At 46.3% G+C, this 57,671-nt stretch carries 43 protein-coding genes, 1 tRNA gene, 2 pseudogenes and 1 riboswitch (2 of these 47 running past the window's edge); of the genes and pseudogenes, 27 read left to right on the forward strand and 19 right to left on the reverse strand.

The features are described 5' to 3' along the window. A protein-coding gene (gene putP / locus DN599_RS10040) for a sodium/proline symporter PutP (RefSeq protein ID WP_110457457.1) crosses the window boundary here: on the reverse strand, positions 1-1,228 show its 5' portion. Its footprint begins 269 nt before the window's first position; the window shows 1,228 of its 1,497 coding nt (coding positions 1-1,228); it begins with the start codon at positions 1,226-1,228; its stop codon lies off the left edge, out of view. Between the two features lie 3 nt (positions 1,229-1,231). Further along, positions 1,232-1,408 carry a hypothetical protein gene (locus DN599_RS18725; protein ID WP_162924216.1) on the reverse strand — a complete coding sequence of 59 codons (177 nt, stop codon included), beginning with the start codon at positions 1,406-1,408 and terminating at the stop codon, positions 1,232-1,234. 491 nt (positions 1,409-1,899) lie between these two features. Here DN599_RS18725 and DN599_RS10045 point away from each other — a divergent pair, with 491 nt between their 5' ends. From DN599_RS10045 to DN599_RS10060, 4 genes are all read left to right on the forward strand, one after another. Then, positions 1,900-2,496: an SCO family protein gene (locus DN599_RS10045; RefSeq protein ID WP_162599191.1), complete on the forward strand. Its 597-nt coding sequence runs from the start codon at positions 1,900-1,902 to the stop codon at positions 2,494-2,496. Between the two features lie 14 nt (positions 2,497-2,510). Further along, positions 2,511-4,013, forward strand: a complete 1,503-nt coding sequence (locus tag DN599_RS10050; protein ID WP_110457459.1) for a methyl-accepting chemotaxis protein — start codon at positions 2,511-2,513, stop codon at positions 4,011-4,013. Positions 4,014-4,369: 356 nt separating this feature from the next. Further along, a complete protein-coding gene (locus DN599_RS10055) occupies positions 4,370-5,635 on the forward strand; it encodes a hypothetical protein (RefSeq protein WP_373317409.1) in 1,266 nt (421 codons plus the stop codon). A 144-nt stretch (positions 5,636-5,779) separates the two neighbouring features. Continuing rightward, complete coding sequence (locus DN599_RS10060; protein ID WP_110457461.1) at positions 5,780-6,664, forward strand: mechanosensitive ion channel family protein; 885 nt, start codon at positions 5,780-5,782, stop codon at positions 6,662-6,664. A 1,049-nt stretch (positions 6,665-7,713) separates the two neighbouring features. On the opposite strand, the gene DN599_RS10065 is transcribed toward DN599_RS10060, so the two are convergent. The 6 genes from DN599_RS10065 to DN599_RS10090 form a co-directional block, all read right to left on the reverse strand. Beyond that, complete coding sequence (locus DN599_RS10065; RefSeq protein ID WP_110457462.1) at positions 7,714-8,202, reverse strand: lecithin retinol acyltransferase family protein; 489 nt, start codon at positions 8,200-8,202, stop codon at positions 7,714-7,716. A 179-nt stretch (positions 8,203-8,381) separates the two neighbouring features. Next, on the reverse strand, positions 8,382-9,164 hold the full coding sequence (locus DN599_RS10070) for a hypothetical protein (protein ID WP_162599192.1): 783 nt from the start codon (positions 9,162-9,164) through the stop codon (positions 8,382-8,384). A 167-nt stretch (positions 9,165-9,331) separates the two neighbouring features. Further along, positions 9,332-12,040, reverse strand: coding sequence for an ATP-dependent DNA helicase (locus DN599_RS10075; protein ID WP_110457464.1), 2,709 nt, complete (start codon positions 12,038-12,040; stop codon positions 9,332-9,334). Positions 12,041-12,195: 155 nt separating this feature from the next. Then, complete coding sequence (locus tag DN599_RS10080) at positions 12,196-13,236, reverse strand: hypothetical protein (protein WP_162599193.1); 1,041 nt, start codon at positions 13,234-13,236, stop codon at positions 12,196-12,198. Between the two features lie 1,002 nt (positions 13,237-14,238). After that, complete coding sequence (gene mgtE, locus DN599_RS10085; RefSeq protein WP_110457466.1) at positions 14,239-15,594, reverse strand: magnesium transporter; 1,356 nt, start codon at positions 15,592-15,594, stop codon at positions 14,239-14,241. Positions 15,595-16,298: 704 nt separating this feature from the next. Continuing rightward, the gene (locus DN599_RS10090) at positions 16,299-16,577 is read right to left on the reverse strand and encodes a peptidylprolyl isomerase (RefSeq protein ID WP_110457467.1); all 279 of its coding nucleotides are present in this window, start codon (positions 16,575-16,577) and stop codon (positions 16,299-16,301) included. Positions 16,578-16,819: 242 nt separating this feature from the next. Here DN599_RS10090 and DN599_RS10095 point away from each other — a divergent pair, with 242 nt between their 5' ends. Next, positions 16,820-17,713 carry a LysR family transcriptional regulator gene (locus DN599_RS10095; protein ID WP_110457468.1) on the forward strand — a complete coding sequence of 298 codons (894 nt, stop codon included), beginning with the start codon at positions 16,820-16,822 and terminating at the stop codon, positions 17,711-17,713. Positions 17,714-17,863: 150 nt separating this feature from the next. Here DN599_RS10095 and DN599_RS10100 read toward each other — a convergent pair whose 3' ends face one another. Genes DN599_RS10100 through DN599_RS10110 form a run of 3 tightly spaced genes read right to left on the reverse strand, consistent with a single transcriptional unit; the run spans position 17,864 to position 20,567 of the window. Then, positions 17,864-18,433 carry a LutC/YkgG family protein gene (locus DN599_RS10100; RefSeq protein WP_110457469.1) on the reverse strand — a complete coding sequence of 190 codons (570 nt, stop codon included), beginning with the start codon at positions 18,431-18,433 and terminating at the stop codon, positions 17,864-17,866. 1 nt (position 18,434) lies between these two features. Then, on the reverse strand, positions 18,435-19,814 hold the full coding sequence (locus DN599_RS10105; protein ID WP_110457470.1) for a lactate utilization protein B: 1,380 nt from the start codon (positions 19,812-19,814) through the stop codon (positions 18,435-18,437). A gap of 9 nt (positions 19,815-19,823) precedes the next feature. Beyond that, positions 19,824-20,567, reverse strand: coding sequence for a (Fe-S)-binding protein (locus tag DN599_RS10110; RefSeq protein ID WP_110457471.1), 744 nt, complete (start codon positions 20,565-20,567; stop codon positions 19,824-19,826). A gap of 456 nt (positions 20,568-21,023) precedes the next feature. Between DN599_RS10110 and DN599_RS10115 the strand changes: the two genes are divergently transcribed. Beyond that, a complete protein-coding gene (locus DN599_RS10115; protein WP_110457472.1) occupies positions 21,024-23,261 on the forward strand; it encodes an acyl-CoA dehydrogenase in 2,238 nt (745 codons plus the stop codon). 106 nt (positions 23,262-23,367) lie between these two features. Beyond that, positions 23,368-24,147, forward strand: a complete 780-nt coding sequence (locus DN599_RS10120; RefSeq protein WP_110457473.1) for a CLCA_X family protein — start codon at positions 23,368-23,370, stop codon at positions 24,145-24,147. Between the two features lie 9 nt (positions 24,148-24,156). On the opposite strand, the gene DN599_RS10125 is transcribed toward DN599_RS10120, so the two are convergent. Then, a complete protein-coding gene (locus tag DN599_RS10125) occupies positions 24,157-26,325 on the reverse strand; it encodes a cation:dicarboxylate symporter family transporter (RefSeq protein ID WP_110457474.1) in 2,169 nt (722 codons plus the stop codon). Between the two features lie 353 nt (positions 26,326-26,678). Further along, positions 26,679-26,891: riboswitch (cobalamin riboswitch) on the forward strand. Between the two features lie 97 nt (positions 26,892-26,988). Here DN599_RS10125 and DN599_RS10130 point away from each other — a divergent pair. From DN599_RS10130 to DN599_RS10140, 3 genes are all read left to right on the forward strand, one after another. Then, the gene (locus tag DN599_RS10130; protein ID WP_110457475.1) at positions 26,989-28,962 is read left to right on the forward strand and encodes a TonB-dependent receptor; all 1,974 of its coding nucleotides are present in this window, start codon (positions 26,989-26,991) and stop codon (positions 28,960-28,962) included. 217 nt (positions 28,963-29,179) lie between these two features. Continuing rightward, complete coding sequence (locus tag DN599_RS10135; RefSeq protein WP_110457476.1) at positions 29,180-29,791, forward strand: GDSL-type esterase/lipase family protein; 612 nt, start codon at positions 29,180-29,182, stop codon at positions 29,789-29,791. Between the two features lie 416 nt (positions 29,792-30,207). Beyond that, entirely contained in the window at positions 30,208-30,936 is a 729-nt protein-coding gene (locus DN599_RS10140; RefSeq protein WP_110457477.1) for an HDOD domain-containing protein, read from the forward strand. Positions 30,937-31,046: 110 nt separating this feature from the next. On the opposite strand, the gene DN599_RS10145 is transcribed toward DN599_RS10140, so the two are convergent. Continuing rightward, positions 31,047-31,952 (reverse strand): LysR family transcriptional regulator, encoded by a 906-nt coding sequence (locus DN599_RS10145; protein ID WP_110457478.1) that lies wholly within the window; start codon positions 31,950-31,952, stop codon positions 31,047-31,049. A 203-nt stretch (positions 31,953-32,155) separates the two neighbouring features. On the opposite strand from DN599_RS10145, the gene metE reads away from it, so the two are divergent. After that, a complete protein-coding gene (metE, locus tag DN599_RS10150) occupies positions 32,156-34,426 on the forward strand; it encodes a 5-methyltetrahydropteroyltriglutamate--homocysteine S-methyltransferase (RefSeq protein ID WP_110457541.1) in 2,271 nt (756 codons plus the stop codon). A 179-nt stretch (positions 34,427-34,605) separates the two neighbouring features. Here the strand turns inward: metE and DN599_RS10155 are convergent, their stop codons facing one another. Next, entirely contained in the window at positions 34,606-36,162 is a 1,557-nt protein-coding gene (locus DN599_RS10155; RefSeq protein ID WP_110457479.1) for a glutamate synthase-related protein, read from the reverse strand. Positions 36,163-36,326: 164 nt separating this feature from the next. Between DN599_RS10155 and DN599_RS10160 the strand changes: the two genes are divergently transcribed. Continuing rightward, positions 36,327-36,539 (forward strand): dodecin, encoded by a 213-nt coding sequence (locus DN599_RS10160; RefSeq protein WP_110457480.1) that lies wholly within the window; start codon positions 36,327-36,329, stop codon positions 36,537-36,539. A 45-nt stretch (positions 36,540-36,584) separates the two neighbouring features. On the opposite strand, the gene queG is transcribed toward DN599_RS10160, so the two are convergent. Then, on the reverse strand, positions 36,585-37,811 hold the full coding sequence (gene queG, locus DN599_RS10165) for a tRNA epoxyqueuosine(34) reductase QueG (RefSeq protein WP_110457542.1): 1,227 nt from the start codon (positions 37,809-37,811) through the stop codon (positions 36,585-36,587). Positions 37,812-38,095: 284 nt separating this feature from the next. On the opposite strand from queG, the gene DN599_RS10170 reads away from it, so the two are divergent. Both DN599_RS10170 and DN599_RS10175 read left to right on the forward strand, forming a co-directional pair. Then, positions 38,096-38,593 carry a phosphatase PAP2 family protein gene (locus tag DN599_RS10170; protein WP_373317399.1) on the forward strand — a complete coding sequence of 166 codons (498 nt, stop codon included), beginning with the start codon at positions 38,096-38,098 and terminating at the stop codon, positions 38,591-38,593. Between the two features lie 19 nt (positions 38,594-38,612). Further along, on the forward strand, positions 38,613-39,050 hold the full coding sequence (locus DN599_RS10175; RefSeq protein ID WP_110457482.1) for a DUF3069 domain-containing protein: 438 nt from the start codon (positions 38,613-38,615) through the stop codon (positions 39,048-39,050). Positions 39,051-39,156: 106 nt separating this feature from the next. On the opposite strand, the gene rsuA is transcribed toward DN599_RS10175, so the two are convergent. Then, complete coding sequence (rsuA, locus tag DN599_RS10180) at positions 39,157-39,846, reverse strand: 16S rRNA pseudouridine(516) synthase RsuA (RefSeq protein WP_110457483.1); 690 nt, start codon at positions 39,844-39,846, stop codon at positions 39,157-39,159. A gap of 87 nt (positions 39,847-39,933) precedes the next feature. Here rsuA and DN599_RS10185 point away from each other — a divergent pair. The 5 genes and pseudogenes from DN599_RS10185 to DN599_RS10205 all read left to right on the forward strand — a co-directional run. Continuing rightward, positions 39,934-40,113: pseudogene (locus DN599_RS10185) on the forward strand (DapH/DapD/GlmU-related protein); the annotation flags it as partial. Positions 40,114-40,404: 291 nt separating this feature from the next. After that, on the forward strand, positions 40,405-42,489 hold the full coding sequence (locus DN599_RS10190; RefSeq protein WP_110457485.1) for a M13 family metallopeptidase: 2,085 nt from the start codon (positions 40,405-40,407) through the stop codon (positions 42,487-42,489). A gap of 226 nt (positions 42,490-42,715) precedes the next feature. Next, positions 42,716-43,501 (forward strand): RelA/SpoT domain-containing protein, encoded by a 786-nt coding sequence (locus DN599_RS10195; protein WP_110457543.1) that lies wholly within the window; start codon positions 42,716-42,718, stop codon positions 43,499-43,501. 168 nt (positions 43,502-43,669) lie between these two features. Further along, the gene (locus DN599_RS10200) at positions 43,670-44,071 is read left to right on the forward strand and encodes an SMI1/KNR4 family protein (RefSeq protein ID WP_110457486.1); all 402 of its coding nucleotides are present in this window, start codon (positions 43,670-43,672) and stop codon (positions 44,069-44,071) included. An 89-nt stretch (positions 44,072-44,160) separates the two neighbouring features. Continuing rightward, positions 44,161-44,661 (forward strand): DUF4447 family protein, encoded by a 501-nt coding sequence (locus DN599_RS10205; RefSeq protein WP_110457487.1) that lies wholly within the window; start codon positions 44,161-44,163, stop codon positions 44,659-44,661. Positions 44,662-45,064: 403 nt separating this feature from the next. On the opposite strand, the gene DN599_RS10210 is transcribed toward DN599_RS10205, so the two are convergent. Continuing rightward, positions 45,065-47,638 (reverse strand): TonB-dependent receptor, encoded by a 2,574-nt coding sequence (locus DN599_RS10210; protein WP_110457488.1) that lies wholly within the window; start codon positions 47,636-47,638, stop codon positions 45,065-45,067. Positions 47,639-48,154: 516 nt separating this feature from the next. On the opposite strand from DN599_RS10210, the gene DN599_RS10215 reads away from it, so the two are divergent. The 8 genes and pseudogenes from DN599_RS10215 to DN599_RS10245 all read left to right on the forward strand — a co-directional run bounded on the left by DN599_RS10215 (position 48,155) and on the right by DN599_RS10245 (position 56,218). Then, positions 48,155-49,426 (forward strand): Nramp family divalent metal transporter, encoded by a 1,272-nt coding sequence (locus DN599_RS10215; protein WP_239473278.1) that lies wholly within the window; start codon positions 48,155-48,157, stop codon positions 49,424-49,426. A gap of 169 nt (positions 49,427-49,595) precedes the next feature. Next, a complete protein-coding gene (locus tag DN599_RS10220; RefSeq protein ID WP_110457489.1) occupies positions 49,596-50,060 on the forward strand; it encodes a YehS family protein in 465 nt (154 codons plus the stop codon). 196 nt (positions 50,061-50,256) lie between these two features. Beyond that, the gene (locus DN599_RS10225; protein ID WP_110457490.1) at positions 50,257-51,945 is read left to right on the forward strand and encodes an NAD-dependent malic enzyme; all 1,689 of its coding nucleotides are present in this window, start codon (positions 50,257-50,259) and stop codon (positions 51,943-51,945) included. Positions 51,946-52,418: 473 nt separating this feature from the next. Further along, positions 52,419-52,652, forward strand: coding sequence for a cytochrome c3 family protein (locus DN599_RS10230; protein ID WP_110457491.1), 234 nt, complete (start codon positions 52,419-52,421; stop codon positions 52,650-52,652). A 371-nt stretch (positions 52,653-53,023) separates the two neighbouring features. Beyond that, entirely contained in the window at positions 53,024-53,299 is a 276-nt protein-coding gene (locus DN599_RS19090) for a transposase family protein (protein WP_204165115.1), read from the forward strand. Between the two features lie 80 nt (positions 53,300-53,379). Further along, positions 53,380-53,682, forward strand: coding sequence for a transposase (locus DN599_RS18735; protein ID WP_204165116.1), 303 nt, complete (start codon positions 53,380-53,382; stop codon positions 53,680-53,682). 252 nt (positions 53,683-53,934) lie between these two features. Continuing rightward, a pseudogene (locus DN599_RS10240) lies at positions 53,935-54,141 on the forward strand (transposase); the annotation flags it as partial. 214 nt (positions 54,142-54,355) lie between these two features. Next, positions 54,356-56,218: a methyl-accepting chemotaxis protein gene (locus DN599_RS10245; RefSeq protein WP_110457492.1), complete on the forward strand. Its 1,863-nt coding sequence runs from the start codon at positions 54,356-54,358 to the stop codon at positions 56,216-56,218. Between the two features lie 390 nt (positions 56,219-56,608). Here DN599_RS10245 and DN599_RS10250 read toward each other — a convergent pair. Together DN599_RS10250 and DN599_RS10260 are read right to left on the reverse strand one after the other, a co-directional pair. Next, positions 56,609-56,684, reverse strand: a tRNA-Phe gene (locus tag DN599_RS10250). Positions 56,685-57,587: 903 nt separating this feature from the next. Continuing rightward, a protein-coding gene (locus tag DN599_RS10260) for an outer membrane protein assembly factor BamD (RefSeq protein WP_110457493.1) crosses the window boundary here: on the reverse strand, positions 57,588-57,671 show its 3' portion. The gene runs 675 nt beyond the window's last position; the window shows 84 of its 759 coding nt (coding positions 676-759); the start codon falls outside the window, past its right edge — the gene reads right to left on this strand; its stop codon occupies positions 57,588-57,590.

A 57,671-nucleotide genomic window follows, 5' to 3' on the forward strand; every position in this document is an offset into this window, starting at 1 on the left:
GTGGGCCAAAGGCTGCACCAAATCCTGCCCAAGCGTTACTGACTAGCGACAAGATGCTGTTAGAGCGATCCATGGCTAACAAGCTGGCGACAATGGCGACACCGGCGACGCCGAAGCGACCCATTTTGACCATCTCGGTTTCGGTAGCTTCTTTTTTCGACACAACACGGTAAATATCTTCCGTGAGTGAACTTGACGACACTAGTAGCTGCGATGAGATGGTACTCATAATGGCGGCTAAAATGGCGGCTAACAGGAAGCCACTTATCATTGGGTGGAACAAGATCTCTGAAAAGACAATAAAGATGGTTTCAGGATCGGTGAGTTTCAATTGAAACTTATTAGCATAAGCGATACCGATAAGGCCTGTGGCTAAGGCACCAATAATGGTGACCGTCATCCAGCTCATGCCTATTCGCTTGGCTACTTTAATATCGGCTACTGAGCGAATTGCCATAAAGCGTACGATAATATGCGGCTGACCAAAGTAGCCCAGGCCCCAAGATAGGCTAGATATCAGCGCAAGTAGGCTGACATTTTGCATCGCCTCACCAAAATGTGGGATCGACTCATAAGCAAAGTTCATCATGTTATCGGCAGTGGTAAACTCTTGGTAGGCCACAACGGGCACCAAAATCAAGGCAACAAACATGATACAGCCTTGCACAAAGTCGGTCAGGCTGACGGCTAAAAAGCCTCCAAGCAAGGTATATGCGACCACTACGCCTAAGGTGATGAAAAGGCCAAACTCATATTGCACATCGAAGGCCGATTCAAACAGTTTTCCGCCCGCCACTAAGCCAGCTGAGGTATAGAGGGTAAAGAAAATGACGATAATGATGGCAGCAATAATACGGATATTACTGCTGGGATCATGAAATCGCTTCGCAAAAAACTCAGGGATGGTTAACGCATCGCCAGCCACTTCGGTATAAACCCTAAGCTTAGGGGCGACAATTAAGTAATTGACTAACGCACCGAGTAAGAGCCCAAGTGCAATATAGATAGTCTCAAATCCAACCAAAAACATAGCGCCTGGCAGACCCATTAGCATCCAACCGCTCATATCAGAGGCGCCAGCCGACAGGGCGGTCACCTGAGGACTGACTTTTCGTCCTCCGAGGATATAGCCCGACACGTCGCTGGTAGAGCGTTTATAAGCGAATAATCCGATGCTGAGCATGGCAATAAAATAGATCGCCAGCGATACATAAGTGAGGTAATGCATGGATTATTGACCTCCTAACGCTTTGTTATTTTGAATCCCCTTGGGTTTCAACATGACAAAGAGATAGGTGCTTAAAATTGCAATCAAACACATCAACTCGATCCCCTCCTTTATTGTGGTTTTCGTAGAATGAAAAATGGTGGTAATGAGATTTTCTTCCGCTGCATTGTCTGACGACATTGTGCCCTCCTGAGCATGAATCCTGTTGGGTAATGATCACTAACTGCACGCTAAATAGTTAGAGTGCTAATAGTTAGTGGTCTAACTATCTTAACACTATTAAAGTTAAAATTTCTAGTTGTTAGCTAATTTTTCAGCAGTTTGGATTCATTTTATGAGATAGATATTGTTTGAATGGTAATTAATTATAGGTATGTTTATCGCGAAGTATTATCGCTTGTCTTGGCTGTGTTTATCGGTATTCGCGCTATAGGACGCTCGTGGCTAGCTTGTATTAAACTTATTGAATTGGAAGAGAAAGTTAATTAAGAAAACGCGTCACTTTGCTTCACTCAGAATCGATTTTTGTTTGCGCTTCATATAATATTGCGCGCTGTTCAATTGGCAGCTTTACGGGCCGTTATGGCATCGTCCTTACGGTTATTGCGCCGAAGCCGATGTTTATCCTACTTCTATCTTATATCTTATTTAGGGATATCGATTTTTTAATTATGGCGTTAAGACGACAACCACTCATTGCAATAATATTGATCAGCGTAGCGCTAGTGATAGTGCCGCTGGTGCTTTATATGGCGCAGCGCATCACCGGCGGTTATGGCTTGCAACCTCAAGCGCAGTCGATTGATTTTCGTTGGCAAGCTGTCGACGGGGATTGGCACGATTTTAGTGATTGGCACGACGGGCCGACTTACCTGTTTATGGGGTTTTTAAGCTGCTCGGACATCTGTCCACTGCGCATTGGTCAGTTGATGCAGTTAGATACTTGGTTAGCCGAGCAAGAAGGGGCATATGACAAATCGGTGCGGTTTTTATTTATCACCATCGACCCAGATACCGATACCCCAAGTATCCGTGAGCAGTTAATCGATCAACGCTCGACTCGCTTCGTCAGTGCCCGCATGCAACAAGCGGATCTGGATAAGCTACAATCGATATTAAGAGAGAAGATAACCACACAATCAGGGCAGCTCAATCATGTTGGCAACCTTTATTTAGTTTCAGAAAATGGCACCCTTGCGCGTATTTATACTCAGTGGCAACTGTCGACACAAAAGATGTTAGCCGACCTTACTCCCCTATTAAAATGATAAGAGCACATCATATGAATAGCACTCCTCACCAAGTCGATCTCACCCAGAGAAATGATCTGTATATTTTCCGTATCTTACTGGCACAGATCCCCATTTTATTTTTAAGTGGTTTCGTTGGGGCTCAATTAACCCTGATTGCCAGTATCAGTGCAGTGGCAATATTGTTATTGGTATTACTGTCCTATCAGCTGCTTAAAGGCACCCATTTGTTTGGCATAGTGGCCGCGGTGTTGATGATGACGGTATCGGCTGCACTTATTCAGACCCAGATGGGGATGATTGAGATGCATTTTCATATTTTTGCCTCTATGGCAGTATTTTTAATATATCAGCGTTGGCAACCGCTGCTGGCGGCCTTATTGACCGTCGCTGTGCATCATGTGCTGTTTACCGCAATCCAGTTGCAGCAAGGCAGTTTTATGTCGATACCTATCATGATCTTTGCTGGCGAGTGTAACTGGATGATCACCTTCGTCCATGCCGTATTTGCTTTGGCAGAAACCAGCATTTTGATGTTGATCGCTTCATTTATGCGCCGCGAGTCGCTAGCCAATCAACGCATTGCCATGGCTATCGAGTCTATTTCGCACAACAAAGATCTTACGGTGCGTTTAGCATCAGACAGCAGCGCCGAATCGGCTTTTAACTCCATGTTAGATCAGTTGTCGCAGCTATTTGCCGATTATCGTGATATTGCCCAGCAGATGAGTGTCACCACCGACGAGCTAAACGCTAACAGTGATAAGACCCTGCAGGAGGTCGACCATTATAATGAACAAGCCAAAACCATCTCCTATACCACCCAAGATGTGATTGCGCGCATTAATGAGGTGGTGGCCAACAGTCAGTTATCTGCCGAGCAAGCCAAATCCGCCGCCGACTTGAGCATTGCTGACCGACAAAGTGCTCTGGATGTGATGAAAGATATGCGCTTGCTAGAGGCCAATACCACCGAAATTAGAGGCTCCCTAACTGAGTTGACCACTGATGTGAGTGCGATCACCAGTTTGCTACAAGGGATCCGCAGTATTTCTGAGCAAACCAATTTACTGGCGCTCAACGCCGCCATTGAAGCCGCCCGCGCGGGCGAGTCGGGCCGTGGTTTTGCCGTGGTAGCTGACGAGGTGCGGGCCCTCGCACAGCGCACCAGCCACTCGACCGATGAGATCTCCGCCGTGCTCGACCGACTTAACCTGTCGATGGTAAAAACGGTTGAGTCGATGGATTTAGGCCAAAAACGGACCTTAGAAAATGTTGAGCATACCCAGCGTATTGCCGAAGGGTTAGGTGTGCGGTCTGAGCAGATTGGTGAGGTGGCCCAGCTTAGCTCGCGGGTTGCCGATGAAACACGTTCACAGTCGCATGTGCTGGGTAATGTCGGCCATGATATTTTGCAAAATGCCGAGGCCATTAGCCAACTGGCGCTGCAGGTTCAATCTCTGTCTGAAGCTTCTTTAGCGATTCAAGATATTGCTAAAACCTACCAAGTGAAGGCGGCCATCTATAAGGTGTAGCGCCTTGAACCAAGCTAGAGGTTTTAGCGAGTGTTTAGCCGCCATGAAACGGTAAGCCCATTCAATGTGCTTGCCGTTTTTTTACCTTAAATATTGGCAGCCACAAGGGCCAACTTATTTTATGAGGGTTTAGCCAGCTCACGTTTTGCTAAGTCATTGTTTGCTAAAATACCGCGTGACTTTTTTCGGGTGTTTAGTTGTGTCACTTTTATTTGTAGTTTTTGGTTAATGTTCTCGCCAAATTGATTGGCGACTTGCCTCATTATCAGACTCTTTTTAGTTGGCTGTAGTTAAGCGGATTTGGCAAGGTGATTAGCCATTCATCAAACATTGCAGCGCCGCCATAGTCAGAGGATATCATGCAGTTAGCTCCCATTGAGCGCGTGAAAAGCGCTTTTGTTGCTGGGATTTGGGCGACACTTGTCAGCATTGCGATTGGATTTGGATTTAAAGTTTGGTTAGCGCAATGGGTGGTTAAAGCCGATCTGGCGTTGTACCACACTGTGGTTGATATTATTTCGCTGTCGTTAATTTTGATGACAGGTTTTCGCGCCTCTATGGTGGTGAGCTACTCGCAAACCCAAAACGATAAAGATATTACTAACCTATTTCGATACAGCTTGATAGTGATGGTACTGCTGACTTGGGGAGTGGTGCTGCCCTATATTAAGCATAAGTTGCATATCGATGTGGCCTATTTTCATCTGGTGGGTATTATTTTGGGGATGGGCCTTAAGGTCTATTTTACCAATCAAATTGCCATGTATCGTATGTACAACATTTCAAATAAGGTCACCTGGTTAGAACCCTTAGGGCAGGTGGTGGCGTTTATGATCTGTTACTACCTGCTGCGCCAGAGCGCCATCGCCTCGCTGTTTTACAGCTTAATGCTGTCATCACTAGCGGTGGCTGGCTACATGTTTGTGAGGCGTCGCAAACTCATCGCCACCACACCGTTAGGGTCGGTAAGCATGACTCCCAGTTTGAAAAACTTTATGCAAAAAAGTTTTACCTCGGCGCTGGAGGCCGGCGCTAGCCTGTTTATGATCTACATTACCGTACTGCTTACCATCGGCCACTTTAGTGTCGATGAGTTAGGCGACTTTCAGGTAGTGGTTCGGCCTGTGATCGCTTATTTAACCTTGTTGTTTGTGTTTCCTATTTATCGATTTGTGTTACCCGAATTGGCGGTGTGTGTGCGCCAGCAGCAAGTTGAACAAGTTCGCCTGATCAAGCGCTGGGTGTATAAGGTGTCGATACTGGTCTCGCTGAGCTTTTTCTTGTCGATGCTGCTATGTGGCCAATGGTTGGTCGATACGCTGTTTCCGGCATCCTATAGCAAGGCCGCCCCGGTATTGATGCACTTTTCGATGTTTTTTATTTTTATGATGCTCAATGGCTATCAGTTGGCCTATATCAAGGCGCGCGGGTTGTTTTTACACAGTTTATTTATTCGAATAAGCGGCATATTAGCCTTGATTGGCAGTTACTACGGCTACACCCGTTTAACCGACAATGTGGTGGCGGTGATCCTCGCGCTGGGCAGTGGTTACCTAGTGATGTTTATCTTATCGACCGTGATTGAACATAAGGTGATTAAACCCTTAATAGCAGCCCCCTAATTACGGCATCATTCGCGCCATAAGCCTGCGGTAAGTGCTATGAAAGCAAGGCGCTAACCGATTAGCTATCAGTCTGATTTGAAACACCAGCTTCAAATCAGGCTGTTATACTCAAGTATCCGTTACCATTACTTGGATGCACCGATGAGCTGGCAAAGTATTAACGAGTTACTCTCTTTTGTGTTATTTACCTATGACGGTTCGCCCATTACCGTTTCGCAGGTATTACAGGTGCCACTACTGCTGCTGTTAGCCTGGTTTGTGGTGACTCGTATTGGTAAATTGATCCGGCGGTCATTGTTATCGCGTAAGGTCGCACCCGATGCGGTGCATCTGTTTTCGCGCATCTATTTGGTGGTGGCCATTGCGGTCATCTTAGTCACCAGTCTCGAGATCCTGAATATCCCCATCAAAGCCTTTGCCTTTGTCTCTGGTGCCGTTGCCATTGGTGTGGGGTTCGGCGCGCAAAATATCATTAATAACTTTATCAGCGGCTGGATTTTAATGTGGGAGCGGCCGATCCGTATCGGTGATTTTTTAGAGATAGGTGAAACCAAAGGGGTGGTGGAGAGTATTAACACTCGCTCAACGCTTATCCGCCGTAGCGACGGGGTACATATGTTAGTGCCCAATAGTCACTTACTGGAAAACACGGTCACCAATTGGACCTTAATCGACAACAATGCCCGCTCGACCGTGCGGGTCGGAGTTTCTTATGGCGTCGATGTGACGCTAGTGGCGCGCTTGATTAAGCAGGCTCTCGATGAACGTGATGATATTTTAAAGTCTCCAGCGCCCATTGCCATATTTGAAGATTTTGGTGATAACGCGTTAATTTTCGATGGTATATTTTGGTTGTGTGCTAATTCTGAAGCCGATATTCGTAAGATCCGCAGCGACATCCGTTTTCGAATTTACCAACTGTTTGACGAACATGAGATTGTCATTGCCTATCCGCAGCGGGATATTCACCTCGATGGCGTCATTAGCTTGCAACGCTCGGCAGTTGTTGCACAGACCCATGAGTAGGTTTTTTGTGGTTATCTAAGTGACTCCTCACTAGGTTTCATTCTGGGTATTAAAAGTTAAATTATTTTTGGACAAAAGTGTGCTTGCCTTCGAATGAAGGTGTTGGCATTTTTGGTTGGTAGCATTTAGTCGAGTTTGTTTTTATTGATTGATGGTAGCGTTAACTTACATTGTTTTGAATTGCTTGCCGCAGGCCTTTCGTGCAGGTATTTCGGTGGGGCGCTGCAAGTATATCCCTATACGCTAGACGGTGGCATCCATGCCACCAACCCCCACCGCCATACCTACACCGAGTTATCACTCTCTTCGATTTAGCCGTAATTAATATCCACATAGCCGTTAAAAGCTAAATTATTTTTGGACAAAGTATCTTGGCCTTCGAATGAAGGTGTTGGCTTTTTTGGGCTTGTAACATTTAGTCGAGTTAGTTTTTATTGATTGATGGTAGCGTTAACCTTCATCATTTTGAATTGCTTGCCGCAGGCCTTTCGTGCAGGTATTTCGGTGGGGCGCTGCAAGTATATCCCTATACGCTCGACGGTGGCATCCATGCCACCAACCCCCACCGACATACCTACACCGGCTTATCTATCTCTTCGATTTAGCCGTAATTGGTATCCACATAGCCGTTAAAAGCAAAATTGTTTTTGGACAAAAATATCTTGGCCTTCGAATGAAGGTGTTGGCTTTTTTTGGCTTGTAGCATTTAGTCGAGTTGGTTTTTATTGTTTGATGGTAGCGTTAACCTTCTATGGCAACCCATTGCCTGCAGCATGCCTTTCGTGCAGGTATTTTGGTGGGGCGCTGCAAGTATATCCCTATACGCTCGACGGTGGCATCTGATGTGAATGGATTCACAAATGCCGTAGTGACATGGATGTCAAAGAGCGGCCATGCCACCAACCCCCACCGCCATACCTACACTGACTTATCACTCTCTTCGATTTAGCCGTAATTGGTATGGTAACGCTAAGCTAAGCGGAAAAATACAGTTAGGCTAAACTGCGCGAAGCGCGAGCCAACTGTAATTTTTCCGTTTAAGCGCCTTGTTAGCCTTGCGTTGCTAAAAATGCGACACCTGCAGCTAAACAGGCAAGTACTGCTGAATTTTTTACAGGGCTTTTTTCACTTGAAGTAAGTAAGGCACCTATAGCCGCTGCGCCACCTGCTGCTTGTACAATAGTGTTATCTGATTTCAATAACACACTTGTACCAAGAGCTGTTATTAAATATTTTTGAACCTGAGTGCTTTCTTTTTCTAACCCACAAACAACACGTACAAAATGTTCGCAGTTTTCAGAAAATAAACCATATGGAATACCGAGATACTTCTTTGCTTGCTGAATTGATAGCTCAGGATTAGAAGATTTTATACTACTTAAATTTGGTTCTTTCCCGTCTTTAAAATCGTCTAATGAGATTTCTTCAACTTTAAAGAATTTTTTTGAATTGTGGATTAGAGTATTGTTTCCAATATAAATACCGTAGTGTTTAAACCCAGCATATTGGATAGAGAGAACATCACCTAAATTATACATTATTACTTCCTGTAAATTAAAACTCTTATATTGCGACAAATGCCTAACTTTTCAAGTAAGGCTAACGCCCGCTTAAGTGGTGAGCAACGCAATACCAATGTTTCCGCATACCACCTGAATCACTTAAATGAACGCATGGTAAAAATGCCACGCGTTGCGAATCCGTCTTGAAGCGTTTGTTAACTGTCACATATATCTGCATACATCTGACTGATTACTTCAATGCCTTTAGAGGTGAACTCACCATGCTCAAACCAACCGAGACTTATTAGATCTTCTTCAAATGGAGTGCCTGATCGAGGGATAAGGTCTTCAAGCAACTCTTCAAAACTGTCATGTCGTTTAGCTCTACGCCTTACATGACCAACTAAATAACGTTTCACCTTTCTCAGCTTTTCTTCGAGAATATTCGCCTTAATTTCAGACAGCTGATTTACATGCTCTGATAATTGCTGCTCTTTCGAGGCCAATTCTGCCTTTAACTTATCTTTTTCAGCCTGATCTAATTTAAGGTTCTCGAATAAGGTTGATATAAATTGATGCATATCTTCACGAGCATCAACAACTTCTTTTTCTTTTGTTTCTAACGCTTCATTGTTAGTTCCGACACCGTTGGTTCCATATTGCTCAACTCGAGCCTTAACCTCTTGCTGCCCCTTGTCTACGCTTTTTACTTGCTCTTTTAGTTCACCCAATATCACAGAGGTGTCTTTAGTAAACTTATGCATGTTGTAATAAAAGCGTTCACTACTACCTGATGCAGCAAAGTAGAATGCAGCCGAAAGACCAACAGAAAAAACAGCCAACAAAAGTGCTACTAAATCTGTAGCAGATAGCTCACTAAAACTCAAAGCTATATCAGCTTGGATCATTTTTAATATTGCAACACCAGCCAAAACTATTATCACTACATCTTTTACTAACTTTGATATAGCTTCTACTTTAATCCCTTTAATTTCCACTTTACCTCCTATGACAGTTAACGCCCGCAACAGCGGAAAATTGAGAGCGCAAGCGAGCATTTTTTCCGACTGCTTGCGCTTGTTATACGTTACCTGCATCAACTTCGCTATGTCCATAAGCGGGCGTTCAGATCAAGTTACTCTGATCCACGGTTTTAATAATCATATTAATTCCGAACAGATGTAAGACCTCGCCGACTTGATATCAAAGCAACATCCTTATTTCTAGGTATTCTTTGCAAACGCTGGATAACTTTCTGCTGAGTCTCCGGCGTCCAAAAAACCTTCAAATTTTCCCTAGTCCTTGTAATTGCGGTATAAAAGATACTATGAGAAATATCATCTTCGTTAGCATCTGTTATGACCACTTTAACAGAATCGTATTCAAGCCCTTGCGCTTTATGAATAGATACCGCGTAGGCAACTTGAAACGGAATCGTAATATTTGATGAGTCATCGTCGTCATCACTATTCTTTACTTCAAAAACTTGGAACCTAACAGTCGAACCTTCTACCCAATCTAATTCATTCCCTGCAACGTCAAACTCAGTCAACGGACGATCTAGCTCTATATCAAATTGAATATAGCCAACAAACTGCTCAATTCTAATTATTCGACCTTTTAGGTTATTGTATATAACAGGTTTAAATCGTTCAGATTCATAAAAAAGAACAGGATCTCCTACTTTGTAAGTCGAATCACCCCAGGTTATCGCCTGATTAGGGTTACTACTTTGAAGAAACCTATTAATGTTATTAATTCCGTACAAACCATCGTAATTTAAACACAGTATGATTTCGTCATTACCTTGAGACTGGAAGATACTCGAGTCCAATATCGACGAATAACCATGCCTAACCATAACTTCAGTTAAGTCATCATCGATATTTCGAACTTTATTCCAGAAATCTAATAGATAATTATTCTGCGTTCTAAACGGCGTTGTTAATTCAAAGACTGAAGAGTTAGGAATAAAAGAGCGAATCACTTCGAACCAATTACCAAACTGTATTGACTCAATTTGATACACATCACCAACAAGAACTATCAATTTTGCGGTGTTCTTCTCTAATACCTTCAAAAAATCAGAATTACTAACGGTGCTGCACTCATCGATCACAAGAAGGTCATAGTCAGGTAAGAAAGGGTTATGACCATTATGAATTTCACTACTTACGGTTCGAAACTCAGAATTCTGCGCCGTCACCTTACGCATTAAGTTATCTTTAGCAGGGTTCGTATGAGCCAAAAATAGCTTTCTCTTATCGCTAAAGTAGTGAGCAATATGGTCAACCATTGTGGATTTACCTGTACCTGCCGCGCCATATATAAGAGCAACCTTCGAATCGCTAAATAATTGAGTTAAAGCCTGATGTTTCACGGTATCATCGATACTGTGAGCTGACTCACCTATCCAGCGTGTTACTGCTTGGGTATATCCTGATATGCCAGGAGAAGAAAATGTTTTTAACCTTTCAATAATACTGAAAGTATCTTCTTCGTAGCCATTTATAAACACGTGTCCTTTGTCAGAAACTAAACTTCGAATTTCTTTATGTGTTTTATAAATTCGATTATTAAAGTCGTTTATCAATGCCTCAATATCTCCAAACTCGCTTAAATCTCCGATTGGGGTATACAAAACTCCATGTCTTTCAACGTTATTTCTAACACGTCTAGCTAGAAGTTCATGTTGGCGCCCCACCATATCGATACAATCAGAGAGATCCCAAAACCTCGGATTATGCTTAGGGAGAGATGTACAAAAAGGCATCTTATCAAATGGAATACTACTAAAAGAAAATTTTAGATTAGATAGAAGCTCACATCCGTCGCGATTATATTGAGACTTCAGCAATTGGTTGTTCATCCTCAAAAGAAGATAGCGAAGAATGTTACCTCCTGGGAGAGATGCTTTAATGATATGTCGCGCTCTATCCAAAAAAACAAATATTTGAGAGGCGTTATTTGTAACTAGCGCCCCTAGTCTCACCTGTTGGTAATTTTGATCACTCATACACATCAGGTCATTCAAATTTCGATAACCTTGTGTCAAAAAGCTCATTAAATATTGATATTCCTGTGAAGACGTACTCCCTGTTACCGAGTGACCGAGTAAACGGGCGAAGTTTTTTAGCTCACAGGAACGAATAGAAACTTCCCATGAAATAATTAAAGTAATAGGCATAACCTGGCCTAGTACTTCAATTTGATCGCGCCTGAGCGTTAGATTAACCGCATACTTATCCGATATATCAAGTTCAGTAAAAGCAATTACTCGCTCAAACTTGCTTACCTTATTTACCGCACGACAAAACGTTACCTCATAGTAGATCCGGTCATTGAATATAAATGGACGATTCTTTTGAATATAGTAACGGTCTTTTCTATCTCCAACATAATTAGTGCCGCGTGAATATTCAATTCTAGCAGTTATTTTCTCATGATATTCGTATAAAGAAGGATCCAAATCGACAGGAAACGATTCAAGGTTTGGTATTAATTGTAGAGAGTAGTCTTGATAGACAGCGGCTCTAATTCTATACAAATATTCATAGTATTTGAGCATTAATCTTTCTGATGCATCCCCATCAAAAGTGTAGTGCGAAGCTACCTTTTGAAGTAGCTTATGGAACCGATAAACAAAATTTAACCTTCCATTACCACTAATATGCTGCAGTGCTGGGTTAATTTCCGGATAAGAAAATTCGGCATCTAATGAGTCCCTATAAAATAATACGGCTACCCCTTCAACTAAATTTCTAACTTGAGCGAGTACATTCTGAGACAGAAGCTCTCTGTTATCGCTAAGATTGGCGATATTATGAGAAATAGCACCGCTTGCGTTTTGAACTTGATTAAATACGGTAACCATCAATGGTTTAACTCCTTATAAATTAAGAGGTCAGAGTAACTATGATTTCAACTTCCGCTTTGGGTCAAAATCGGACTTACTAAACCAACCGTATAACGCCGTGCTCTGCGGCAAGTTTGGAGCGTAGCGGAAAATTGGTCCGCAGCAGCACCTTGTTATGTAGCCGCTTCCAATTTTTCTAGGTAGTCACGATGATTAAGCACGATTGTTTTTATATCTAGAAACTTATAAATCTGCTTGGCTCGCATATATAGCTTTTTATCTTTGGTGACAAAATAATTTGCTTCACTTGCATAAATGAGATGCTCAATATCATGAGCACTACTTTTTATTGTTCTTTCTTGACTATCGACTCTATAAGAAAGTAGATCTAGCATACCAAAAAGAGTATAGACTGCGTGCAAAAACTCGTTTCGGCCTTGATTTTCCTTAATACTAGATTTACTCGAAAATGAAGAATGAGTAAAAAATAAAAGCTCTTGAAAGTCTTCATCACTCAAGCACTCAAAGATATCATCATTGTTACCTATAGATTTTTTGTGATATTCGGTCTCATACTTGTTAAGGAATAAAGACCGCTCTTTGGAAGACATTAACTTCAAACTTTCTACCGCCTCTGTACTTCCTGGGTATAAGTTAACTCTATCAAGGCCGTAATGAGGTTCTTCTATTGCATAAAAGTTTTCATTTTCACCAGGCAACACGACTAAATTCCCAGTCAACTCAGTCAACTTGGATAATAACCTTTTCACATCATCATTAGTGCTTGTCTTATTTATTTCCTCCAAATGAGAAGGGCTATAGCAGATGTCTAAATTTTTCTTTAATTTATTTATTGCTTCATAGACCGAACTATCGCTGTCATAGTCAGACAACATGTTTTGATCAAAGTAAACGATTTTTCTATTTGGTGAACATTTTTCGTATGAAAATTTCGTTCTGCTACTTTTCTTTAAGGACGTAAGAATGTCATCGTGAAGCTGAGTTTTCTTCCAATTATGCAGCTCTACTTCTAGAGATTTCCGATCTATTTGTTTTTGATTGGCAACCTTAAGAAGCAATTTATTATAAAAAACATAGTCATAACAGCTTGCACAACTAAAACAAGGTTCAACGGGAGCACCAGGTAGAGCCCAAATTTCTTGATACCAAGGCATTAGTTCTTCGAGAGACTTCCTTTGTAAGATCTTATTCAAGATAGTCTCTTGTAGCCTACTAGCTACATATGCTTTTTTGCAGTTATCCATGATTCTCGAACTTCATATTGCTACATAACAGCTTATTGATTAGCAGCAGGATAACCTCCTGCTTTCTTGTAAGTCTCTTCGTCAAAATATCACTTGTAAGTGTTTGTTGTAAATATGTTATTTAACAAAAAATACAGGTTAAACATGACAATTTAGCAGATAAAAAAGATGCATAGGTGTTTACGAGGTCTGCATAGCACTTTTATATATATTACAAACTATTGATAATAATGAGTTAATGTTTAAAAGTTAGTATTATCGATGCGCCAATCAAACGATTTATGCATCTTTTTCATAGTAATTATCTTAACTTGAACTATACATGGCTCTTCGTCGAAGGTGGTGGTAAACGTAGCTTTTAAGATAAACTTCTTCGTACAATTTCATATTCCCGATAGTCATGAGCGAAACCCTTTTATACCAGAAAGTATTAGGCCTAAAGGCTCCATGTGGTAGTCTTTAAGGCATACTACAAGGCAAGTTACTAGGGCCTTATCTTTTGCTTTCCGCATTAGTAAATATAAGGTAAACACAGAAACACAAAGTTCGAATGAGTAATTGTTCTAAATGATAAAGGGGCAAAAGCTTCTTAGCCTTTAACTCACTAGTCGTATCAAATGAAGTCCAATCGAAGAAGCGTTAGAGATAGGTGTAAGCGCGGTTTTGGCCTTCGAAATCATGGATGATTTCGCAGAGCCTCCACGGATAGCTCACAACGATATCCCTATCTAAAAGCCAGTTCGACAATCCCTGTCTCTCGTTCATAAGCACGAAGCTATGCTTCACTCACCGAGCCAAAAGAGCGCTTGCACATTCCCCGCCGGACAGGCGATTAATAACAGTGAAGGTTCGCCCTTCAAACACTTTCAATAAGTGAAAATTCAGCATAACGCTGCTCAAGTAAACTTAAAAAAAATGCCAAACCTTCATCCCAAGGTGAGGTGACATCACCTACAATATCACGATCGTCGCTAATCCGAGGAAGGCAAAAAAGCCAACAACATCGGTGACTGTGGTTAACACCACACCGCCTGCGAGTGCGGGGTCAACCCCCATTTTGCGAAGCAGTGGCGGAATGGTAGTGCCCGCCAAGACGCCAGCCAGTAAGACGATAATCATCGCCGAACCAAAGACCAAGCCCAACTGCCAATCGCCAAACCACTGAAAGGCGATGATGGCGACAATAGCCGCCCACAGCATGCCGTTTAATAGGCCGATACTAAACTCATGGCCAATCAGTTTAAGCATATTTTTGCTGTTAACCTGATTGAGCGCCAAGCCGCGAGTCACCATGGTGAGGGTTTGACTGCCAGCAACTCCTCCCATGCTTGCGACCACGGGCATCAACACGGCGAGGGCGACAATTTTTTCAATTGACGCTTCAAATAGGCCGATGACCCAAGCGGCTAAAAAGGCGGTTAACAAGTTGATGCCTAACCAGATAGCACGTCGCGCCGAACTTTGAAGCACAGGAGCGAACATATCGGGATGGTTGTTTAAGCCCGCGCGTGAAAAGACCTCTTTATCGGCCTCCTCTTGGATAACATCAATGACATCATCGACGGTAATACGGCCGATAAGCTTATGTTGCTCATCCACCACGGGGGCAGAAATAAGGTCTTTATCTTTAAACACCTGCGCTACAACAGTGTCAGAGGTAAATGGGGTAAAGCTGGTGACTTCGGTGAGCATCACTTGTCGCACGCTAAGGTCCAGTTCGTTAGAGACTAGCTGACTTAACGGAACGATACCGAGCAATATGTTGTTACGGTCAACCACCATTAAACTGTCAAGGTGATCGGGTAAGGTGCCTTCACGTTGCCTTAGGCGGCGCAGGTATCGCAGGGCGGCTTTTATCGAGACATCGGCGCGCACGGCAGTGATGTCGACATCCATTAAGCCGCCAGCGGTTTCGTCGGGATAGTGTTTGACTTGCTCATACCGTTCGCGGCGTTGTGAGTCCATGGCTTGCACCATGGCCGAGATCACTGTGATGGGCAAGTCGCTGTCGATATCGGCTAATTCATCCATCTGCATGGCGCTGAGGCTAGCGATAAGCTCATCTTCATCTGTTTGTGAAATCAACGGACGGCGTAGCTCTGGGTGTAGCTCTAATAATATTTTGCCGTAGAGAGCAGTGGGGACCATGGGCCACAAGGCGAGGCGTTCTTTTTGTGGCAAGGATTCTATCACGCGGGCCACTTCGGCGGCCGATGCGTTGGCTAATATGGTCTGTATTGTTTCATTATCATTTTGCGTCATGGCCTGATCGAGTGAGTTGATCAGGTGATGAAATTTTTGCGTCATAGAGACCTATTCCTGTGGGGTAAATGTCGCGCTAAAATCCAGTTTTCATTGCGAGGTCGGTAAAATCACTTTGTTACTGAGCTTAGTGTCGTCGCCATTATGTGAGTCTAGTTGAGGGGGTAACCGATAGCCTAATGGTTACTGTTTTCGGGTTGACTGCGATGGCGACCTATTTATGGCATGCACGTGAGTTGTCGTGTTGAGCATGGCGTGATGAAAGTATGTCGCTGGCTAATGCCTGTGCTACTGCCGTTGCTGAGTAAGGTGGTTAAGCTAATCAGTTGAAATACCATACAGTATTGCTCGTTTTTATGCTAATTAAGTTGAGCGTGTAAGGTGCAGCCACCTTGGCTTAGAGGCGTATCGCGCCGTTAATATAGGCAGGAAATGTTAGGCCGGTAATGTTGGATAGTGCAGGCACTAATACAGGCGTTAGTGCTTGGTTAGTACTGGCGATAGTACTTTGATAGTACAGCCGCTACGCTAAATGGGGCCGTCTGCGATTTATCTCGTAAGATAAATCGCTTCTAGGTGAGCGTGACAAGATGAGGCGCCGACAGAGGCTATCATCGGCGTGCTTAGCTGGCTATCGATTTAAGTGTTAGGTGAAAGCGTTTGATGTTAAATCGTAAGTTAGCGATTTGAATACCGCGTAGCTACTGGCAGATTAAGCTTGCAGCCCATTGAACTTGGGCTATTAGAGATTAAGTGCGGTAAAGCACTTTGACCACATGCCAGCCGAATTTGGTCTTCACCAGATGGGGCGTGATTAGCTCTCCACTAAAACAGACCTTATCAAACGGCGGTACCATTTGGCCTTTTTTAAATTCGCCCAAGCTGCCGCCTTTTTTGCCCGATGGACACGTGGAGTGTTTCTTTGCCAGCAGATCAAACTTAGCGCCTTTTGCCAATTGCTGCATGATAGCTTCGGCTTGCTCTTTGTGTTTGACCAAAATGTGTAACGCTGCTGCGGTTCTTGCCATGATGTAAACTCATCTGTATTCAAAAGGATAACGCCAGCCACTGTGGCTTTAAAGTCAAATTGGCTGCGGTTTTGTGGCGTAATTATAACAATGACTGCCGCGATATTCATCGTCTTAATATTACCCGTAGTGAAGATGACCGCAGGTGCATTTGTCACGGACACGTAGCAATGCTGTGTGGCGCGGGGGAATTTGCTATAATGCGCGCCACATTATGATGTTATAGCGTAAGGTTGGCCTCGATGGCGCGTTGTGTTGGTACAGAGCTGCAACTTATTCATCTGTTTGTGCATTTAGTCAATGCAGGCGGTTTTTCTCAAGTGGCTAAAGAGTTAAGCATGCCAGTGTCGACCGTCAGTCGTAAATTGACCAAGCTAGAGGCGCTACTCGATACTCAGCTCATTATGCGCAGTACGCGTAAATTGCGTTTGACCGAAGAGGGGAGCGCGCTATTTGCTCGCTACCAAAACGTGGTGGCCCAGTTTGATAGCTGTGCCGAAGCGCGCCTAGATAAACCCGAGGGCACCTTACGTATCGCCGCACCTGTGTCTATAGTGTCGATGATCTTTATCGAGGCGATTAACGCGTTTTCCAAAGCCTATCCCGATATTCAACTGCACATTACCCAAGATAACGGCAGCATAGATCTGATTGATGAAGGGGTCGATGTCGCTATTGTCGGCGGCGCGCAGCCCGACTCTTCTTGGGTATCTAAATCACTCGGTGTGCTCGATTATGGTTTATATGCCTCGAGTGGCTATTTGAATCAAGCCCCCAGAATTACTCATCCGGTGCAGTTGTCTGTGCATCGCTTGATAAAAGTGTGGCCGCTGTTTAACTGGTCACTTAAACATATCGATGGGGAAGACTTTTACTATGAAGGCCCGGCTAAGTTGACCCTTGGTGATCTGCATGGGGCGATTAAGGCCACTGTGGATGATGGCGGTATCTTGTATGGTCCATCGTTATTTGTTAACCCTCAATTGGCCAGCGGGGCGTTAAAGCGGGTATTACCCGACTGGCGTGGCGAGCAGCGGCGTATTTCATTGCTGTACCATCAGCGCAGCCAGCAGCCGCTGAAGGTCAAACTGTTTATTGAATTTATGCAAGATAAGGCCAGCAAGCTGTTTGATTAAACGGCTAGTTGATTAAATGGATAGTTGATTAACGCACGAGTAAATAAAAAAAAACTGCCACCGACGAGGCGTCGGTGGCAGCTGGCTCGAAGGTCAATTGCTGACCCGATAAATGTTAATTTAAGCCCTCGGGCGCATCGCGCCGCGGTCTTAAACTAGATACACATTCAAACTGCATGCCCCATGGGCACCCACCACTAAGGCTTGCTCAATATCGGCGGTTTTCGATGGACCTGCGATAAACACACCAAACTCGCCCGCATCTAAACCAATCTTTTTGATGGCTTGGTGCATATTGGCAACCACTTTGTCGGCTTCGACCACCAAAAACAGGTTTTCACAGATAAAGGGGGTGACGCGATGGCCAAGGTTTTGGTTGTTGACCCAAATCGCACCGTTTTCGGCGACGGCCAGATCGCCCGGGATCACCGCATAATCGATATCTTTAAGTTCGTGGGCGGTATCAGGGACGGCGCGATTGCCTTTGATGCCATCCACCGTAGAGATCACCTGTAAGCCTTGGGTTATCAGCTCATCCACTTTAGCCTGTAAGCCTTCGAGCCCAGCGCGGCGGTGCAGTGTGCCAGCCACAGTGGCAAGATTGGTTTCAAACTGGCCAATAACGTCGTCAAGACGGGGGCTCACATCGATATTCGGCATCGCTTGTGGCTCAACGGCAACGGTTTTAAGCGCCTGCAGGATAGATTGTTTGCTTGACATATTACTGACCTCTATTTTTGTTAAACCAGGCTTCGAAACTGGAGTTAGGCGCGACCGGTAATTCGCGGTATTTACCCCATGCACCCGAGAAGGGTTTTAATAGGGCGCCAGGCAAGATCCGCAGTGCGGTGCGAGCAACGCTCATCGAACAGTTGAGCATGGTTTCGCTGGCCATAAAGTTACCTACCAGTGGCATGTAGCTGCTCTTGCCGTAAGGCAGTTGCTTCGCTTGCGCCTTGAGGCGACGATGGTGGTGGATGATCTTATCCAGTGGCACCTTAGTGGGGCACACATACGTACAGCTGCCACACAAGGTACACGCCCAAGGCATAGAGTTGGTGGCGTCATGTTGTGAGCCGACGGCAATACCGATAGGGCCTGGAATGGTGTAGTTATAGCTGTAGCCACCAGAGCGGCGATACACAGGGCAAGTGTTTAAGCAGCCGCCACAGCGGATACATTTAAGCGCTTCGGCTAAAATTTTATCTTGCAGCATCTTAGTGCGACCATTGTCGACGATGATCACATGCATCTCGCCGTCAGCCTGTGGCCCACGGTAAAATGAGCTGTAGGTGGTGACAGGTTGCCCGGTTGCATTGCGCGCCAAGGTGCGCAGCAGTACGGCGGCGCTGTCGAGATCGGGAACCACCTTATCGATACCCATAGAGTGCAGCTGCAACTTAGGTAGGTTAGCGCCCATATCGGCGTTACCTTCGTTAGTGCACACCACCACAGCGCCTTTATTGGCAATGGCCATGTTTACCCCTGTCATGGCCGCATCGGCCGACAGGAATTGTTCACGCAGGTGAGCGCGGGCCGCTCGGGTTAAGTAAAGTGGGTCTGATGCGCCAGCGTCGGTGCCGAGTTTGTCATGAAATAGGTCGCCCACTTCCTCTTTTTTAAGGTGGATAGCCGGTACCACAATGTGTGACGGTGGCTGCTTGGCAAGCTGAATAATGCGCTCGCCTAAGTCGGTGTCGATAACCTCAATACCGTGGCTTTCAAGGTAGGGGTTTAAGTGACACTCTTCGGTGAGCATCGACTTTGATTTGACCAGTTTTTTGACCTGCTTTTCGGCCAAAATTTTATGCACTATCTGGTTGTGTTCCACACCATCTTTAGCCCAGTGCACCTGAATGCCGTTGGCTTGACAGTTTTGTTCAAACTCTTCTAAGTACTGGCCTAAATGGGTAAGGGTGTGCAGTTTAAGCTCAGATCCTAGTTGTCGCAGTTGTTCCCATTCCGGCAGGCTGCCAGCGGCGCGGTCGCGCTTTTCTCTCAGTGCCCACAACGCTTTAGAGTGCCAATCGACGCGGGATTCATCTTGGCAAAAGATTTCGCCTTTCTTCGCATGCGAGGCGGTAGTATGACTCGTAGACATAATGTACTCCTAAAGCGCGGCGTTAATAACTTGGGCGATATGTAAGGTTTCGATTGGCAGCTGTTGGCGTCTGATCATGCCATCTAGGTGCAACAAACATGAGGGATCGAATCCTACTGCGTATTTAGCGCCGGTTTCTGCGTGTGCTTGTGCTTTATCTTTACCCATCTTAGCCGATACTGCGCCTTCATCGACGGCAAAGGTACCGCCAAAGCCGCAGCATTCGTCGTGACGGCCGGGATAGACGATTTCAATATTAGGGATGGCCTTAAGTACCGCTTCAACCTTATTAGTGCGTGGCCCCATTTGCTCACTGGGGGTCGCTAAGTCGAGCATGCGAATACCGTGGCAGCTCAGTTGGAGACTGATCTTGTGGTTAAACGGTTTGTTAAAGGCGCTGATGGGGGCGACATCGTGAAGAAACTCGGTTAATTCATACAGCTTGTTGATCACCGCTTGGGCTTCTGGGCTGGTGTCAAATTCGTGGAAGTTTTCTTTTGCGGCCACCAAGCAAGAGGCGGCGGGGCAGACAATGGCATCGCACTCAACGCCTTTAAAGGCATTAAGCAGTTTGAGGGTGGTTTTTTTCGCTTCGTCAAAGCAACCCGAGTTGGTCATTGGTTGGCCGCAGCAGGTTTGCCCTTTAGGTAAGATCACCTGATGGCCTAGCTTTTCCAATAATTCAACGGTGGCGATACCAACATGGGGCATCATTTGATTAACCAGACAGGGGATAAACAGTGCTATCTTCATGAAGCGCTCTCTTATTCAGTGACTTGACTGCATGGGAACCTATGTACTGGCAAGGAGATGTTCGAGTTGCCGTTACACAAGCAATGGATCTTTCCCATCGTGCAGGAATTGTTCGTGCCGATAATTTAAGCGTATATCCTTACAATAAGTAGTGCTAATTTAGTAAATATAAACGGGCATTTTTTCATTAATGAAACAGGTGGCCATTGGGCGTTTCTAGGGCTGAAATGTCCATGAGCTAGGTCAATAAAGGTTGTATTCAAACGTATATATTAAACGATCGTTTAATTTTTTTATTTCAATCATGTGTCGTTAACGTATTGAAAAAGCATATATTTAATCTTAACAGTGACTTGTAAGTGTTAAGTTAGAGCTGTTTTTGTATTTAGAATGTTTGATCTAATGTAGATTTTGTGACGTAATGCACATAAATTAAATGGTCGGATGAGTCTGAAGATGAGTATAAGAACAAAATTTAAAAAAGTACTGCCGAGTATTTCTACAACAGAACAAGAAGCGCTCGATGCGGGTGATGTGTGGTTAGAAGGATCTATCTATCAAGGTATGCCAGATTTCGACGCCCTGCGCGCTGTGCCAGCGGTCAGCCTGTCAGCCGATGAGCAAGCGTTTCTTGATGGCCCTGTGCAGCAGTTGATCGAAATGGTCGATGATTTCGCACTGCAAAATTGTACTCACTTGCCTGACAATATTCTTAACTTTTTAAAAGAAAACAAGTTTTTCTCTTTAATTATCCCTAAGGCCTATGGCGGGCTGGAATTTAGTCCCTATGCCAATTCGACCATTGTCGCCACCATTGCCGCTAAAAGTTCTGCGGTTGCGGTTACCGTGATGGTGCCTAACTCATTAGGCCCGGGCGAATTATTAATGCATTACGGCACCGATGCGCAGCGCGATTATTGGTTGCCACGCCTTGCGAATGGTCAAGAGATCCCCTGTTTTGCCTTAACGAGCCCTGAAGCGGGATCGGATGCGGGTGGGATCCCAGACGTCGGTACTGTCACTATGGGCGAGTACCAAGGCGAGCAAGTGCTAGGCTTGTCGGTTACTTGGGATAAACGCTATATCACGCTGGCCCCTATCGCTTCAGTACTAGGCTTGGCGTTTAAGGTGCAAGATCCTCAAGGGTTACTCGGCGCTAAGGAGTCGCTTGGTATTACTTGTGCGCTTATTCCTAAGTCGCATCCTGGCGTGCAGCTGGGTAATCGCCATGATCCTATGGGATGCCGTTTTTATAACGGCACGACTCGCGGCGAAAACGTGTTTATTCCGATGGAATTTATCATAGGTGGCCAACAAAATATCGGCCGTGGTTGGCAGATGCTAGTGGCGTGTTTGGGCGCGGGGCGTGGTATTTCATTACCCGCACTTGGGGTGTCAGTCAGTCAGGCGGCATTTAAGTCGTCGGCTGAATACGCCGCGGTGCGTGAGCAGTTTGGTCTATCCATTGGTCAGTTTGAGGGGATTCAAGAGAAGCTGGCCGATATCGCGGGTAAAACTTATCTGCAAGAGGCGATGCGTGTATTGACCACCGAAGGCCTTGGCCTTGGGCTAAAACCATCGGTGGTTACCGCTATAGCCAAATACCATATGACCGAGATCGGCCGTGATGTATTGAACTCGGCGATGGATATTCAGGCGGGTAAAGCGATTCAGCGTGGCCCACAAAATACCCTAGCGTCAGGTTATGTGGCGCAGCCTATCGCGATTACGGTTGAAGGTGCCAATATTCTTACCCGTAACTTGATGATTTTTGGTCAAGGTGTGATGCGCTGTCATCCCCATTTGCAAAGCATGGTGGAGTCGATTCATAGCGATGCCGCCGATGCCGATAAGACATTTAATCGTATCTTTAGGCAAACGGTGGGTTATAGCGTTAACAATAGCTTGCGCGCCTTCCGCCTTGGTTTGCTGCCTTTTACGGCTAATGCGACCTCCGATTTGGGTGAGGTGATTGAATATGAAAAGTCGGTTCATAAGCTCGCCTCTAAGCTGGCGGTGTATGCCGATTTCTCGTTACTGGTATTGGGTGGCAAGCTCAAGCAGGCTGAGATGTTGTCTGCCCGTTTGGGGGATGTCATGAGCTACCTGTATGCGGCAATGGCTGCTATCCGTTATTACGAGCAAAAGGTGTCTGCCGCGAGCCGCGCCGAGGCCGCGCCGTATTTCCATTATGCGACCCGCTGGGCCTTGTGCAATGCAGAAAAAGCCTTGCTGGATTTCCTCGATAACTTCCCGTCGGCGCCGACGCGTCAATTGATGAAACTCATCACAGTGACATACTCACCTAAGATGAAGAAAATCAACGATGACCTCGTGCGTGAGTTGGCTCATCAGGCGCAGTTAAATACTGGCTTTAAGCGTCAACTAACCCACCTAGTTAAACCTGTAGCCGGCGATGGTAACTACATTAACGAGCAGGCTTATTTAGCCAAGATAGCGTGTTTGCCACTATTGGCTAAGGTGAAAAAGGGCTTGAAACAACGCACCTTTAAAGGCGGCGTGAAGTTTGCCTTAACCTTAGATGCCGCGCTTGATGCTGGTGTCATCACCCCGGGTGAACATAAGCAGCTGCAAGATTATAACCTCAAGCGTGAGCGTGCGATCCGTGTCGATGAGTTTGATTTCAACATGAACCTAGTCGATGACAGAGTCGAGTTAAAATTGGCAAATTAATGGCTTGTTATAAGCTGTCATGCCATTAATACCAAGCCGCCACTAGGGCGGCTTTTTACTGGGCGCTATCGCTGTTACAATTTGATTTTTATTTGAAGGATATTCAGTGTTAAGCCGTAAAGCCTATCGAAGGCGAGGGCCCGATTACCGCGGTGGTGAACAGGTCAGCTTTAATGACATTAAAGAGGTCTTTGGTCTTAATCATATTTGCCTTGGCAGTTGGGTAGAGGCCGACGAAAAGCATAAGGCGGCTAACTTGATCTTTGATGCCTTTGCCGATCTGGCCTTCATGCTCAAGCTGCCGCCTAACGCAATGGGGCTGCGCCAAAGCCTTAACTTAGCCTTTGGCACTGGTGGTCAAATGGGCGTTCAAGCCCATTATATGCCAGCTCACCGAGAGTTAGCGCTGGCAAAAAATGCTGGTGCGGGGGCGCTTGCCCATGAGTTTTGGCATGCCTTTGACCATTATATTGCGCCGAAAGCCTATCGGGTGCGTACCGCTGGTATCGCCTTTGCCAGTAGTTGTTGGCTGGCCGATGTCGAGCCGATTAACCATCCGCTAAATCAGCGCTTAGCCTGTGTATTTCAAACCTGTTTATTAAGTGCCGATGGCCAAGACAGCCACGACTTTGTGACCCGTGCCGTTGCCTTAGATAAACAGTATCAGCGCTACTATTTTGCTAAGCCAACCGAGTTGATGGCGCGGGCCTTTGAAGCCTGTATTGAGAGCCATCCAGAGGTCGATAACCCCTACTTAGTCGATGAAACCTTAAATTCAGATCTCGCGAACGCCGGTGGCTATCCTGATTTGGTGCACCGCGAGCAGATTTTTCAGCAACTACTTAACTATTTTGAACCTCTAGGCGAAGCATTAGCGCGCCAATAAGGCCGTTAATTACTCCACCCAATGTAAAACATCACGAATGATAGACCAGCGCGGTTTATCTTCTGTGGCGCCTTGGCCTAGCATCCAATAGTTATACAGCCGCTGCTGGTGGCCATCGACTTTGCGTAGCTTCTGCCAGTTATTGACGTAATTGAGTAGCGATTGATTGTCTTGGGCGACCGCATAAGCCACCGGGTATTGCACCTTACTTTCGAGCAAGGCAATGCCGTAACCGGGGAAGAATAAGGTCCAAGCCGATCCCGCTTCGGCGCTGATCACTACCGCATCATAGTTATCGGCTTTCTGCCTAAAAAAGGTTTTATAACCGTCGATTTTAACAAAGGTGAGGTTGGGGTAGTTGGCCTTGGCTTCTTCGATAATGTCACTGTGCTCTACATAGGCGATGGTGGTATTTTGCAGCGCTAAAATCGATTGTTTGCGTTTAAAACTGTTGACCTTATGGTCTTTGGTGGCGATAGCTAAATTTAATTTGAGCACAGGGTCAACATAACTCAGCTCATCCATTTGGTTAATATCCATGGCTAAGCCTGACATGGCAATATCGAAAAACCCCGCCTTGAGTGACTCGGCCAAGTGATCTTTATGAAAAGGAATAAACTCCACTTTTACCCCTAAGTCTTCGGCGAGTTTACTGGCCATTGCGCTGTCAAACCCCACTAGTTGGGCGGCATTATTATAGTAGCTAAAAGGCACATTACTGGGGATGTAACCCACCTTTAATACTCCGCGTTGGCGGATAGTTTGCACATTGGCGATTGGGGCGCTTGGTGTTTTGCCAAGGATAGGAAACTGTTTTTTTACGGTAGTTGGCACTTTATCGGCCACCTGCATATTGGCAATTACGCCGCTGGTGACATCAGGGCTGTGGATCAACATGCCCATTCCCACTCGGCTCACCACTAAGGTCAAGGCGACTCCTACGACGACGCCAATACTTAATTTCAGCAGTTGTGGTGGGCGCAGCTTTAAACGCCGCTCAAACAGGGATACCGTGAGTAGCGTTAAGGCAAATAGATACATTACGGCGGCTATTGAGTTAAACTTTCCAGTAATAAAGCCTGACATAACAAACAGTTGAAACAGATCTTGTGGCAGATGCAGTAAGTCCAACATAAAGGGGATGGCGACATAGACACTACCAAACAAAGAGAGCAGGCCGCTAATTGACAGCGACGGCAGGTCGCTAATGTCCACCGGAGTGCCGTTAAACCAGCCGGCAAACAGCACAAACAAAATGACCGTCAGTTTACCGATGTTGGGGAAGGTGAAGGCGATGGGCACCAAAATTTCAATTAGGGTTTCGGCGTCATCGCTGAGGCTTTCATGCTCGCGCATGATCTGCTTACATTCGTCGACAATCACAGGGATCACGATAAAAATATTGCCGGTCGCGAATGCGGTGACCACGCTCGATTTCGCGATGCGCAGCGCTTGGGTATAGGTCACCGGGGTGAGTGAGGCGATGATCCACGGCAACAGCCAGAAAGTGAGCAGTAAACAAAGTACAAAATAGCTGATGAGATACACCTGCATACTGGCAAATTCATCGACTCCCATAGTGCCCGCCGCCGAGGCCGACATGGCAAAAATGCCTATCGGCAAGACCCGTACCAGCGCCTGAGTGATCTTAGAGAATATCTCGCTACAGGTATGCATAAAGGTGATGATAAGCCGTTTGTTTTCCCCTTCCATGCCAATGAGCGCCAGCCCCATGGCGATACTGAACACCACCATGGCAGGCACATAGCCTGCCGCCATCGACTCAAACGGGTTGGCCGGAATATACAGCTTAAAGTAATCGATAGGAGTCGTGGGCTCGACAATGCTGGTGCTGAAAAAAGAGGCCGTTTCAACAAAAGGAAATGACAGCGGCATGAGGGCCACCAGCACTAAGCCCATAAGCCACAGCAGCAACATGATGACGCCTGCGCGGCTAAAAATTAAACTGGCAGTGGTGCGCTTAAGTTTGCCGATACCGCCAATGAGAGAGACTAAAATAAAGGGCAGCACTGTCATCTGCATTAACAGAATGACGCTGGTGCCAATATTGCTGAGCCAGCCAACCGACTCGCCAAAGAATAAGCCCACAGCAAAGCCTACAAACATGGCCACTATCATCTGGGTGGAGCTTTGCATCGCGCGCAGTTTTGTTAGCACAGGTTCATTCCATTTGAGTAGTCGATAACGCCCGGCGAAATGACGACAATGACTGGTGATAAATAATCGCTTACTGGTTGTTTATTATAGGGTCTGTAGCAAGGGAGGATAAAGGGTTAACAGTGATTATTGTCAGTATGGTGATTTATTTGTGATGAATTTGTCGTTGGCAATGTCACTGGCCAAGTCGCTCGTGCCGTTTTGCTTAATAGGAACTGCGGTTGGTATGACACTGACTTAGCATGCTTTGTTAGACTTTTATCCGTTTAGACGTCTATAATGCCCGCGGTCTTGACGGCGATGCCGCTTTGTATGGAATAACAGTTGTGCATTGCCGTTTATAGATAACCAAATTCGAGTCAATCTTTTGTGGTGCCCAGTTGCGTCAGTCGCAATGGGATAATCGGGAAGCCTGTGAAAAGCTGGCACTGCCCCCGCAACGGTGAAAGGTGAAAGCTGAGTGCGCTTGCTACAAGCGTTAAAAAAACTCAGTCTTGTCGTATCAACCGCAGTTTGGGTTTATACCTATCCTCAGTCCGGAGACCGGCCCTTAAGGTGATTTTGAGATTTCGGCGGGCAGATCTCGAAATGCGACTACATATCGCTTTAATAGCGTGAAGTCGTGACCTCTTGCCCCGTTTTCCTTTTAGGAGTTAAAGGTAAATGGGTACACAACCTACAGCTATCGCCCTGTTAATTGGCGGTTTATTAAGTTTTTCTGCGTTTTCAGTGACAGCGCAAAATGCCACCTCTGCGCAAATCAATATCGACGATACTATTACCGTTATCGGTCGTAATGTCAGTACCCCTCTCAATATTGCTGCTAACGTCAATGTGATTGATGCCGCCGCGATTGAGATGAGTGGCGCAACGAGTTTAACCGAAGTGTTACGCGGTCAAAGCGGTATACAGATTTCCGATTCAAACACCGGAGCCGTATTTGCTCTGCGGGGCTTTAGTGCTAGCCAAGCGGCGAGTAATACCTTAATTTTGATTGATGGACGTCGACTAAACAATATCGATATCGCCGCTCCAAGCATTAGCGCCATTGCCCTTAATCAAGTTGAGCGTATCGAGATCATGTCTGGGAGTGCGGGCGTGCTATATGGCGATCAGGCGGTGGGTGGTGTGATTAACATCATCACCAAAGCGCCACAGGGCAGTGGTGGCAGCGTGCAGCTGTCAGGGGGCAGTTTTGATACCTATGAAGGTAACGTTGATGTGTCAGGGGCGATAAACGCTAATTGGCGTTTTTATGGTGCGGCCAGTTATAACCAAGGGGATAACTATCGTGACCATAACGCGAATGAAACCTCATCGTTATTAGGGCGCTTGCAGTATCAAGACGACGTGCAGCACTTTTTTGCCGAAAGCAGTTATTATGACAACCGTCGAGAATTGGCTGGCGCATTAACTCTCGAGCAGATTGAACAAGACCCACGCCAATCAGATGCCAGCGCACTAGGTGCCTATGACAGTTATCTGCATGAGATGACCACGGCGCTGCGTTCGGGCTACCAGCGTCAACTCAATCAGCAATGGGAGCTTGGGGCGGATATCAATTATGCCGACACCTTAATCACAGGGCTCAATAACTGGGGCAGTAACCGCCGTGATACGCGCTCACTGCTGGAATTTAACCCTAAGGCGACCGCTAACTTTACTACTGAAAACGGCCCGTTAACCCTAGTGACCGGGCTCGATTTAAGCCGCGGTGAGTCGGTGTTTAGCAGTGGCCGTGAAAACGTGCAAAAGCAGGCCAGTGCCTATGTGCAAGCCACAGTGCCACTGACTCAAAGTGTGAGTTACATTGTGGGTGGTCGTTATGCTGAGGTGACTGACGATCTGCGCGATCCCAGTGCCTATGCTAGCGGCATTGAGCTGGATCAGGATGCCCATGCGTTTGAACTTGGGATTAACTATCGCCCCACGGACGCTCAGCGTTTTTACCTGCGCGCCGACGACAATTTCCGCTTTGCCAAGGTTGATGAGCAAGCTTATACCCCGGCTAATGTGAAGGGGCTTAAGCCGCAAACTGGCCGCTCTTATGAAGCGGGGTGGGACTGGACGCTAGCGCAGCAAACACTGAGAGTGAGTGCCTATCGCCTCGATCTAGAAGATGAAATTGTGTTCGACCCTAGCGCCGACACTCCAACTGGCGGCAGTTTCCCTGGTGCTAACGTGAACGCCGATGCATCACGTCGTTATGGCGTCAGTTTAGATTGGGATTGGCAAGTCATGCAGCAGGTACTGCTGGGGCTAGAATATAACTACATTGATGCCGAATTTACCGATGGCGTTAATGATGGTAAGTCACTCTCTTGGGTGGCGAAGCATTCGGGTCGTGGCTATATCAGTTACGATATCAGTGAACATGTGCAACTGTTTGTTGAAGGTCTGTATACGGGGGAGCGCTTTATCGAGGGCGACAACGCCAATGTTGATCCTAAGCTAGCGGATTACCTGCTCACCAATGTCGCGCTTAACTATACTCGCGGCGCATGGTTAGCCAGCTTGCGAGTCGATAACCTGCTTGATGAAGAGTATGTTAGCGCAGGTTATTACAGTGCATGGGGCAACGGTTATTACTCGGGGACTGGCCGCGCGCTGCGTTTAACCGCGAGCTACCGCTTTTAAGCGGTAATGCGTGCACGCCAAGTGACTTAAAGTAAGATAAAGCCAGTCAGATTTACTGATTGGCTTTTTTTATGGCTGCAATTTTATCGTAAGTGCATGTTAGCGCTAGCATTACCCGTGAGGCCCAGGCTTAACAACTCCTTTAATTGATTCAGCCAGACTTAATCATTACAGGTTAGTCTTGTGAGTGGCAAAGCGATAAACAAGGAGTAAAAAGATGAAATTAAAATGGTTACTCTTGGGCATCGCCATCGTGTTGCTGGCCTGGCTACTGCCTCAAAAGGGCGAGACGTTAGCAACATTACCGCAGCATGGACGTATTTTGGCCTTTGGCGACAGCCTCACCCAAGGCGTAGGCGCCAGTGCCGGAGCCGATTATCCCAGTGTTCTGGCTAACTTAACCGGCCTTGAGGTGGTTAATGCGGGTATTTCTGGCGAAACCAGCGGCGAAGGGGCGCAGCGATTTGCACAGGTGTTAGATGCCACCCAACCTCATTTAGTGTTATTGCTGGAGGGCGGCAACGATTTTTTACGTAATATGAGTGAGCAGCAAGTTGAGCGAAATTTAGCGCAGATGATTGAGCAGGCGCAGCAGCGTGATATTGCCATTGTTTTAATTGCTGTGCCTCAAAAAGGGATTTGGCTGACACCTGCTAGTCTCTACAAGCGTTTAAGCGAGCAATATGGCTTACTGCTTATTGAAGATAAGTTAGCTGAATTACTTAAATCGAGCGAACTGAAATCCGATGCGATTCATCTCAATAATGCCGGTTATCGTCAGTTGGCTGAGCATCTGCATCAACGTTTACAGCAGGCGGGCGCTATTTGAGCGGACGATGTTGAGATTGTAAGTCGTCAATTTTGCTTATTGCTTATTATGATTTCATCTCAAATTTATCATGAGTTTTACTCATAAAAGTTATTTATCGCTATATAGGGAGTCTCTTACACGTCAATACCCTGCAATTAGCGGGATAAAAGCCATTTAAAATGCCTTTTTTATTTTCGATTCGAGATTATTCAATGTGTTAAGTTGTAACGCTTGTTAGTGGTTTGTAATTTCGTGACGCTATTCCGCGCGGCATGATAGGGTTTTATGGCTAACGTACTCAGCATTATCGATTTATTTGCGATAAAGTAGCGTTTTGTGGCAAATCGACTTGACCGCAGCGGGCGTTTTATGGGTAAATTCGACGGTAATAATTGGCGATTTGCCACAACGATTAATCAGGTTAATAACTTCTCATGACAGATCTTGAGCATCAAGTATTCACTCAAGTACGTGCGATTATCGGCAATGAAGAGCAGGTCATTGGTCGCCGTGGTATTCTTATCCCGTTAAAAAAAGCCATTATTGCCGATGGCGATATTCGTAATGTCATTGATATTGTCTCCTCTGACCCAGCATTAGCGGCTCACATGCTGTACCGCAGCAATGCGGCCGCAGCCCCTTGTGCTGATGCTATTAAAAACCGCTCTCTCAAAGATGCTTTGGTTCGTTTAGGCCAAATTAACATTTATCGTTACGCATTTTCTTTCTATCTCAAAGAGCGACTGGATGAGTTGCCTCAGCTGTATAAAAAGTTGGTGACCGGTTACTGGACACTCACCGAAAGCATAGCTGTAGAATCGGTCGACAGTTTACACCAAATGGAGGGGGTGAATATTGACCCTGATGAAGTGCAAACCTTGGCGCTGTTTAGTGTGTTTGGCGAAATTGTCGCCTTAACTGCCTTTGCCTATTTAAACGCTGAATCGGAACAGTCTCTACCCCTGTCTATCATTAAATCGATCATTGATAACCATAAACAGACCCTCACCCTCGATGCTTTTGAGGCACTCGACTTAGATGAGGAATTACGTCAAGAGTTTATGATAGCGCATAACTTACGTCAGACACGTAATACTGACTCACCTGGTCTGATTCTACGCCGAGTATTAGCGATGCGTAATCAGCTGCTTAAACCGCTTTAACCCTCGATGCGCGCAGCGCAAGTAAGCCTAAAACCTGTTTTGAGTGTGATAACAAAACAGGTTTTGCTGTTTATCTAAATGAGTATTCTCTCTGCTCTATTTTCTCAGCGTTAATTGAGAATATCCTGTTTCGCCATGCCCTCGCTTGCCACTAACTGCAACCAGTGTTGCGCCACTCGAGTTTTGCTACTGCTGCGGCGATAGGCCCCAAATAGCGGGCGTTTTAAGCCGTCGCGGCCTAATGGTAACGCACTAAGTGACAAGCCATGGGCTTGGTTAATCGACCATGTGGGGAGGGCGGAGACGCCATCTTTACAGGCGATGCGTTGCAATAGCATGGAGGTGAGATCGCATCGAATTTGTTTAGCGATAGGTACGCCCGCCGGCTCCATAAAGTGGCGATAAATGTCTAAACGTTCGGGCGGCACTGGGTAGGTGAGCAAGGTTTGCTTGGCTAAATGAGCTGGGCTGACAAAAGGCTGCGTTGCTAGGGGATGATCGGCGGCGCAAATTAGTTTTACTTCAAAATCAAATAGGTGCTGATAGGTAATATCATGATCTGGAATAGGGTCTGACGTCAGTACCACATCTAATTGCCCCTGCTTGAGTGCCGTTAGCGAATCAAATAGATGCCGGCTCGATAGCTCTAAATTACTGTGGGGAAAGCTGGCATTAAACTCAGTGATAACCGGCATTAACCAGCGAAAACAGCTGTGACATTCAATCCCGACAAACAGATCGGTATTGTCGCTATTGAGGCCATTTTTAAGATCAAGCTCGGTCTCTGTCACCTTAGGCAATATCTCTTCGGCTAGATGCAGTAGCCGCACACCTTCTTGAGTAAACGACAGCGGCTTGCTCTTACGGATAAAGATAGCTGAGTTGATCCGAGTTTCCAGCTCTTTGATTTGATGGGATAAAGCCGATTGGGTGACAAAGCGTTTCTCTGCAGCCCCTGCAAGACTGCCACTTTCCTTGAGTGCAACTAATGTGCGTAAATGCCTAAGCTCTATCATTTTTACCTCAGATGAATCTTGCTCATGTTGGGGTTGAAATCAATTCCATTGCGAACCAACAGACTAACACAATAAACTTCTAGACGTCCAGACGCCTGTTTCGTTGTGGCGTATTTATTATTAATCAAGCTTGAGCTGTGATGTCAGTGCAGGGGCATCATTCATTGGCTTATCTCATTTAGAAGGGTATCAGTATGCAAACTATCAATATCGCGTCATTAGGTTTTCCTCGAATTGGGCGTCAGCGTGAACTTAAATTTGCGTTAGAGCAATATTGGCGCCAAGAGATCACGCCAGCGGCGCTACATGAGGTGGCCAGCACTTTACGGCAAACTCATTGGCAGTGGCAGGCCGATGCGGGGGTGAGTTTGTTGCCAGTAGGTGACTTTGCCTACTACGATCAGGTGCTTACCTTAAGCGCCACCATTAATGCTATTCCAGCTCGCCATCGTGATGGTGACAAGGTGGATTTAGATACCCTATTTAGAGTGGCACGAGGGCGCGCCCCAACAGGTGCGGCCAGCAGCGCCTCGCAAATGAAAAAGTATTTCAATAGTAATTATCACTATATCGTGCCCGAGCTGAGTCAAAATCAAACCTTCAGTATTGCCTATGAACAGTTGTTTGATGAGGTGGAGCAGGCCAAAGCCTTGGGTCATCAGGTGAAACCTGTGTTGCTTGGGCCACTGTCTTACCTCTACTTGGCAAAATGCGAGGGGCAAGCATTTGATAAGTTGAGTTTGTTACCCCAATTGATTGAGGTTTATCAGGCGATCCTTGCTCGCTTTAAAGCCCAAGGGGTGACCTGGGTGCAACTTGATGAACCCATCTTAGCGTTAGAGTTAACGCCTGAGTGGCAAGCGCCCTTTGCCGCAACCTATGCCTCATTGAGCCGCGCGCAGGTTAAGCTGTTACTGGCCAGTTATTATGGCTCGGTGGCACATCACCATGAGCTCATTGCGAATTTAGCAGTGGCGGGTATTCATCTGGATTTAGTCAGTGCGCCGGAGCAGTTGTCGTTGTTTGCGAGCAGTTTACAGCCCGAGCAAATATTGAGCCTAGGGGTGATTAACGGTCGGAATGTCTGGGCGGCTGAGTTAGATAAGATTGCCGCGGATATTGCCCCTGTGGTGGCCGATTTAGGCAAGCAGATCTGGTTAGCGCCGTCTTGCTCGTTACTGCATAGCCCGGTGGATCTTGATGTGGAAACCGAGCTCGATACAGCGCTGCGTCAGCAGCTCAGTTTTGCCAAACAAAAACTCAATGAGCTTAGCCAGTTGCGTACCCTATTAATCGAGCCAGACTCAGAGGCTGCTCGGGCCACCGCCGAGCGCTGCCGAGCGCGCCGCGAGGCTAGGCAGCAGGCGGCTAATTTGCAGGTGAATGAGCGCGTCGCTGGGTTAACCACTGGCGATTTTGAGCGTCAAAGCGGCTTTGCCCTGCGGCAAGTATTACAACAGCAGCGCCTGCGCTTGCCTTTACTGCCGACCACGACCATAGGCTCATTCCCACAAACCCCTGCCATACGAGGACTGCGCAGTCGTTGGCGTAAAGGTGAGTTGACCGAAGCGGCATATATTGCCCAGTTGCAAGGTGTTACTCGCGACACCATACAGAGGCAGTTAAAACTGGGTATCGATGTGTTGGTTCATGGTGAAGCCGAACGTAACGACATGGTGGAATACTTTGGTGAACAGTTAGATGGCGTTGGTTTTACCCAATTTGGTTGGGTGCAAAGTTACGGCTCACGTTGTGTTAAACCGCCCTTGATTTATGGTGATGTCTCACGGCCTAAGCCGATGACATTAGACTGGGCCACCTATGCCCAATCGCTGACTGACAACCCCGTCAAAGGGATGCTGACTGGCCCAGTAACCATCTTACATTGGTCATTTGCCCGCGAAGATATTAGCCGCGAGGTGATCGCAAACCAACTGGCCTTGGCCATCCGTGATGAAGTAGTTGATCTGCAAAACGCGGGGATTAAGATTATCCAGATCGATGAACCGGCATTTCGCGAAGGGTTGCCGCTGAAACAATCACAGTGGCAAACCTACTTAGATTGGGCGGTAAACGCCTTTAAACTCAGCGCCGCCGGCGTTAAGGATGACACCCAGATCCACACCCATATGTGTTACAGCGAGTTTAATGCCACCATCGCATCGATTGCCGCCATGGACGCCGATGTGATCACCATTGAAACTTCGCGCTCAAATATGGAGTTGCTCAATGCCTTCGAAGATTTCGACTATCCCAACGAGATAGGCCCAGGCGTGTATGATATTCATAGCCCAAATATCCCCAGCGTCGAGCAGATGGTTGCGCTTATCGACAAGGCGGCGACTAAAGTTCCTGTTCGCCAATTGTGGGTTAATCCAGATTGTGGGCTCAAGACGCGCACTTGGGATGAAGTTGAACCTGCGCTGCAAAATATGGTGACGGCCACGCAGGAGCTAAGACGCAGACTTGGCTGATTGATGCGTTGAGCGAACCCGCCCAAGATGGCAGTGATCCTTTAAAGCCGATGGCGCTATGTGCGCCATCGGCTTCTTAACCTTGGGTAGCGGCGCATCTGCCGCTTAGTATGATGAATACCATCAAAAGCAAGCCGTTCATCTCGCCGAGACAGCCTGATAGGTAACACCTGTGTCAGTTAGCTGTCATTTATGGGCGCTATCCCGGCGTAGTTGATGCCCGATAGCAGCGCCATCTCTCTATGCCATGTGGCTAAGTCATTAGGGTTAAAATCACTTAGATGATGATGACCACAGGCGCGCGCCATCACCTGCATCAGCTCGGTTGAGGCGGCAAGAAAGTTGGCCAGTTGCCGCGCCGAGGTGTCGATATTCAGTCGCTGGCGTAGAGAGGCATCTTGGGTGGCGATACCTGCTGGGCAGTTATTGGTATTACAAATTCGCGCGGCCACACAGCCAATGGATTGCATCGCGCTGTTTGCGATGGCGACGCCGTCGGCGCCCAAGGCCATGGCTTTAACAAAGTCCATCGGTAATCGCAGACCGCCAGTGATAATCAAGGTGACGCGCCCGCTAGCGCCCTGGCTGTCTAAATAGCGCCGCGCCCGAGCAAGTGCCGGGATGGTCGGAACACTAATATGGTCGCGAAATATTTGTGGCGCCGCGCCTGTGCCACCACCGCGGCCATCTAAGATGATGTAGTCGGCGCTGGCGTCGAGGGCAAACTGGATATCTTGCTCGATATGGTTGGCGCTCAGTTTAAAACCGATAGGCACGCCACCACTGAGCTCACGTACGCGATCGGCAAAACGTTTGAAGTCGCTAACCGTGCGCAGGTCGTGAAAAGTCGGTGGCGAGATGGCGTCTTCACCGGCTTTTATTCCCCGTACTTCGGCTATTTTTCCCTGATTTTTGATGCCAGGTAGGTGGCCGCCAGTACCGGTTTTAGCGCCTTGGCCACCTTTAAAATGAAATGCCTGAATCGAGTGTAATAGCGCCTCTTTATAACCAAATTTGGCGCTGGCGAGCTCATAAAAATAACGTGAGTTGGCCGCTTGCTCGGCAGGTAACATGCCCCCTTCACCAGAGCAGATGCCTGTTCCAGCAAGTTCTGCACCTTTGGCTAAGGCGATTTTCGCTTCTTCAGACAGGGCGCCAAAACTCATATCAGAGACCAATAAGGGGATGCTCAGTTGCAGCGGCTTACGCGCCTCGGGCCCGATGATAAGCTCGGTGTGTACCTTCTCATCTTCAAATAGCGGTTTTGTTGCCATCTGCGCGGTCATTATTTGGATAGCGTCCCACTGGGGCAACTGTTGGCGCGGCACGCCCATGGCGACTATAGGGCCGTGATGCCCAAGCATGCTTAGCCCTTCTCTGGCTAGCTGGTGGATGAGGGCAACGCTGGGCTCTTCTGCTGTGGCGATGGCGATTGGCATCTCATCCTTGCGCCGCGCCGTGGAGATGCCGGGGCCTTCTGTGCCGACTTGTTCTTGGGTAAATTGCTTATGGCTGCCGTCGCAAAAAGGGGTATTACCTGTGTGCTTGCAGGCGCACAGGTAGGCGTCGCCATCTTGTTTTGCCGTAAATGCTTTGGGCTCAAAGCCGCTACCCTGATGAGAACCATCGCAAAATGGTTGATTGTTAGAGCGGCCACAGGCACAAAAAAAGTATTCTTTGCCTTGCGCTAATTTGACTTTCTTGGGTTTGTTGTCGGCAATAATAGGCTTGTCCATTCGAGCTCCTATGCAGATGAACTGTGGCGATGATTTATGGCGCTTACATTGCCTTCAGTCTAGGAGATTTTTGCCATTAATGCCGATAGTCGGCTTTTCACGGGCAGAGGTAAAAAAGCTTTCTATACTCAAAGTAGACGACCAACTAACTTGGGAGAATCATTATGAGTCACACCTATAAGATTATCGAGCTTGTCGGATCTTCACCCATCAGCTCCGATGAAGCGATAAAGAATGCCATCGCCGAAGCGAGTCAGTCGTTACATCATTTACGTTGGTTTGAGGTGGTTGAGACCCGTGGCCATTTAGAGGAGGGGCTCATTGCCCATTGGCAAGTCACGGTTAAGGTGGGTTTTACCTTAGATACTGACAGATAACGGAAGCAGGCGATAGGTGGTTTGCGCCACGGCTCATATTTAGGCTTACGCATCTCTTGGTAAGCCTTTTTCAATGGTGCGGATCACTCGCTGGGTCTTACGGTTAGGGTGCTGCGCGGCGACCGTTTGTACCGCTAATGTACAGGCTTTATCGGCTGGTGGGTTGGTTTTTGTCTGCTGCTGTATTAATGCCCAGTCAATATGTTCTATTACCATCTCATCGACCTCATCGCTTATACGTCTGTGTCGCAGCGCGGCGATAATGTCATCCGAGTGCGGCGCATTGCCCAGCGCCACGGCAATGTTACGAAGCCAGCGCTTATGGCCAATACGGCGAATGGCACTGCCTTCGGTGTAACGTAAAAACTCGGCTTCACTCCAAGCAAACAGTGTGAGCAATTGCGGGTGTTTAAGTGGGTCGCGAGTGTGAAAGTCACTCTCTTGGGTCAATGGTGCCTGGGCATTGACGGGGCACACCAGCTGGCAGTCGTCACAGCCGTAGATACGGTTGCCGATCAGCGGCCGAAATTCGATTGGGATCGCGCCCTGCAGTTCGATGGTCAGGTAAGAGATGCAACGCCCGCCATCGACGACATAGGGTTCAACGATGGCGTTGGTGGGGCACGATTTGATGCAGGCGACGCAGGTTTGGCAATCGGCCTGAATAGGCAGATCTATCGGCAGCGGCAGATCGATAAGCAGCTCGCCTAAGAAGAACCAGCTACCGGCCTGATGATTGAGCAACAAGCTGTGTTTACCCGTCCAGCCAATGCCAGCCTTCTCGGCTAATGGTCGCTCAAGAATTGGGGCTGAATCGACAAAAGGCCGAAAGTTGGGTTTTTCCATGCCTAAACTGGTTAATTCTGCCTCAATCTGTTGACCCAATTTTTTGAGCCGATTACGGATCATCTTATGGTAATCACGCCCGCCAGCATAGCGAGAAATATAGGCCATATTCGGGTCGCGTAAATGGGTAGCAAAGCCAGCTTCTGGTGGCAAATAATCCATTCTCGCCGAGATAACCCTTAAGGTGCCGGGGTGGAGTTCTTGCGGGCGGGCTCGCATCATCCCGTGGGCCTGCATGTAGTGCATCTGTGCGTGATACCCCTTGTCGAGCCAGGCTTGTAGCTTGGGCTCTTCTTGGGTTAAGTCGGTGTCGGTAATGCCTATTTGTGCAAATCCGAGCGCTTTGCCCCACTGCTTTATCTTGATGGCAAGTTGTTGCAGTTGGCTGCTATTGAGTTGAGATAGCGCTGTTGGCTGTGTTTGCATGGTAATGGTATCGACATAGTGATGATGGCTAACTGCTACATAATACCAGTTAAGCCGCAGTGGCAACACCTTGAGTGGCTTACAAGCTTAATCAGCAATTAGTGTCAGCATCAGAATTAGTATCAGCATTTGCGTAAGGGGGGCGATGCACAATGGCGAGCCGTTCATATGGGGTTTATGGCACTCAGTTTTGCTTTTCGTCTACGTGACAGGTATAAAGTCAGCCTTTTCCCGATATCTATATTAAGCGAGTTATAGTGAAACGATTATGCGCAAGTATTGTCATGCTGCTGAGTTCATCTTACTGCAGCGCATCTAGCCTTGAACAGTCGGGGGATGTATTGCATCTGCTGTTACCTGCGGTCACGTTGGGGGCCTCTATTGCCGTTGAAGATGATTATCAGGGCAGTTGGCAGCTGATCAAAAGCGGCGTGGTCTCACGGGTGGCGGTCGAAGGCTTAAAGTATGCTATCGATAAACAGCGTCCAGATGGATCGGGCGATGACTCTTTTCCCTCTGGACACACCGCCGATACCTTTGCCGCGGCTACTTTTGTGCAGCAACGCTATGGTTGGCAGTGGGCGATCCCGGCTTATGTGGCTGCCGGTTATGTGGGTTATACCCGGGTGGCGAGTGATAACCACTATCTGGAAGATGTGTTAGCGGGCGCAGCGATTGGCATAGTGTCGGGACTCTATTTTACCGATCCCTATAAAGGTATCACCATCAGCCCGATTGCCGGTAAAGATAACTATGGTATCTATATCAGTGGGACATTTTAATTAAAGGGTTTACAAACATATGAATTATCAGAGCCAAGCCTATCAACAGCGGGCACAACAGGTGGCGTTAAACGTCTGCAATAGCGTTATCCCTATGGATAAGGTGCCGGCTAATTTGATGGAAGCTTATGCCAATCTTTGTCAGGAATTGATTGAAGATAAAGACCAAAAATTTGCAGCCGTGTGGGATGGCCTACCAGCCAGTGCCAGTGCATTATTGCCGCAAGCCGATTTTCATGGTTTTTATATCGCTAACGCTTGGTTGCAACTGAGTCGTGTGGCGCAAGATATTGCCGAGCTGGCCGACAGTGATGAAGCCATTGATGAAAAAGAGTACAACAATATTTTTACGCGTTTATCGGATGCGTCATTAAAAGAAAGTGCTAAAAAGCTTAAAAAAGCGCGTACCGACAGAGCCTTACTTAACAGCATCAAGAGTGTGATTGGCGGCGAGTGATAAGGTGTCGCCATGACGATGCGACATGTGAGTGCCACTAAGAGATAATGAACGCCCATCATTAACGCGGTTAATGATGGGCGTTTTTTTAGGGCGGGATAAGCGGTTAAACCGAGGCGATTTCGGCGGCGGTTAAGTAGCGCCACTCGCCAGGTGCGAGCGCCTCGTCCAGTTCGATATGGCCGACACATTCGCGGTGTAAGCCGACAACTTTATTGCCTACAGCGGCAAACATGCGTTTGACTTGATGATACTTACCTTCGGTGATTGTTAGTCGCACCTGTTGCGGGTCAATAATCTCTAAGGTGGCAGGCTTGGTTAGACCATCTTCATTTCTCAGTGCTATGCCTTGGGCAAACTCGGCAATGAGCGCTTCACCAATTGGATCGGCCAGCTGCACTAGATAGCGCTTACCGCACTCCTTTTTGGGTGAGGTGATTTTATGTGACCATTGGCCATCGCTGGTGATCAGTACTAGCCCTGTGGTATCGACATCTAAGCGACCAGCAATGTGCAGCTCTTCCGGTTTGGCGACATCGATAAGGCTCAGCACCGACGGGTACTCTTCATCTATGGTTGAGCAGATGGTGTTGACTGGTTTATTGAGCATGATAAAGCGAGGACCAATCACTGAGATGACTTCACCATTAAGGCAAATTTGATGGTGTGGAGTCACTTTAAAACCGGCGTCTTTGACTATGGTGCCATCGCAGGTCACATCGCCTCGATGCAGGGCTTTTTTGGCCAGTGAACGGGTTAAAGAGGTGGACTCGCAGATAAATTTGTCTAAACGCACAGGTTACTCGGCAATAAAATCATAATGGCAGACATTATGAGGCTAGCGTCGCCAAAGGGAAAGGGGTAGCGTAGTAATTCGCATGCCACCGCCAGCCATCCATTGGATGCCGAGCGCCGCTTGCAGGGATGGGAAACCGCAAAGGCGCTCTATATTGGTGAGCGGGTGTGGATTGGTGGTGGGGCGATTATTCTCCCTGGGGTGACGATTGCCAATGAGGCGGTGATTGCCGCTGGGGCTGTGGTGAGCAAAGATGTGGCGGCTTAAACCCTTGTCGCCGGCAATCCAGCGAGAGAGATTAAACCGCTTTAACGGCAGTGTTATGGGTTAAATGGCACCTGTGATATGAAACCTTTAGTTACATATAAGTGGCGCAATGGCGACGCTAGATCGGGAGATTAACTTGTTTACTTTAGCCCAAACAATTTAACATGTGTGGCTTGTGGTAGACGATTTATTTGAGCTAGTGAGTAATACAGCGGGCCTCTAGCGTGATAGTCACAATGATGCACATAGCGACAAAACAATAATTCAATCAGCATAGACCAAGGAATTCAGATGAAGAAAGTGCTCGTAGGCGGACTTTGCGCCTCATTAATCGTGGGCCTTAGCGCCTGCAATAGCGATAACGTCGAAGTTAGTGCGCCAGATACGGCCAAAACAGAAGCCGCAGTTGCCGTAGAACAAGCGCTGACGTCGGGTATCGACTTTGCTAACTTTGACAAATCGGTTCGTCCGCAAGATGACTTTTACTCATATGTAAATGGTACCTGGATTAATAACACCGAGATCCCAAGCGATCGAACCAGCACGGGTGCCTTTTATGATTTACGTGAAAAGTCTCGTGATGACGTTAAAGCCATTATTGAAGAAGTGGCAGCCACGCCTAACCTTACCGCGGGCAGTGACGAGCAAAAAGTGGCCGATCTGTATCGCTCATTCATGGACACCGACACCTTAAACGCATTAGGGATAAAGCCTATTCAGGCTGAACTAGATAAGATTGCCGCACTGCAAAACAAAGATGAATTAGTCGAGTATTTTGCCCATAGCCAAGTGATTGGCGGCGGCACCCCCCTAGCGTTTTATATCAACATCGACGCCAAAGATTCTAGCCGTTATGCCACCCATATTTGGCAGTATGGCTTAAGCTTGCCTGAAAAAGATTACTATTTTAACGAGGCAGAGCGCTTCGTTAAAATTCGTCAAGCGTTTGTCGAACACATTGAAAAAATGTTCACGTTGGCAGGCTTACCTAATCCAAAAGCCAGTGCAGAGCAGGTGTTAGCGCTTGAGACCGCTATCGCTAGCCGTCATTGGGATGTGGTCGAAACGCGTGATAGCACTAAGACCTATAATTTGTATCAAGTGGCTGAGCTCGCTACCTTAGCACCAGACATCAACTGGGACGGTTACCTTAAAACCTTAGGTGCCGACCAGCAAGCAGACATTATCATTAACCAACCTAGCTTCATTGAAGGCTTCAATGAGGTGCTTAAGGCTAATGATTTAGCCACATGGCAGACCTACATGACTTGGCAGACATTAACCCATTTTGCCGGGAATTTAAGCTTAGATCTCGATAAAGAAAATTTTGAGTTTTTTGCTAAGACACTTAATGGCCAAGCCGAACAAGAGCCTCGTTGGAAGCGTGGCGTGGGCGCGGTGAATTCTGTCTTAGGTGAAGTTGTCGGCAAGGTGTACGTTAAGCGTCACTTTACTCCTGAAGCTAAAGAGCGCATGCAAGGTTTGGTTGAAAACTTGCGCGGCGCCTACGGCGAAAGTATCGAAAACTTAAGCTGGATGAGTCCAGACACCAAAGTGGCGGCTAAAGATAAGTTGGCTAAATTTGACCCTAAAATCGGCTATCCCGATCGCTGGGAAGATTACACTAAGCTGACCATTAAAAGTGATGACTTAGTGGGTAACGCCATGCGCGCCAGTACCTTAAGCCATGATAAAGAGCTAGAAAAACTTGGCTCAGCGATTCGTAAGTGGGAGTGGCACATGACGCCGCAAACGGTTAATGCTTACTACAACCCAACGATGAATGAAATCGTCTTCCCTGCGGCTATCTTACAACCGCCATTTTTTAACATGGCAGCCGATGATGCGGTTAACTATGGTGGCATTGGCGCCGTAATTGGCCATGAAATGGGCCATGGCTTCGATGACCAAGGGGCTAAGTTTGATGGTGAAGGCAACATGCGTGATTGGTGGACAGAGCAAGACTTAAAAGAGTTTGCCGTGCGTGGTAAAGCCCTAGTCGAGCAATACAATAATTATGCGGTGTTTGATGATCTCAAGGTCAACGGCGAATTAACGCTGGGTGAGAACATTGGCGACCTGTCGGGGGTGACCATCGCCTATAAGGCTTACAAGATGTCACTCGATGGCAAAGAAGCGCCTGTTATTGACGGCTTGAGTGGTGATGAGCGCTTCTTTATCGGCTTTAGCCAAATTTGGCGCGCTAAGATGAAAGAGGAAGCGATGCGTAATCGAGTGGCAACCGATCCCCATTCGCCGGCTAAATTCCGTGCGATAGGAGCATTGTCAAATATGCCCGAGTTTTACACCACCTTTAACGTTAAAGAGGGCGACGCTATGTATATCGCGCCTGAAAAGCAGGTGAAAATTTGGTAAGTCTTTAAGGCAAGATTAAGCGTTATTCTATCTGCCGTTATGCAGATAGGTTTCACGCTTTAAAGTTTGACTTTAATTAATAAAAAGAGCGCATTACGCGCTCTTTTTATTGGTGGTGTTTTATTGTGCGTTAAGATGAATCAATATTCACTTTGCATTCAGCAAGGGTTAAGCCATTGGAGGATAGATTAGAGGCTCAAGGTTAGGATTGTTACCGAGGATGGTTATGAATAGATTATTTCGCACCTTTATTATTTTCCTGTTATTGCTGTCGACCCGTAGCGGTTTAGCCGCCAGTTATGAACCCCAAGTAAATCTAAAAGATCCACGCAGCAACTTCATCTCACGCCAATCATTTCATCCTAACCTCGCCGGCCTTATCGCCATCCCTACCACATCATCGCAACCCATTCGACAAACCAGCAGTAATCTAGAACAACTTTACGCCAAAGCCGAGGGGGCGCAGCAAGAGTTGCGAGACATACTCAAGAGCCTTGATGGGGCAGAGCATTACGAGCTGATGGTGCCGGCGGTTAAAAGTTATCAGCGTGCGGCGCAGAAGGTCGCCGTTAAGTTTAATGGTGATGCTAGTCAAATTACCGATTTAGCCCGTGCCAGTATTGTTGCCAGCGATATTCATCGCCTGATGCATGCGTTCGAAGCGTTGCAACACAAGGCGACGATTGTGCAAGTTAAAAACCGCTTTGCCACGCCTAAAGCATCGGGTTATCGCGATCTTAATTTATTGGTACAGCTGCCACAAAGCGGCATGATTGCCGAGGTTCAGTTACACCTTAAAGCGATTGCTGAGATTAAAAGTGGTGAGGAGCATCAGATTTATCAAGCAGTGCAAACGATTGAGGCCAACGCCAAACAGCAGCAACGTGCTCTGACCCAATTGGAACTGGCGAAAATCACTCAGTTACGTCAGCAGTCTCATAAGTGTTATCACAAGGCATGGTTGCACTATAAACGTATCGACAGTGCCCACCTCATTGCCCAAGCTGCGTAGCTGGCAACGGCATATTGTTCTCAGCCGATGGCGTCGCGACGACAGATAATCCACCGCGATGTCATTGAGCTGAGTTTACCCATTAGCCCTCGGCCGAAATTGGCTTAACAAATCCCCGCCAAAGCGATTATACTTGCCGCCATTAGCCCCATAACTAGCGAATAAACCATGCATGATCTGATCGAACAGCTACAGGAATTAAGTGAAACCGTACCGGTTCCGCTAGAGTTACCCACCTTTGAACAGCTGGTGGAGGTGGAAGAGCAAATTTTGATCCCACTGCCTGCAGAGTTAAAAGAGTACCTCTTGTATGCCAGTGATGTGATCCACGGTACGCTAGAACCCGTGACCGCCAGCGATCCTTATGCACATACCTATTTGCCCGAGGTGACCTCATACGCTTGGTCTATCGGCCTGCCTCGAGAGTATATCGCTATCTGTCAGATGGGCGATGACTTTTACTGTATCGACCAAGAGGGTCAAGTGATGTTGTGGCGTGATGGTGAGCTCGATGATGAGGGCTGGGAATCGTTTTGGCAGTGGGCCGAAGATGTGTGGATTCAAGCTTAGCCGCTTAACCTTATCAGCGCTTTTTTACCTTAGCTGATATTTGCAAAAGCAAAACGATAAATGTTTACGCACCCAATTTGGAAATCAATATGTCGAAAAATGCAGAATTAAATGCGATTGAAATTACCTACCTTCGCCACTCTTTAGGTTTAAGCGCAGCGCAAGTGGCTGAACTATCAAAGTCGACCGAAGCGCAAGTGTTGGCTTGGGAAGCGGGCGAGGCTGACGTATCAGGACTTGCAGCAAAAAAATTACTTGAGCTTGATGAAACCATCGAGATGCAAGTGCTTAACACCTGTGATGGTATTGAAGAATTATTTAAAAAAGAACCCAAGCGACATTTAAGCTTTGTGGTGTACCCAACGCAGGCGATTTATACCCAATACAACCCTGAGTTTTTGAGTGCGCTGCCATTAACTGAGCTGTATAACACCGCGGCATGGCGCATCAAAAAAGAGTGCAAGTTGGTGCTAGAGGTCGATGTGACCCTAATCGCTCTGGATGTCGAAGCCTACAAAGCTTATCGCGAAAAAGAGGGGCTTAAAGAGAGCCGTGAAAACCGTGCTAAGTGGGCGGCCACCCAGCTTTAAGTGTTAGCTCTCATACCGTAAAGGTAAGCAGAAGACCAATGCCAGTCAGCTTAGCTGACTGGCATTTTTTGTTGGGGCTTGCTCGATGTCGATTGCCTCGCCGTTGAGGATGACCTATTTTCAGCAGGCTTGAGTGTCAAAGTTGCAATGTGCTTCTATTAAGGTGTCATCGTTTTCTGGAAACGTCTTAGCTCAGTTAATGGTAATGATGGAAAGCTGGTGAGCATGAGCCTTATGGCTGCTTTTGGGTCTTTATTTTTAGTGGGTGTTAGCATTTTTTTCGTCTGAAATGATGTTGCTATGCTATTTGTTTAAGCTTGATTGAGGGAGGCGCAGTAAGCTAATCGGGCGATGTGCTTGATATAAAAACGGCGCCATTTGGCGCCATTTGAGGTTAATGAGATTAGAACTTCATCGACAGTTTAGTGTAGAGGTAGCGTCCCATTGGGTTGTGAACCGAGATCACGTAGCCGTAGAGATCCGTGTCACCATCACCGATGGCAAAGGGAGGTTCTTCATCGAATACGTTATTTACCCCAAAGGTTAGCTTAACGGTATCGTTAAAGCGGTAAGAGCCTGACATATCAACCAGCAGCTGTGATTCAACCATACGAGATTGGTTGGTTTCAAAATCCAATACGCCATCGAAATCAATGTCTGGCGTATCTTCGAACTCACCTATGTAGCTGAAATTAACGTTGGCAGCAAAATCATCCATTGCCCAATGTGATGTTAATAACCAGCGATTTTTAGGGAACTTATATTCGCCTGTGTAATCGAGGTTATCTTTTTCGAAATTATGCAAGTAGCTGTATTCTAAACCGAACTTAATGTCACCATAGCCGTCTAGTTCTAGACCGTAATGGGCTGATAAGTCCATGCCTTGCACTTCTTGCGAGCTGAGGTTAATAAAGCTGGAGTTGATAACACTGATTGGGCCAAGTGATTGTCCGGCTTGAGGCGCTAAACGTTCACAAATAGTACTGTTTTGATCATTACAATTGGCAGTGTAGAGATCGCCTAAAGGCTGCTTATCGATTTTGTTATCTTGGGTAATGCTATAGACATCGAAACCAATGTCGAACTGTTGGCTCGGTGCCCATATAAGACCGGCGTTCCATGTTTCAGACTCTTCGGCCTCAAGGTTGGCGTTACCCGAAAACTCGGTATTGTAATCTAATGCGGTGCAATCGACGTTGTCGGCAGCGCAGCGATAGGTATCAATAAAAAAGCTACTTTCTTGTGATGGACCTAAGCCAATTTGTGCCAGAGAGGGAGCACGAAAGCCGGTTGACCAAGAAGCGCGAGCGGTAACTTCATCACTAATTCCCCATTGGAATGCCACTTTAGGGTTAGTGGTTGAACCAAAATCACTGTAATGGTCATAGCGGCCAGCTAGTTGCAGCTCAAAGTTATCGGTCAGCGGAATCGAAAATTCAACATAAGCTGCGTATTGATCGCGATCGGCTTGAGCGGAGACGGCTTCGGTACCGAAGATTAAGCCTCGTTGAAATTGATCATCGGGAATATCGCTGACATCTTCTTCGCGGTATTCGACCCCCGCAGCCATCATCACGTCACGCTCGGCTAGTGTAAAGGCATGGCCTGTAATGCTGGCATCATAGGCAGTAAGGTGAGATACACCTTGGCGCACTAAACTAGTGGTTATTCTATCAATAACCTCTTGTGAATTGATTGTGCCACCAAAAGGGTTGTAGTTACCTGCGTCGATTTCTGCTTGCAAGAAGTCGGTTCTCACCCAACCTTGCGAACGATCGCCTTTTTGGGTCGATTCGCTGCGCCCTTTTTGGGCCGAGACTTCCCAATCCCAATCATTAATGTTACCGCGAAGTCCGGCCACCAAACGTAGCGAGTCGGATTCAATATCCCAGCTGCGAGCACCCGCATCAACAGTGCGGAAGCGGCCAATTTGAATATCTTTGCCCCAAGGGTTATCAGGGTGGCTACCGGGAACCGTCAGTCCTGCATCTTCATCTAACGGGGTCGGTGCGCCGCCCGCTTCTGAGGTGTTATGTTGAGCGGCAATTTCGAGGAAAGCGGTTAACTCATCATTAAAGTGGTAGTCAAATTGGGCGATAGCTCCAACGCGCTCCGCAGCCGGAATGGTTAAGTTATAAGGACCATAATCAAACAAACAACTTCCGCCTGCTGTGGCGCTATCAGCTGGACAGTCAGGATCGATAGTTTTTACGCCATCAACATAAAAGTACCCCGGGAAACCACGAGAAGAGCGGAAGTCTTCGCCACCGTATGGGCTTTGATCTGCGGTACCTAAACGGCCGAGTTCATCGGCAGCTAGGGTGTCGTTTTTAAAATAATCAAGAATGATTGAGGCGCTGCCTTGGTCCGACTTGGTGCCCCACACTAAACTCGCGGTTTGCTCGTTGTACCCTGTGTCGGATGCATCACCATAACCTAAGTTAAGCTCAATGCCTTCGATATCTTTTTTCAACACGATGTTAACTACGCCAGCTATCGCATCAGAGCCGTAAATGGCAGAAGCCCCATCTTTTAAGATATCGATACGCTCAATGGATGAAACCGGGATATTGTTAATATCGACAAAGGAGTTAGTGATCCCTTCAGCAAATGAACTGACAGATACCCGGCGGCCATTAATTAATACAAGTGTGGCATCAGGACCTAGGCCGCGAAGGCTGATAGACGCAGCGCCATTGGCAGTAGAGTCTTGGCTATTACCGCGGGTAGAAAATGCCCCGGCGCCGTTGGCTGGCATGCGCTCAAGTAATTGCTGCAGATTATCGAAGCCCATGTTGGCGATATCATCTTTATTGATCGATTGGATCGGTGATGGACCTTCGATGTCGGTACGTTTAATGCGAGAACCTGTTACTTCGATACGTTCAACTGTGTCATCAGCAGCGTAGGCGTGAGGAGTCAGTGCGATTGTAATGGCAATAGCGCAAGCGCTTGGCCAAGTTTGAGGTCTTTTCATGATCTTCCCTAATGATGTTTTTATAGTATTAATTCAGTGACTGACGACAACTAAGTGACTGCCAGACTTCGGATTGCTGTCTACTGTCTGGTTGTTGTTTAATTGTTGTTTTTTTGTTTGATTTGAGTTATCTAATTTAGCGACTAGGAACTTAATGTCAATAGGCGATCAGGCTAAGTGGCGAGCGAATGAAGAATTGGTATCTTATTGAGTTGTTGTACGGTGTTATCGCGTTAAGTTTTCTAGGGGACTGCAGTGAATCAGCTATAAACTTGATGTTCAGGGTTTATGTAGCGGCTAGCTATAACATTGTGGCTTTACTGTCCAATGGTAGGTTAGTGAGAAAATGTGATGGACAATCTCTGATAAACTGTTTCTTATAAAAGGTCTGAAATAAACAATGTGTTATAGACGGAGCATGGTAACTCATGTAGCTAATAACTGAGTGTATTTCGATTGATAACGATTATTTTTAAACCTTAATGATTAAATTACCGATAAACGGATAAATACACTATGAATAGTACCCAAACCGTGGCGGCCATTGGCCCACTTGGGCGAGTCAATCGCGTACTCAAAGCCACAGGCCCCGGGTTGTTAATGGCGGCAGCTGCCATTGGTGCATCGCATTTGGTCGCCTCAACCCGCGCTGGCGCCGAATTTGGTTGGCAGCTAGCTTGGGTGATCGTGGCGGTTAATTTACTTAAGTATCCATTTTTTGCGGCGGGAGCGCGTTATACCGCCGCTACTGGCGAGAGCCTGCTGCATGGTTACCTGCAGCAAGGCAGGCGCTACCTATTGCTGTTTACTGTGCTCAATACCCTTGCTGCCATTGCTAGCACCGCCGGGGTGGCGATGTTAACGGCGGCGATGCTCACTTTGTTTATTCCCTTGTCTATCGATATCTTGGCGTTCATCGTTTTAGCCTCTAGCTTGCTCATGCTGATATTGGGGCATTATCAACTGCTTGATAAGGTGACCAAGGTGGTCATGTTGGTGTTAACCATTACCACCTTAACGGCAGCCGCATTAGCGTTTAATGCTGAGCCAATGATAGTTGACGGATTTGTGTCACCTTCGCCATGGGATTGGGCCCATGTGGGCTTTTTGGTGGCGATGATGGGCTGGATGCCCGCGCCTATTGAGGTCAGTTGTTGGAATTCATTGTGGTTATTAGAAAAGCAAAAGCAGCAAAGAGTGACTCAAGCGCAAGCCCTGTTCGATTTTAATTTAGGTTATGCCACTACAGCGGTGTTGGCGGTGGTGTTTTTATCCTTAGGGACCTTGGTGATGCACGGCAGCGGTGAGCACTTTTCCGCCTCTGGCGCTCAATTTGCTGACCAGCTCATAACCCTTTATAGCCAAGTTCTTGGCAGTGAAAGTCGTTATTTAATCACCATTGTGGCCCTGCTGTGTATTTTCAGCACGACAGTGACAGTGATCGATGGTTACAGTCGAACTTTAGCGTTAGGTTGGCAATTATTGGTGCAGCAATCAAACGACAAAAGCAGTGCCTGGCTAACGGCTATCATGGTCGGAGTAAGTCTATTGGGGCTGGGGATCATCTTATTTTTCAAAGGCGCCTTGCTGCCATTATTGCAGTTTGTGATGACGTTAGCGTTTATGACGACCCTTATTTTTGCGTGGCTCAATTACCGTTTGATGACCAGTGAACGCTTGGCAGTGGCGGATCGTTATGGCACAAAAATGCGTTTATTATCTTGGTTGGGTATGGGGTATTTGCTGGGCTTTGCCGGCTTATTTATCTATTGGAAAATATTAGGATAATCGTTTTTCTTGTCGGCTTGACTCCAATGTATATACGCAGGTGAAATATCGACGGCTTGATGAGCCAAAAATGGTGAAAAAACCGCTTAGTAAAGGGTAAAACTCGGTTATAATACGCCTCTAAGATGATCGCGCAGCCGCGCAATCCAAAAGGTAAAGACATTCGATTATGATTAACAACGATATATTACGCCGTTTACGTTTTGTGTTTGACTACCAAAATGCGAAAATGATTAAGATTTTTGCCAAGGTAAAACATGAGATTACCCAAGAAGAACTGCTCGACATGCTTAAGAAAGAGTCAGAAGAGGGTTATAAACCGTGTAACGATAAGACCCTTTGTCTGTTCCTTGATGGCTTGATCATCGAGAAGCGGGGGTTAAAAGAGGGCGCTGAGATCCCTGAACCCGTGTCGCAGTTAAACAATAACCTGATATTCAAGAAGCTTCGAGTCGCACTTGAGATGCGTGAAGAAGATATCATCAACACGCTTGCCTTGGCAGACTTCAGCATGAGTAAGTCAGAGTTAGGTGCTTTGTTTAGAAAGCCTGGCCATAAGCACTTTAAAGAGTGTGGTGATCAGGTGTTGCGTAACTTCCTTACTGGGTTATCGATTAAATATCGTGGTAAGTGAGCTTAAATCAGTCATATTGGAAGCACAGCCTAGGCTGTGCTTTTTTGTGGGCCAAAGTAGGATGTTTAAAACAAAGGTAAGGATAAAATAATCAAAAATCCACCGCTAAAAGGACAACAAAGATCACACTTTGTGGTAATCTTGCCGCATTCGAACGACAGTCAATCCACTATTTCACATACAATAAAGGTTACCAATGGACGATAATAAACGCCCGCTATATCTTCCTTTTGCCGGCCCAGCCATTTTGGAGGCGCCTCTTATCAATAAAGGCAGTGCGTTTACCGAAGAGGAGCGTATTTTCTTTAACCTTGAGGGCCTACTGCCTCATGTTATCGAAACAATTGAAGAACAAGCGTCGCGTGCCTACGACCAATATAAAAACTTCAGCAATGATCTCGATAGACATATCTATTTGAGAAACATTCAAGACACCAACGAAACCCTATTTTATCGCTTGGTGCAAAATCACATTACCGAGATGATGCCTATCATCTACACCCCTACGGTGGGGATGGCGTGTGAGCGTTTTTCAAAAAACTATCGTCGTAATCGGGGTCTGTTTGTCTCTTATCCTCATAAAGACCGTATCGATGATATTTTGAATAACTCGACTCGCCAAAAAGTGAAAATTATTGTGGTCACCGATGGTGAGCGTATCTTAGGTCTTGGCGACCAAGGCATTGGTGGTATGGGGATCCCCATTGGTAAACTCTCCTTGTATACCAGTTGTGGTGGGATCAGCCCAGCATATACCTTGCCAATTACGTTGGATGTAGGCACGGATAATCCGCATCTGCTTGAAGATCCTATGTATATGGGTTGGCGTAATCAGCGTATTGGCGGCGAAGAATATGCCGAATTTGTTGAAGCCTTTATGCAAGCTGTACATCGTCGCTGGCCAGATGCATTGATCCAATTTGAAGATTTTGCGCAAAAGAATGCCATGCCATTACTGGAGCGTTATAAAGACCAATATTGCTGTTTTAATGACGATATTCAAGGCACTGCGGCAGTGGCAGTCGGTTCATTACTGGCTGCCTGTAAGGCTGCTAATACTCAGTTGAGTCAGCAACGCATTGCGTTTCTTGGTGCAGGCAGCGCCGGCTGTGGTATCGCCGAGGCGATTGTGGCGCAGATGGTCTCTGAAGGTATTTCTGATGAGCAGGCTCGTCAGCAGGTGTTCATGGTTGACCGTTGGGGCTTGCTGCAAGACAACATGCCTAACTTATTGCCATTCCAGCAAACCTTGGCTCAGAAGTCTGCGTTGGTGGATAGCTGGACGACCGAGAATGAAAACATTTCATTGTTGGACGTGATGCACAATGGTAAGCCGACCGTATTGATTGGAGTGTCAGGCGCGCCGGGATTATTTAGTGAAGAGATCATCAAAGCGATGCACAGTCATTGTGCGCGCCCGATCATCTTTCCGTTGTCAAATCCAACTAGTCGTGTTGAAGCAACGCCAAAAGACATTTTGCATTGGACTAAAGGTGAAGCATTGGTTGCCACAGGCAGCCCATTCGAACCTGTGGTCATTGACGAGCAAACCTTTGAAATTGCTCAGTGCAATAACAGTTATATCTTCCCAGGTATTGGCCTTGGGGTGTTGGCTTCTGGCGCGAAACGCGTCAGCAATGAAATGCTTATGGCCTCGAGCCGTGCGTTAGCCGAATGTTCACCGCTGGCGATACAGGGGCATGGTTCATTACTGCCTAAGCTGGAGGATATTCATCAGGTGAGTAAGCATATTGCGTTTGCGGTGGCTAAGGTTGCCGTTGAGCAAGGCCATGCACTGCCTTGCAGCGATGAATTGTTGCTACAAGCGATTGAGGGGAATTTTTGGACGGCCGATTACCGCCGTTATAAGCGTACCTCATTCTAATCAATTGTGTTTCGATATGATAAAAGCTGCTCAAGGGCAGCTTTTTTATTGGGCGTGTATCGTTAAGGGGCATTTGGGGGCGATCATGGCGTGTCCTCGCGTGGTATTTAAGTTTGGATGGACTTGATAAAGGCTAACTGTGTCGGGTCGGCGGCGTTGGCTCTAGCAAGATTTTTATCCACTCGCGTCCAGATGGTTAGTGTGGTTTACTTTGTGTAAATCATATTGACAGTCATCACAAAGTTGAGCTTTAGCGTTTGATGCTATTAGCATTTTACTCCGATTGTTGTTACTTTTAAGTTTCAGTTAATGCTGATCGGTAAGTCTAGGTTTATCGGTTCGCAGCAATTTGCTTTTTTAGTAGGTGTTTAACCTTAGCGAAAATTTAGGTTCGCTGTAAAAGCTAAATTGAGCGTCACCTTTATTTCACTATTTTGTCAGTTTGGCCATTGCCACTGACTCTAGGAGCCACTATGAAATATCTCGCTATTGTTGCCGCCTTACTCTTTGCTGGTTCAGCAGCAGCACTCGATTGTACTGAGTGTCATGAGAAAGTCGATTTGACGGTACACCAAGAGGCCGAAGCAACATTGGCTACATGTAACGATTGTCATGGTATGAGCGATGCCCACACCGTCGACATGGAGCTACACACTCCAGAATTGACCATTACAGAATGTGCCGATTGTCATGGCATGGAAAAGTAATTTCTGATTAGTTAAGTTGCTGTAATGTAAGCCATCTTATTGTTTTTAAGGTGGCTTTTTTATGGCATAGTTCAGAGCAAATGATGATTAAATGAGCTCATATCAAATCGCCAGTTACCGTATCGTTTTTACCTTATCGCAAGATAGACATAGTGGTCGCCACTCGCCTAACTGTGGCTGGAGCTAGTGCACCATGGTTGATAGATGGGCTCGACTTGCTATTTTTTACGTAAAAAAGGTTCTTCGTAGGTTAGCGGGAACTGAAAACAAAAACGGTAGTTCATGGGAAGGCTTTCAGATCGTAAAGTCTTATAAAACTGACACATTAATTTCTATCACCTTAATTCCTGACTCCGCTCCATGCTGTTCTTGTGGTTAAGCCATATTCTCGCCTCACTAATCGGCTAATTGATTACATTGAGAAGTTATTACCTTTGCTACCCATCAAACATATTTCAGAGCTTACTGGAGTGCTCTGGCATACCATCAAAGAAATAGATAAGCAACGTCTGAAACGTGTCGTACCTGAGGTTCCTGGGGGCGTTTGCGCGAACTGGTCATGGACGAGTTCGCCATATTCAAAGGCCATCGTTACGCCACTGTCATCGCAGAAGCATAAACGTATCAAGTGCTTTGGATTAGTCTAGGTTGAAGCCGCAAAGACATACGTCCCTTCTTTGAGACGCTTGGAGAACATACTCAAAATATCGAAGTTATAGCAATGGATATGAGCACCGCTTTTAACCTAGAGATTATGGATAGAGTTCGAGTAGATCAAGCCAATCAACTTAAAGATGACAGAAGTGCACATCGTTGGGTTAAGCGCTCGCGCTGGGTGCTACTGAAAAATAGAGAGAAATTAAATACCAAGCAACAAAGCTATCTGGATGAAATACTTGCGATTAACCGTGATTTAATGGTGACTTACTTGCTTGGTGCTCAACTTAAAGAGCTCTGGTACTGCGACTCGGAAAAACAAGCCAAAGACCTTTGGGAGTATGGTGGCAACAAGTCCATGAAAGCGGAGTAATACCAATTAGTATAAGAAAGTGATCTACTCAGCGTGTTTTTTGATAACTAATTCAAGGCGAATGGACGACGGAATGGCTGTTCCCTTGTGGGGCCGTTCAGCGCAGAAGTTGGCAGCCCAAAACACGCCTAACAGGCGAGTTTTAGAGCTTTTGATGCAGTGTTAACGAGTTTGACCGTAGAACAACTATGCTCTTCACTCGCTGCCTTGCCTTATAAGCGTTAAATTCTCGCTGAGCGATTTATACTGATTGGTATAAGGCCACTCATAAACTTTGCTATAAAGCTAAAACTGTACCTTGATGGAATAGTGGCTTCGGCTTCATATCATTTAAATACATGTATCTTGGAAGGGAGCAATAACAAGATCAAGCTAATCAAAAGAATGAGTTATGGATACAGAGATACGGATTACTTCTTTATGAAAATAAAAGCGGCTCTTCTCGGAAAGCCGCGATGAACCGTTTTTGAAGCGTCTCCTTTTCGGTCTTATCTATGGTGAATTTGTTTAAATCTACAGCGGTTAGTCTGTCAGGGGTTAAGAAACATCGTTGCTTGGCCGATATAAACTATAATCGCTAAAGGGTTACAGCCTTTATTCAAGTGTGTTGATAGTCGATTAAGTTAATCAAGCTAACATTGCTCAGCCAATTTACTTTAAGGATCCTTTCTCTATGCTCATTCGCCACAAATTGCTTGCTAGTGCCGCAGTGTCTATCTGTTCGGTTATTGCGATGTTTGGTTTACAGCTATATTCAGGCGATACGCTTGACGATCTTTCGCACGCAGCTCAGAGAGTGATTGAGTTGGAAAAAGAAGTGCTTAGCCTACGCAAAGATGAAAAAGATTTTTTTGTGCGTTTAGACTTGAGCTACCTAGATAAACATAAAGTAAACGCGAGTCAGTTAGACAGTACTCTGCATGCACTCAATGAGACGTTCGAACATTATGGTATCTCTGCTGCAACGTTAGATGGTTTTAAACAAAGCGTAGAGCGCTATGAGGCTGTATTTATTGATATTGTAAATTTACAGCAAAAAATAGGTTTACATCCCAAGGATGGTTTATATGGCGCACTGCGCAGTGCGGTGCACCAAGTTGAATCATTAGTTGAGCAATACAATGAAGCTGAAATGATGGTGACTATGTTGCAGCTTAGACGTAATGAAAAAGATTTCATGCTGCGTCGTGATGTGAGTTACGTTGATAAGTTCAATACTAATCTAGGCAAATTAAAGCAGCAGGTCAGTGATTCGATGTTAGAAAGTCATGTCCAGTCGCAACTCATTCGATTGCTTGATGGCTATCAAACTAGATTTAAGATGTTAGTCGACACTGAAACTGAGCTTGGCTTGAGCAAAGAAGATGGTCAAATGGAGCTCTTAAGAGAAAGTATTGCTAAGGCTGAAGATGATTTAGTGGTGTTGAAAAAGCAATCTCTTGAGGCGATTGATAGCGCGCAGAGCCGCGCGACTACCATAGGCATTGTCGTGTTTATTTTGATCACCATAATCTTAGTTGGTTTCACTCTGGCCATTATTCGCAGCATAATGGATCCTGTTAAAAAGATCAGCGAGGCTATTTCGCAAATCGAAGAAACTAAAGATCTGACTCTACGTTGTGATACCACTTTAGGTGATGAGATAAGCCAGATTGGTATTCATTTTAATAGTATGGTCAATTCATTACAGCAGCTGATTAAGCAGGTGTTAGATTCTGTTGATATGGTTAATCGTTCGTGTAAAGAACTATCTGAAAACTCCATTCGCGCATCTGAAGGGGTGAGTCGCCAGTTGAATGAAACCGATATGGTTGCCACTGCAATCACTGAAATGGGCGCCACTATTGATGAAATCGCTAATAATACTGAATTGGCCGCAGAGCGTGCCAGCAATACCCATAATAATGCGCAGCAGGGACAAGTGGGTGTGGTGCAGACTATCGAAAAAATTCAAGCATTGGCAGAGCAACTCAATGGCTCAGTGCAAGTGGTGGCCGATCTTGAAAAAGACAGCGAAACCATTGGCAGCGTCCTTGATGTGATCAGAGGCATTGCCGATCAAACTAACCTACTAGCGTTGAACGCCGCCATTGAGGCGGCTAGAGCTGGTGAGCAAGGCCGTGGCTTTGCGGTCGTAGCCGATGAGGTTAGAAGTTTAGCCATGCGCACCCAAGAGTCGACAGAGGAGATTTCTGGGATTATTGAAACCTTACAATCGCGCACGCGCTCGATTGTAGAGTTAATGGAATCGACTCAAAAGCAAGGTAGTGAAAGTGCTGCTGAGGCGGCAAATGCTGGCGCTTTACTAGAACAAATTAATGCCGATGTAACCAACATTATGGATATGAGCACACAAATTGCGGCCGCTATCGAAGAGCAGAGTGCGGTGGCCTCAGAAGTGAACCAAAACGTGGTGATCATTCGCGATATCGCCGCAGACTCAGCAACAGCAGCGCAAGAAAATGCCAATGCTTCGGATGAAGTGCGTGCACGTACCGAAGCGCTTTACCAGGCGGTAAGCTTATTTAAGATTTAATTTTTACGCTAGCAGCAAAACAACAGGGCCAAGATGTTTCATCTTGGCCCTGTTGTTTTAACCCCCTAAACCAAGGTAAGACAGGTTTAGGGGGGAAATAGCTTAGATGGTGGCGATTCACTGAGATGGTTCAGGTGATGCGCAAGAGAGTTTAGGCTGAGATAATTTGAGTTATGGTCTAGAGAGCTTAGATGATAGCTCTGGAAGCTTAGCGAGGATGTTGGGGACTCGTGTTAGATACCTATTTAAGAGCACTTTTAATCGACACTAGGTCACTGCACAACTCTTTGTACACTACTAAATTAACGACAGTTTTTAAAATCTATAGAAACAAAAAAGCCTCGCATTGCGAGGCTTTTTTGTTTAGTTGCCGCAGCACCTAATTAAATTTGGTGCCCGAACCCGGAATCGAACCAGGGACACGAGGATTTTCAATCCTCTGCTCTACCGACTGAGCTATTCGGGCGACGGGGTGCATTAAATAGCTTTTCGGGATTTGAGTCAACCCATTTATTGAAAATATGCTTCAAAAGCTTCCGTTTGAATAAGTTTTGCACGAAACGTACTTTATTGTCGCAATTATGATTTTAAAACCGTATTTAAGTTAGTGTGAGGTTTTGCGGGATGCCACTATGGTGTTAAACGAGGCCTGTTAAATAGGATTAGGGTATCCAACGAGAAGGATGTTCGCATGGTTAATCGCAGATGTAAGTTAGATAATCAGCTTGGTCTCAGTAGGGCGGGAGTTTAAGTGACTTAGTATTAGGGCCTGTTGATCTTTGTTGGTTGAATTTTGTTCTAGACAAAAACGTTTTAATCGAGGCGAGTGGATTGCAGCCTAGTCATCTAAGCAAAATTCACTTAACAAAGAGTAAAACGTTTTTAGCCGAACCCTTCGGGCAGCGTTTGTTGGGTATTTTTACTGCGTTCTCAGCTTTTTATGTGGAATAACTACACTACAAAGCTTCTGCCTTGTATAAATACCCAGCAACTCGCTGCAAAAACAACCTTGAAAGATCAACAGGCCCTAGTGCTTAGATTGTCATTCAACATGGTTTTAACTAGCACGGAAGATAAGCGAAGATGTTAAATAGGTGGTCGCACTTAACGAATAGTAACTGTGAGAGACGTTATCGGGCGTAACGCTATGTTGTAATCGGTAGGGGACACTGACAAGGCAGTGCAAGGTCGCTCTTTAGTGATGTGCGTAACCTTAGGGCTTAATTTAAAACAGTGGGCTTTACGCGTCAAAAAGAGACAAAGTGTGTGGGGGGGCTAAAGATGTGTAATTTAAGGCTGACATCAATCGGTTTACCGTTGATGAGTCGGTTCACCGTTGATGTCAGCCAGAGCGTTAATATATCAGTAGTTATTTGACTAATTGATTATCAGGAAAGTTGCTTTGCATCACCAATAACACATGCTCTTTAAGTTGCTCTTGTCCAAGTTCCTC

Origin of the sequence: Shewanella algidipiscicola, from assembly GCF_900380485.1 — a bacterium.
Classification (GTDB): Bacteria; Pseudomonadota; Gammaproteobacteria; order Enterobacterales; family Shewanellaceae; genus Shewanella; species Shewanella algidipiscicola.

Excerpts from the sequence above, each read along its gene's own strand:
- DN599_RS18725 (WP_162924216.1), bottom strand. The coding sequence starts at position 1,408 with ATGTCGTCAGACAATGCAGCGGAAGAAAATCTCATTACCACCATTTTT.
- DN599_RS10045 (WP_162599191.1), top strand. The coding sequence starts at position 1,900 with ATGGCGTTAAGACGACAACCACTCATTGCAATAATATTGATCAGCGTA.
- DN599_RS10050 (WP_110457459.1), top strand. The coding sequence starts at position 2,511 with ATGAATAGCACTCCTCACCAAGTCGATCTCACCCAGAGAAATGATCTG.
- DN599_RS10060 (WP_110457461.1), top strand. The coding sequence starts at position 5,780 with ATGAGCTGGCAAAGTATTAACGAGTTACTCTCTTTTGTGTTATTTACC.
- DN599_RS10065 (WP_110457462.1), bottom strand. The coding sequence starts at position 8,202 with ATGTATAATTTAGGTGATGTTCTCTCTATCCAATATGCTGGGTTTAAA.
- DN599_RS10075 (WP_110457464.1), bottom strand. The coding sequence starts at position 12,040 with ATGGTTACCGTATTTAATCAAGTTCAAAACGCAAGCGGTGCTATTTCT.
- mgtE (WP_110457466.1), bottom strand. The coding sequence starts at position 15,594 with ATGACGCAAAAATTTCATCACCTGATCAACTCACTCGATCAGGCCATG.
- DN599_RS10090 (WP_110457467.1), bottom strand. The coding sequence starts at position 16,577 with ATGGCAAGAACCGCAGCAGCGTTACACATTTTGGTCAAACACAAAGAG.
- DN599_RS10095 (WP_110457468.1), top strand. The coding sequence starts at position 16,820 with ATGGCGCGTTGTGTTGGTACAGAGCTGCAACTTATTCATCTGTTTGTG.
- DN599_RS10100 (WP_110457469.1), bottom strand. The coding sequence starts at position 18,433 with ATGTCAAGCAAACAATCTATCCTGCAGGCGCTTAAAACCGTTGCCGTT.
- DN599_RS10105 (WP_110457470.1), bottom strand. The coding sequence starts at position 19,814 with ATGTCTACGAGTCATACTACCGCCTCGCATGCGAAGAAAGGCGAAATC.
- DN599_RS10110 (WP_110457471.1), bottom strand. The coding sequence starts at position 20,567 with ATGAAGATAGCACTGTTTATCCCCTGTCTGGTTAATCAAATGATGCCC.
- DN599_RS10115 (WP_110457472.1), top strand. The coding sequence starts at position 21,024 with ATGAGTATAAGAACAAAATTTAAAAAAGTACTGCCGAGTATTTCTACA.
- DN599_RS10130 (WP_110457475.1), top strand. The coding sequence starts at position 26,989 with ATGGGTACACAACCTACAGCTATCGCCCTGTTAATTGGCGGTTTATTA.
- DN599_RS10135 (WP_110457476.1), top strand. The coding sequence starts at position 29,180 with ATGAAATTAAAATGGTTACTCTTGGGCATCGCCATCGTGTTGCTGGCC.
- DN599_RS10140 (WP_110457477.1), top strand. The coding sequence starts at position 30,208 with ATGACAGATCTTGAGCATCAAGTATTCACTCAAGTACGTGCGATTATC.
- DN599_RS10145 (WP_110457478.1), bottom strand. The coding sequence starts at position 31,952 with ATGATAGAGCTTAGGCATTTACGCACATTAGTTGCACTCAAGGAAAGT.
- DN599_RS10155 (WP_110457479.1), bottom strand. The coding sequence starts at position 36,162 with ATGGACAAGCCTATTATTGCCGACAACAAACCCAAGAAAGTCAAATTA.
- DN599_RS10160 (WP_110457480.1), top strand. The coding sequence starts at position 36,327 with ATGAGTCACACCTATAAGATTATCGAGCTTGTCGGATCTTCACCCATC.
- queG (WP_110457542.1), bottom strand. The coding sequence starts at position 37,811 with ATGCAAACACAGCCAACAGCGCTATCTCAACTCAATAGCAGCCAACTG.
- DN599_RS10170 (WP_373317399.1), top strand. The coding sequence starts at position 38,096 with ATGCTGCTGAGTTCATCTTACTGCAGCGCATCTAGCCTTGAACAGTCG.
- DN599_RS10175 (WP_110457482.1), top strand. The coding sequence starts at position 38,613 with ATGAATTATCAGAGCCAAGCCTATCAACAGCGGGCACAACAGGTGGCG.
- DN599_RS10190 (WP_110457485.1), top strand. The coding sequence starts at position 40,405 with ATGAAGAAAGTGCTCGTAGGCGGACTTTGCGCCTCATTAATCGTGGGC.
- DN599_RS10195 (WP_110457543.1), top strand. The coding sequence starts at position 42,716 with ATGAATAGATTATTTCGCACCTTTATTATTTTCCTGTTATTGCTGTCG.
- DN599_RS10200 (WP_110457486.1), top strand. The coding sequence starts at position 43,670 with ATGCATGATCTGATCGAACAGCTACAGGAATTAAGTGAAACCGTACCG.
- DN599_RS10205 (WP_110457487.1), top strand. The coding sequence starts at position 44,161 with ATGTCGAAAAATGCAGAATTAAATGCGATTGAAATTACCTACCTTCGC.
- DN599_RS10210 (WP_110457488.1), bottom strand. The coding sequence starts at position 47,638 with ATGAAAAGACCTCAAACTTGGCCAAGCGCTTGCGCTATTGCCATTACA.
- DN599_RS10215 (WP_239473278.1), top strand. The coding sequence starts at position 48,155 with ATGAATAGTACCCAAACCGTGGCGGCCATTGGCCCACTTGGGCGAGTC.
- DN599_RS10220 (WP_110457489.1), top strand. The coding sequence starts at position 49,596 with ATGATTAACAACGATATATTACGCCGTTTACGTTTTGTGTTTGACTAC.
- DN599_RS10225 (WP_110457490.1), top strand. The coding sequence starts at position 50,257 with ATGGACGATAATAAACGCCCGCTATATCTTCCTTTTGCCGGCCCAGCC.
- DN599_RS10230 (WP_110457491.1), top strand. The coding sequence starts at position 52,419 with ATGAAATATCTCGCTATTGTTGCCGCCTTACTCTTTGCTGGTTCAGCA.
- DN599_RS18735 (WP_204165116.1), top strand. The coding sequence starts at position 53,380 with ATGAGCACCGCTTTTAACCTAGAGATTATGGATAGAGTTCGAGTAGAT.
- DN599_RS10245 (WP_110457492.1), top strand. The coding sequence starts at position 54,356 with ATGCTCATTCGCCACAAATTGCTTGCTAGTGCCGCAGTGTCTATCTGT.